At 56.8% G+C, this 45,338-nt stretch carries 42 protein-coding genes; 16 read left to right on the top strand and 26 right to left on the bottom strand.

What is annotated here, in order from left to right:
- Positions 1-575, bottom strand: a 575-nt coding sequence (locus tag PEL01S_RS17950) for an MFS transporter (RefSeq protein ID WP_127461273.1), incomplete at its 3' end; no start/stop codon positions are given.
- A 141-nt stretch (positions 576-716) separates the two neighbouring features.
- On the opposite strand from PEL01S_RS17950, the gene PEL01S_RS17945 reads away from it, so the two are divergent.
- Positions 717-2,603, top strand: a complete 1,887-nt coding sequence (locus PEL01S_RS17945) for an ABC transporter substrate-binding protein (protein ID WP_127461272.1) — start codon at positions 717-719, stop codon at positions 2,601-2,603.
- A gap of 34 nt (positions 2,604-2,637) precedes the next feature.
- Here PEL01S_RS17945 and PEL01S_RS17940 read toward each other — a convergent pair whose 3' ends face one another.
- From PEL01S_RS17940 to PEL01S_RS17915, 6 genes are read right to left on the bottom strand one after another with little or no spacing between them, the layout of a single operon-like run.
- Positions 2,638-3,966 (bottom strand): sensor histidine kinase, encoded by a 1,329-nt coding sequence (locus PEL01S_RS17940; RefSeq protein ID WP_127461271.1) that lies wholly within the window; start codon positions 3,964-3,966, stop codon positions 2,638-2,640.
- Positions 3,956-4,636, bottom strand: a complete 681-nt coding sequence (locus PEL01S_RS17935; protein WP_127461270.1) for a response regulator transcription factor — start codon at positions 4,634-4,636, stop codon at positions 3,956-3,958. Before PEL01S_RS17935 ends, PEL01S_RS17940 begins: the two co-directional genes overlap by 11 nt.
- Before the next feature lie 44 nt (positions 4,637-4,680).
- Positions 4,681-5,253, bottom strand: a complete 573-nt coding sequence (locus tag PEL01S_RS17930) for a ferric reductase-like transmembrane domain-containing protein (RefSeq protein WP_127461269.1) — start codon at positions 5,251-5,253, stop codon at positions 4,681-4,683.
- Positions 5,250-6,248, bottom strand: coding sequence for an FAD:protein FMN transferase (locus tag PEL01S_RS17925; RefSeq protein ID WP_127461268.1), 999 nt, complete (start codon positions 6,246-6,248; stop codon positions 5,250-5,252). The genes PEL01S_RS17930 and PEL01S_RS17925 overlap by 4 nt, the downstream gene beginning before the upstream one ends.
- Before the next feature lie 2 nt (positions 6,249-6,250).
- Complete coding sequence (locus PEL01S_RS17920; RefSeq protein WP_127461267.1) at positions 6,251-6,661, bottom strand: hypothetical protein; 411 nt, start codon at positions 6,659-6,661, stop codon at positions 6,251-6,253.
- A gap of 4 nt (positions 6,662-6,665) precedes the next feature.
- The gene (locus tag PEL01S_RS17915; RefSeq protein WP_127461266.1) at positions 6,666-7,283 is read right to left on the bottom strand and encodes a stalk domain-containing protein; all 618 of its coding nucleotides are present in this window, start codon (positions 7,281-7,283) and stop codon (positions 6,666-6,668) included.
- 169 nt (positions 7,284-7,452) lie between these two features.
- Here PEL01S_RS17915 and PEL01S_RS17910 point away from each other — a divergent pair, with 169 nt between their 5' ends.
- A complete protein-coding gene (locus PEL01S_RS17910; protein ID WP_127461265.1) occupies positions 7,453-8,178 on the top strand; it encodes a VIT1/CCC1 transporter family protein in 726 nt (241 codons plus the stop codon).
- Between the two features lie 74 nt (positions 8,179-8,252).
- On the opposite strand, the gene PEL01S_RS17905 is transcribed toward PEL01S_RS17910, so the two are convergent.
- Entirely contained in the window at positions 8,253-9,116 is an 864-nt protein-coding gene (locus PEL01S_RS17905) for a polysaccharide deacetylase family protein (protein WP_082866787.1), read from the bottom strand.
- Positions 9,117-9,336: 220 nt separating this feature from the next.
- On the opposite strand from PEL01S_RS17905, the gene PEL01S_RS17900 reads away from it, so the two are divergent.
- Positions 9,337-11,151, top strand: a complete 1,815-nt coding sequence (locus PEL01S_RS17900) for a 5'-nucleotidase C-terminal domain-containing protein (RefSeq protein WP_063177571.1) — start codon at positions 9,337-9,339, stop codon at positions 11,149-11,151.
- Between the two features lie 83 nt (positions 11,152-11,234).
- On the opposite strand, the gene PEL01S_RS17895 is transcribed toward PEL01S_RS17900, so the two are convergent.
- Entirely contained in the window at positions 11,235-12,227 is a 993-nt protein-coding gene (locus PEL01S_RS17895) for an acrylyl-CoA reductase family protein (RefSeq protein ID WP_127461264.1), read from the bottom strand.
- A gap of 27 nt (positions 12,228-12,254) precedes the next feature.
- Positions 12,255-13,157 (bottom strand): LysR family transcriptional regulator, encoded by a 903-nt coding sequence (locus PEL01S_RS17890; RefSeq protein ID WP_063177647.1) that lies wholly within the window; start codon positions 13,155-13,157, stop codon positions 12,255-12,257.
- Between the two features lie 109 nt (positions 13,158-13,266).
- Here PEL01S_RS17890 and PEL01S_RS17885 point away from each other — a divergent pair, with 109 nt between their 5' ends.
- The 9 genes from PEL01S_RS17885 to PEL01S_RS17845 all read left to right on the top strand — a co-directional run bounded on the left by PEL01S_RS17885 (position 13,267) and on the right by PEL01S_RS17845 (position 24,030).
- Positions 13,267-13,638, top strand: coding sequence for a CidA/LrgA family holin-like protein (locus tag PEL01S_RS17885; protein ID WP_127461263.1), 372 nt, complete (start codon positions 13,267-13,269; stop codon positions 13,636-13,638).
- Complete coding sequence (locus tag PEL01S_RS17880; protein WP_010495941.1) at positions 13,635-14,315, top strand: LrgB family protein; 681 nt, start codon at positions 13,635-13,637, stop codon at positions 14,313-14,315. The genes PEL01S_RS17885 and PEL01S_RS17880 overlap by 4 nt, the downstream gene beginning before the upstream one ends.
- Positions 14,316-14,589: 274 nt before the next feature.
- The gene (locus PEL01S_RS17875; RefSeq protein WP_127461262.1) at positions 14,590-15,585 is read left to right on the top strand and encodes a thiamine pyrophosphate-dependent dehydrogenase E1 component subunit alpha; all 996 of its coding nucleotides are present in this window, start codon (positions 14,590-14,592) and stop codon (positions 15,583-15,585) included.
- Between the two features lie 21 nt (positions 15,586-15,606).
- Complete coding sequence (locus PEL01S_RS17870) at positions 15,607-16,641, top strand: alpha-ketoacid dehydrogenase subunit beta (protein WP_108532642.1); 1,035 nt, start codon at positions 15,607-15,609, stop codon at positions 16,639-16,641.
- Between the two features lie 35 nt (positions 16,642-16,676).
- Complete coding sequence (locus PEL01S_RS17865; protein ID WP_127461261.1) at positions 16,677-17,951, top strand: dihydrolipoamide acetyltransferase family protein; 1,275 nt, start codon at positions 16,677-16,679, stop codon at positions 17,949-17,951.
- Positions 17,952-17,969: 18 nt separating this feature from the next.
- The gene (gene lpdA, locus PEL01S_RS17860) at positions 17,970-19,349 is read left to right on the top strand and encodes a dihydrolipoyl dehydrogenase (RefSeq protein WP_127461260.1); all 1,380 of its coding nucleotides are present in this window, start codon (positions 17,970-17,972) and stop codon (positions 19,347-19,349) included.
- A 12-nt stretch (positions 19,350-19,361) separates the two neighbouring features.
- Positions 19,362-20,414, top strand: a complete 1,053-nt coding sequence (locus PEL01S_RS17855; protein WP_127461259.1) for a 2,3-butanediol dehydrogenase — start codon at positions 19,362-19,364, stop codon at positions 20,412-20,414.
- A 149-nt stretch (positions 20,415-20,563) separates the two neighbouring features.
- A complete protein-coding gene (locus PEL01S_RS17850) occupies positions 20,564-22,438 on the top strand; it encodes a sigma-54-dependent Fis family transcriptional regulator (RefSeq protein ID WP_127461258.1) in 1,875 nt (624 codons plus the stop codon).
- A gap of 158 nt (positions 22,439-22,596) precedes the next feature.
- Positions 22,597-24,030 (top strand): DUF5050 domain-containing protein, encoded by a 1,434-nt coding sequence (locus tag PEL01S_RS17845; protein WP_127461257.1) that lies wholly within the window; start codon positions 22,597-22,599, stop codon positions 24,028-24,030.
- Between the two features lie 86 nt (positions 24,031-24,116).
- Here PEL01S_RS17845 and PEL01S_RS17840 read toward each other — a convergent pair whose 3' ends face one another.
- From PEL01S_RS17840 to PEL01S_RS17820, 5 genes are all read right to left on the bottom strand, one after another.
- Positions 24,117-24,377, bottom strand: coding sequence for a YqkE family protein (locus PEL01S_RS17840; RefSeq protein WP_010495955.1), 261 nt, complete (start codon positions 24,375-24,377; stop codon positions 24,117-24,119).
- 17 nt (positions 24,378-24,394) lie between these two features.
- Positions 24,395-24,931, bottom strand: coding sequence for a histidine phosphatase family protein (locus PEL01S_RS17835; protein WP_239551178.1), 537 nt, complete (start codon positions 24,929-24,931; stop codon positions 24,395-24,397).
- An 83-nt stretch (positions 24,932-25,014) separates the two neighbouring features.
- Positions 25,015-25,473, bottom strand: a complete 459-nt coding sequence (locus PEL01S_RS17830) for a DUF1284 domain-containing protein (RefSeq protein ID WP_063177560.1) — start codon at positions 25,471-25,473, stop codon at positions 25,015-25,017.
- A 144-nt stretch (positions 25,474-25,617) separates the two neighbouring features.
- Entirely contained in the window at positions 25,618-26,538 is a 921-nt protein-coding gene (locus PEL01S_RS17825) for an RNA polymerase sigma-70 factor (protein ID WP_127461255.1), read from the bottom strand.
- A gap of 1 nt (position 26,539) precedes the next feature.
- Entirely contained in the window at positions 26,540-27,898 is a 1,359-nt protein-coding gene (locus PEL01S_RS17820; protein ID WP_127461254.1) for a phytoene desaturase family protein, read from the bottom strand.
- Positions 27,899-28,095: 197 nt separating this feature from the next.
- Here PEL01S_RS17820 and PEL01S_RS17815 point away from each other — a divergent pair, with 197 nt between their 5' ends.
- The 3 genes from PEL01S_RS17815 to PEL01S_RS17805 all read left to right on the top strand — a co-directional run bounded on the left by PEL01S_RS17815 (position 28,096) and on the right by PEL01S_RS17805 (position 31,028).
- A complete protein-coding gene (locus PEL01S_RS17815) occupies positions 28,096-28,665 on the top strand; it encodes an RNA polymerase sigma factor (protein WP_063177557.1) in 570 nt (189 codons plus the stop codon).
- On the top strand, positions 28,646-30,385 hold the full coding sequence (locus PEL01S_RS17810; protein ID WP_127461253.1) for a DUF4179 domain-containing protein: 1,740 nt from the start codon (positions 28,646-28,648) through the stop codon (positions 30,383-30,385). The genes PEL01S_RS17815 and PEL01S_RS17810 overlap by 20 nt, the downstream gene beginning before the upstream one ends.
- A gap of 181 nt (positions 30,386-30,566) precedes the next feature.
- The gene (locus tag PEL01S_RS17805; RefSeq protein ID WP_239551176.1) at positions 30,567-31,028 is read left to right on the top strand and encodes a hypothetical protein; all 462 of its coding nucleotides are present in this window, start codon (positions 30,567-30,569) and stop codon (positions 31,026-31,028) included.
- Positions 31,029-31,301: 273 nt separating this feature from the next.
- Here PEL01S_RS17805 and PEL01S_RS17800 read toward each other — a convergent pair whose 3' ends face one another.
- Together PEL01S_RS17800 and PEL01S_RS17795 are read right to left on the bottom strand one after the other, a co-directional pair.
- Entirely contained in the window at positions 31,302-32,087 is a 786-nt protein-coding gene (locus PEL01S_RS17800) for a DUF4367 domain-containing protein (RefSeq protein WP_127461252.1), read from the bottom strand.
- The gene (locus tag PEL01S_RS17795) at positions 32,068-32,652 is read right to left on the bottom strand and encodes an RNA polymerase sigma factor (RefSeq protein WP_127461251.1); all 585 of its coding nucleotides are present in this window, start codon (positions 32,650-32,652) and stop codon (positions 32,068-32,070) included. Before PEL01S_RS17795 ends, PEL01S_RS17800 begins: the two co-directional genes overlap by 20 nt.
- 273 nt (positions 32,653-32,925) lie before the next feature.
- On the opposite strand from PEL01S_RS17795, the gene PEL01S_RS17790 reads away from it, so the two are divergent.
- Entirely contained in the window at positions 32,926-33,336 is a 411-nt protein-coding gene (locus PEL01S_RS17790) for an AbrB/MazE/SpoVT family DNA-binding domain-containing protein (RefSeq protein ID WP_108532654.1), read from the top strand.
- A 33-nt stretch (positions 33,337-33,369) separates the two neighbouring features.
- Here PEL01S_RS17790 and PEL01S_RS17785 read toward each other — a convergent pair whose 3' ends face one another.
- The 9 genes from PEL01S_RS17785 to PEL01S_RS17745 all read right to left on the bottom strand — a co-directional run bounded on the left by PEL01S_RS17785 (position 33,370) and on the right by PEL01S_RS17745 (position 45,190).
- Positions 33,370-35,223, bottom strand: a complete 1,854-nt coding sequence (locus PEL01S_RS17785; protein WP_127461250.1) for a sensor histidine kinase — start codon at positions 35,221-35,223, stop codon at positions 33,370-33,372.
- Positions 35,213-36,007 (bottom strand): response regulator transcription factor, encoded by a 795-nt coding sequence (locus tag PEL01S_RS17780; protein WP_127461249.1) that lies wholly within the window; start codon positions 36,005-36,007, stop codon positions 35,213-35,215. Before PEL01S_RS17780 ends, PEL01S_RS17785 begins: the two co-directional genes overlap by 11 nt.
- An 81-nt stretch (positions 36,008-36,088) precedes the next feature.
- Complete coding sequence (locus PEL01S_RS17775; protein ID WP_127461248.1) at positions 36,089-37,753, bottom strand: extracellular solute-binding protein; 1,665 nt, start codon at positions 37,751-37,753, stop codon at positions 36,089-36,091.
- Between the two features lie 68 nt (positions 37,754-37,821).
- Positions 37,822-38,709 carry a carbohydrate ABC transporter permease gene (locus PEL01S_RS17770; RefSeq protein WP_371860713.1) on the bottom strand — a complete coding sequence of 296 codons (888 nt, stop codon included), beginning with the start codon at positions 38,707-38,709 and terminating at the stop codon, positions 37,822-37,824.
- 13 nt (positions 38,710-38,722) lie between these two features.
- Positions 38,723-39,586, bottom strand: coding sequence for an ABC transporter permease (locus tag PEL01S_RS17765; protein WP_231884565.1), 864 nt, complete (start codon positions 39,584-39,586; stop codon positions 38,723-38,725).
- Between the two features lie 337 nt (positions 39,587-39,923).
- Positions 39,924-40,754, bottom strand: coding sequence for a carbohydrate ABC transporter permease (locus PEL01S_RS17760; protein ID WP_063177547.1), 831 nt, complete (start codon positions 40,752-40,754; stop codon positions 39,924-39,926).
- 13 nt (positions 40,755-40,767) lie between these two features.
- Entirely contained in the window at positions 40,768-41,667 is a 900-nt protein-coding gene (locus PEL01S_RS17755) for a carbohydrate ABC transporter permease (RefSeq protein ID WP_063177546.1), read from the bottom strand.
- 113 nt (positions 41,668-41,780) lie between these two features.
- Complete coding sequence (locus PEL01S_RS17750) at positions 41,781-43,064, bottom strand: ABC transporter substrate-binding protein (RefSeq protein ID WP_127461246.1); 1,284 nt, start codon at positions 43,062-43,064, stop codon at positions 41,781-41,783.
- Complete coding sequence (locus PEL01S_RS17745) at positions 43,061-45,190, bottom strand: amylo-alpha-1,6-glucosidase (protein WP_108532705.1); 2,130 nt, start codon at positions 45,188-45,190, stop codon at positions 43,061-43,063. Before PEL01S_RS17745 ends, PEL01S_RS17750 begins: the two co-directional genes overlap by 4 nt.
- Positions 45,191-45,338 lie beyond the last annotated feature (148 nt).

Genomic DNA, 45,338 nt, shown 5'->3' with positions numbered 1-45,338 from the left:
GGCGAGGCAGACGGCGTGACGGTGGGCGGCACGAAGCGCCAGGCGAACGGCAGGCCGGCCAGCGTGGCCGCACCGAGCAGCAGCGCCACGGTGCGCACGCCGAGCAGGTCGGCGAGCAGGCCGCCGGCCAGCATCCCGACGAGGCTGCCGACGCCCATGATGCCGTTGTAGCGGCCGAGCAGTTGGCCGCGGTCCCCGCCGCCGCTGGCCTCCAGCACCGTCAAGTAGCCGCCGATGCGCAGCATCGACCAGGCTGCGCCCCATAAGGCCCGTGCCGCGAGGAGCGGCGCGAAGCCGCTGAAGAAGCCGAACGCCAGCGTTGTCGCGCAGGCCAGAGCGACCGCGGCAAGCACGCCGGTCCGTTTCGGAAGTCGGCTGTACAGCCAGCCGATGAGCGGGCCGAGCGGCAGCCGGACGAAGCGGTTGACCGACAGCAGCACGCCGACCTGCCAGAGCGCGTCCAAGCCGTAATGCTGCCAGTACACCGGAAGCACGATATAGAGCATCGAATCGCCGAGCAGGCAGACCGCCGTTACCCAAGCGATTGCGCGGACGGATGGACCGTGTGCTTTCATTTCAAACAGCCCCTTTTTATACGTTGACGTAGCTCTAATTGTAAATGGAAAAAGGGGAATAAAAAGTGTAAACTGGGTTCAGGAAATTTCCCCTTTTGGTTCAGAGTTATATGATCGAAGGAAAGAAGGAGTCAGAGTGCGATGCGGCTGGAAGAGCATTACCTGAAGCTGTACCGGGGGCTGCAGCCCCGGGGCCTGGATGGCGGAACGGAAGCGACGCTGGCGGAGCTGGCCGGACTGCTTCACTGCACGGAGCGCAACGTGAAGCTGCTTCTGCGGGGGATGCAGGCGCGCGATTGGATCCGATGGGCACCGGGCCGCGGACGCGGCAACCGTTCGCGTCTGGAGCTGTGGGCGGAGCCCGACAGGCTGCTGCTGGAGCAGGTGAAGGATCGGCTCGCCCGTGGACGGCTCCGCGAAGCTGTGGCTTTGGCGGAGCAGGGCACGGATACGCCGGACGGCCGCAGACAGCTCGCGGAGCTGCTGCAGGAGGCGTTCGGCTACCGCAGGGAAGCGTCGACGGACGACAAAACGGGCCCCGTGGAGGTGCTCCGCTTCCCGTCCTACCGGCAGCTTGGCTCGATGGACCCGGCTTATGCGACACGGCGGACGGAGCTGCATATGATCAGGCAGCTGTTCGATACGTTGGTGAGGTACGACCGGGAGACGGACCGTTTTTTGCCCGGGCTGGCCCATCACTGGGAGCGTGTGGCGGACGAGGGAGGACGGGAACGCTGGATATTCGCGCTGCAAAAGCATGTGCGGTTCCACAACGGCAATCCGTTCACGGCCCGGGATGCTGCCTACACCTTGGAGCGGCTGCGGGACAGGGGGCAGCTCCATGCCGTCTCACCTTATGCGCCGTTGTACCAAGGTCTCGAAGCTGTCGCGGCGTTGGACGAGTTCCGTCTGGAAATCCGGCTGCGAGAGCCGCTTGGCCCTTTTCTCGGGCTGCTGGCTTCCCCGGCGGCCTCCATCGTTCCGGCGGGGCTGACGGCGGACTTTGCTTTCCGCCCGGTCGGCACCGGACCGTTCCGCTTGGCAGAGCGGGAAAGCCGGTTTCTTGCGCTTGAGGCGTTTGCGGATTACTACAAGCGGAGAGCACATTTGGACCGCGTGGAGATGTGGTGCTTGCCATCCACTTATGACGGCAATGAAGCTGCGGGCGCCGAGGACGAAGCCGAGCTGGGCGGATTGAACTTCCGCCACTTCAGTTCTTCCCGCGAAAGCGAGAAGAGCGGTTTGCAGGAACACTGGCTGGAGGAAACGAACATCGACCGGGGCTGCAAGTTTATTGCGCTGAACTGGCGTAGCGGCGCCTCCTCGCCTTGGGCGGACGCCGGACAGCGGGAGCTGCTGGCCTCCGTGCTGCGAAACGGCCCGGTCCGGCTGGAGCCGGACGGCAACCGGGGCCCGCTGGCGAATCGTTTGATCCGGGACCTGGAGGGGGACGCTCTGGACATAGCATCGCCTCGTGCGCCGGATCGCAAGGTCCGCGGGTACAGGCTGACACTGCGGCTCGTCACGTACGCCGGAGCCGGCCACGAGCGGGATGCGGCGTGGCTGCAGCGGGCGCTCGCGCCGTACGGCATTCGTCTGGAGCTTTCGTTCGTGCCGTATGAGGCTTTGTTCGAGGAAGGGACGCTCGCCGAAGCGGATTTGTATCTGCTGGAGCAGCCGGTGCATGAGGATGCGGAGTGGACGCTGCTGGCCCTGCTGGCTAACGCAAACAGCCCCGTGAGGCGCTGCTTGCCTCCGGGGCTGCGTGAAAAGGCCGGTCGTCTGTGCACCGAACTTGCCGGGGAGCCTTCCCGCGCCCGCCGGTTAGCGCTGCTGGGTCAGTTGGAAGAAGCGCTCCTGCAGGAACGCGCCATCATCCTGTGGTACCGCTGGCAGCAGTCCGCCTCGTACCCGCCGGGACTGCGGGACGTCTCGATCAGCTCGCTCGGCTGGGTCGATTACCGCAAGCTGTGGTTCGACGGCCGCGATGAAGGCGGCGGTGGCGCGACGCCGGGCTCCCGCCGTTAACCTCGCCGCCTGCCTTGCGGCCCGGCTCAACCGTCTATCCCCGTTCAGGACGCGCGACAGGCAGCCTGACGGTGAACGTGCTTCCTTGGCCGGGTACGCTTTTGACCCGGATGCTTCCTCCGTGCGCTTCCGCAATCCATTTGGCGATGGACAAGCCTAGGCCGAGCTGTCCTTTCCCTCGGCCTCTGGCGGAATCCACCCGATAAAACCGCTCGAAAATTTCTTCCTGCAACTCCGGAGCGATTCCGATCCCCGTATCGGCTACAGCCAAAGTCAATGTCCGTTCCTCCGACGCGGCGGTCAAGGTAACGCTCCCATTTTTGGGGGTATACAGGATGGCGTTGTCGAGTAGAATCAGGGTCAATTGGAGAAGACGTTCCTTATCCGCAAGAACGGGTAAATCGGACGAAATATCCAAATCTAGCGAAAGCTCCTTTTCTTCGGCCAAAGGCTTGATTTTTCGCAAGAGCTTCGTAAGCTCGTCTCCCAGGGAAAAGGTCTCCATCGCCAATTGATTGGCGGGCGAATCGCCTTGCGCGAGGGTCAGAAGGAAGGAGACGAGAGAAGACATTCGGCGCGTCTCGTCCTTCAAATCGTCAAGCACTTGCTGGCTGAAGGGCTGCATCGTACTCTTTTCCTCGGATTCCAGCACCTCCAACGAGGCGTGCATAATAGCCAGCGGCGTTCTTAGTTCGTGGGAAGCGTTGGAAACGAATCGGCGTTGACGATCGAATGCTTCCACGATCGGCTTCATGGCCCGACCGGACATCAGATAGCCCAACAAAGCGGACAAAACTACAAACAATGCGGATAATCCAGCAAGAATGGACATTAACTGCCGAAGCACGGCCTTTTGCGGGGAAACGTCCGCCCCGGTGTACAGCATGCCGATATAGTCCCCTTTTTCCGAAAGCGGCCGGCCCGTGACGATCAGATCGACACGCTCGTCCTTAGGATTGTCCACGGTAAAATAGCGAATGTCGCCCTGCCGGGGATTCCAGGCGGTCAGCTCTTGGATAAAAGATTCGGGGTGCTCGATCTCCGGAATTGCACCCGAAACGACTCGGCCCCCCTTGTCCAAGACGACGAAAAAAGTCCGAAGCGCGCCTGCGGACAAGTCATTTTTGCCATCTTTTTCATGACCTTCCTTTTTGTTCTTTGACTTTTCCTTCGGCTTCCCTTTCTCCAGCAGGTGTTCCTGTTCTTCGGCATATTTTTCCGCCTGTCCCCGGAGCGTCTTCTCCTGAGTGCTGTAGACATAGGAGGATAGCAGCAAATACCCGATCCCGTTAAAGGTAATCAGGAACAGCATGATCAAGACGGTAAAATAGACGGTTAACCGCTTGCGGGTCTTAGAGAACATCGGCCACCTCTAGCTTGTACCCTACCCCGCGGATGTTCTGAATGGCGAGTCCGGGCGTACCCTCCAGTTTTTTTCGTGTAAGCTTCACCAGGACGTCAAGAGAATTACTCGAAACATCGCCATCGAACCCCCAGATTCGGGTGAGCAGCGTTTCTCTGGGAATGGTGCAGCCCCGGTTGCGCATCAAAATTTCCAACAGTTGGTATTCCTTGACCGTGAGAGACAAAAGCTTGCCGTGGCCTTTGAAGGTATGATTGTTCATATTCAGTTCAAACGTTCCAACGCGGATGGTTTCCTCCGAAATCGGGATTTGCGCCCGTCTTGCAATGGAACGGATGCGGGCGAACAGCTCGGCAAACTCGAACGGCTTCATTAAATAATCGTCGGCTCCCGCGTCCAGCCCTTCAACACGGTCCTGCAGCGTCCCTTTTGCCGTCAGCATCAAGATGCCCTTATGGTAATCCAGACTGCGAAGCGCCTTGCAGACTTGATCGCCGTTTTTTCCGGGCAGCATCCAATCGAGGATAACCAGGTCGTAATCCCCCTGCTCCACGAAAACTTCCACTTCATCTCCGTTCTGTACCCAATCGGTTGTATGACATTCTTTGCGCAGCATGTGTACGATTAATTTTCCCAGCTTTTCGTCGTCTTCAGCGAGCAAGATTTTCACAATGCCCAATCCCTTTCTGTGAAGCGGCTTTTCTCCAGTTTACTCTATTTCGAGGCCAAAGGCTTCCGATTGGCTTGCCACTGAATATATGCCCTGTACAGTCCAGCGGCAATAAAAATAATCGCACTTCCGGCATATAGCGGGAAGGCCCAAATTTTGTCCGAATCCGAACCGTCGCTTAGCCCGTGAAGGAAAGCCAATATTACTAAAGGGTAGCTTAACCGATGAACTGCGCGCCAAGCTTTTTTGCCCAAGTTTTTTATGCAGTCCGAGCTTATCAGGATCGCCGCGAGGATATAAAGCGCCACCGTACCCAGGCCCGACGCCCAAGGATGGAATTTCGCCGTAAAAGGGATCAGAATTTCCGCAAGGGAGAAGGGCTGATACGTATCGATGGTCAGTACTGCGCCGTGGAGCAGGCCGAACAGGAAGCCCAGCCAGCCTGCGAGTTGATGGGCGGGAAGCAGGATGCCGCGCAGCTTGGCCGGGACGGCCGTCCCGTAGCTGAACGCCCCCAGAACAACGGAAACAAAAATGCACAAATAGGAGGTGAACCCCGCCGCTTTGATGACGCCCCAAGTGGATAACCAAGAAGCGAGGGTAACCAAGCTGCTCATAAAGCGACCACCTTTTCCGCATAATCGTAAACTCTGCGATTGATTCTTATGGAGCCGGATCGGGTTATCGCGATGTACCCGAGGCGGGGAAAATGGGCCTGCATCCACTCAGACAGCGGTTCCGAGCCGATCATGCAGATGACTTTGGCGGCAACCTCGGCTTCCTCCACGGAGTGGCCCAATACGGTTGCTTGCACGATATCGGTTTCGGCAGGCTGCCCGGTTCGGCCGTTCAAAATGTGGTGGTGCGTCTTTCCCCGATATTCCCATTGCCGGTATACGATATTCGAGGTGGCTACGGCCGCATTTTTCAGCCAAAGCCGCAGCCATTCCTCCTCTTCCCGAAAAGGGCTTTGAACGCCGATCGGCCATGGCTCGCCGTCGGACCAGACTCTCATATCCCCTCCGGCGTCGACAAGCCCTTGCGATACACGAAAACTGTCCCTAAGCAGCAGCGCCGCCCGGTCTGTCGTCCATCCTTTGCCCATTCCTCCCAAATCGAGCGAAGCAGGAACGTTTCGCGCCGCGGTTCCGGCTTGGTCATCCAGAATCAGGGCCCGGCTGTATTCTTGATGGTCCGGCCTTCCCGCTTCTTCCGCCGATTCCGCGTGCGCTGATTGTTGAGCTGTTGTGCCGATTTTCTCGAAGGAGCAATGATAGCCGAGCCGGCAAAGCTCGGAGCCGACAAAGGGCTGAAACAAGCCGTTGGTTTTGTGATGCCATGACCATGCGGAGCGAATCAGCGAATACAGCCGGGGCGACAGCTTGACCTGCCGCCCTGCCGGCGCACGGTTAAACCGGGATAATTCGCTGTTCGGCTGAAAGCGCGAAGCGATGCCTTCGACGCCTTCGAACCAACGGATGACGGGCAAACACCAATACGGCCGGGCGTGGCCGTCTCTGCCTATAGCGGCAATCTCCGTGCCCATCGCTTTAAACTCGACAGCGGGGAAGCCGTGGGCAGGCGGCTGCGGCGTAGTTTTGGATGCTTTCATCGCTAGGACCTTCTCGTTTTTCTGGCGCTTGCCGGTGTTGACGCTACCGCTTGATCGGCACTCTTCTTTGCTGGTGCAGTGAGCGTAATTTCTGCGCTCGGGTCCGCTTCCCAATTCAACTGTTCCAGCAGCTTCTCTCTCTCCGACTTGTCGGCGTCAGACATTTTCGCTATTTGCTGCATAGAGTCAGGGGTATATAGAAAAAGCCTGGCGCTTGTGTTAGCGGTCTGCAAGGTGCTCTCGGCAGCGCCCGCGGCCGCCGCAGCGGTTCCGGATGCGTCAAGTCCGTTTGAAGCGGAGGCAGGGAGCGGTTTTTTCGGTTCCTGTTGGCTTTGGGTTGCGTATAAGAACCCGGTAAACGATACGACGCTAGAAATTCCTACCACCCATTTTGGCCATTTTCGCACAGCCATTTCATCACCTCACTTGAAATTCAATCCGCTGGTTTTGCGGAAGGACGACCGCGCTGTATCCCAGCACGTCGGCGGCGCTTTGCAAGGGCACATAAAATTGATTGGACTCGGCAAAAACGGCGGCCGCGGTTGTTTTCCTTTGTCCGTCTGCATACACAGTTCGTTTGTCCGCATGAAAAATGAATTGCTTGCCATTCGCGAAGCCTTCTAAGATGGTCCCTTTCGGATAAATAACAAAGGGAACTTGGAGCGCTTCAAGAACCGAATTCAGCGGGATAAACAATTCCCCTTGCTTGAGGCGAATAGTGCCGGAGACCGAATTGCCGTCGGGCAAAGCCAAGGTCGCCTTTTCGTTATCCGAAAACCCGGCGGAAGCGGCGGGTGCAGCGGTTATGGGGGCCGGTGCCGGCGTCTGTGCCGGAGTGCTTTTTCGCTTTCCTTTTTTTTCGGTATGCTCTTGTTCATTGTGCTCCTTCTGCTCGTGCGCCTCATGTTCGGCTCGCTCATAGCGATTCTTTTGCCTGTCTTTCTGATCCGCGGACACGAAAGCAGTTGGGAAGTAAGCGGCGGTTAAAGCGACAAACAAAACGATCGAAGCGAATTGGACAGCCTTCTTGTTCATAACACCCTTCCTTGTTTTGTAAGGTTTAGTTTGAATTTTACCGCCCAAGAATGAAAAACAACTGAAAAGCGAGCTTCATATTTGAAAAGCGACTCGTCCATACTATGGAAAACATGCGGAACGCTCGTGAGCGGGCGGGCCTTTATTCCATATTTGTCCGAAGGTGGGGATGAAACCATTGCGGCAGAATCAGGACGAGACGACACAAGGGCAGCATAAGGAAGAACATTTTATGGCGCCGGATCTCATTCGGGATATTGTCATCGGCATGGCGGACGGACTGACCGTCCCTTTTGCCTTGGCGGCCGGTTTATCCGGAACCGTCTCCAATACAGGGCTGGTGGTCATTGCAGGAGTGGCGGAGATCGCGGCGGGGTCGATTGCGATGGGGCTAGGCGGATATTTGGCGGCCCGAACGGATCGGGAACATTATCTGGCGGAATTGGAACGCGAACGGCGGGAAATCAGGGAGCTTCCGGACCGGGAGAGGGAGGAGGTTGCGGACATCCTGCGGCAATGGAGCCTTCCCGAAGAAACCGTCCAATCCGCAGTGGATGCGATCAGCCAGGATTCCGACCGTTGGGTGAATTTCATGATGAAATACGAACTGGGACTTGAGGAGCCCGAACCGAAGAGGGCGCGGAACAGCTCCCTAACGATCGGCTTGTCTTACATTGCAGGAGGCATAATTCCTTTATCCCCCTACCTGTTTGTTCAACATGCCAACGCGGCGCTCGTCATTTCCGTGATCGTTACCTTAATTGCGCTTTTTGTATTTGGGTATGTGAAAGGAAGATTCACCGGTTCAAGACCCGGCAAAAGTGCTTGGCAGACCGCTTTGGTAGGAGGGGTGGCGGCCGGAATCGCTTTTGCCATCGCCAAGTTGATTTCTTGACCGGTGAGTTGGCCGCAAGGAAGGCGCGGAAGCGAAACGCTGCGCTCTCGTTCCGCCGCTACCTCGCCTTATTCCTAGCGGGTCAACCAGGACAGCTGCTTCTTCACGGCGCGGCGCATGATCGTACGGTGCAGCTTTTCCGGCGTAATGCTCGGATTCCCGGCATTGATGCGCGGAATTTGCATCACGTCGTCCTTCTGCGTCACCATGCCGCTTTTTACCGTAAACGCGTAGCGAATCCCGGCCTGCCGGACCAGATCCGATGCCTGCTGATCGTACATGCCGTAAGGGTAGGCGTACATATCCACTTCCTGCAGATGAAGGGCGTGGAGCCGGCTGGCGCAAGCCCGGGTATCTTTCAGAATCCGGTCGCCATATTCGGCAACCGTTTCAATTCGGCCCTCCGTATGCAGCAGGCTGGTGAGCAGCGGATTACCGTCCACTTTTTGGTGCAGGTCGTGCGAATGACATTGAAAATCGATAAAGTCCGTTTCCGAGGCCATCTGCCGGATTTGCTCCTCGGATAAAGCCGTCAGGGCGGGCGCCTTCGGATCGGCCAGGTCCTTGGTCACGACAAAATTGACCGCCGGTATGCCAAGCTCCTTGAGCACAGGGTACCCGTACGTATAGAAGCTTTCGTAGCCATCGTCGAACGTAACCAGCACCGATTGCCGAGGCACATCCTTGCCGTTCATGAATTCGCGGAATTCCGACAGCGTCAGAAAATGGTATCCTTTTTCCTTCAAAAAGCTGATTTGCTTGCGGAACAGCTCCGGCGTGATCGTGACGTTGCTCTGATCCGTATTGTCCAAATGATGATAGGCCAGCACCGCGACCTGATCCGCATACGGATAGCTGCCCCATTGATAAACCGAACCGGCGATCACTCCGACTGCGATGCAGCCTGCGAGCAAGCCTTTTGCCAACCATCCAAACATGTGCTGCGATCCCCTTTTTGCCAAAAATTAAGCATTTTCATTGTATGATACCAATTGAAAAAACTCAATCTCGTTTTAAAGCTGGCGCCGGAGTTGACTTCCGACATCGAACCGTTGGAATTTACGAAAAGTTTACACAGGGCAGGATTTCCATTTATATATCTGTGCTAAACTAAGAGGGACATGCCAAACTGGTTCAATTTGGGAGGAGAAGCTTCGAATGAAGGGTTGGAAAAAATGGATGTCCCCGGCGCTGGCTGCGCTTATGCTCGTATCGGCGGCAGCCCCGGCAGCGGCGGCGGAAACGTCGGTGGGGAATACCGGCGGCAAGAAGGGCACGACGAAAGTTACGCTGTTCCATACGAACGATACGCATTCCCGGGTTGACGAAAGCAAGGAAGGGATCGGCTTCGCCAAAATGGCCGCGATGATCAAGGAATATGCGAAAACGAACCCGAACTCGCTCATACTGGATGCCGGTGATACGTTCCACGGGCAAACGGTTGCGAATCTGGTACGCGGCGAAAGCATCGTCAACATCATGAATGCCGTGGGGTACAGCGCGATGGCCGCGGGTAATCACGATTTCAACTACGGCTACGAGCGGCTTAAGGAGCTGGCGGGCAAAGCCAAATTCCCCGTACTGAGCGCCAATACGAAAAAAGCGGACGGCACCCGCATTTTGGAGCCTTACGTGATCAAGGAAGTGGACGGCATCAAGCTGGGCATTTTCGGCCTGACTACGCCTGAAACCGCTTATAAAACGCATCCGAACAACGTCGCGGGCCTCACGTTCACAGACCCTGCCGTCGAGGCGAAGGCGATTGTGGGCGAACTGAAAGGCAAGGTTGACGCGATCATTGCGGTGACGCATCTCGGAGTCGACAAGTCCAGCATTGACACGAGCATCAAGGTGGCCGAGCAGGTACCGGACATCGACGTCATCATCGACGGACACAGCCATACGAAGCTGGATACGGGCATGAAGGTCGGCAACGTGCTGATCGCCCAGACCGGCGAGTACCTTAAGCAATTCGGACGCGTCGACCTGACGTTCGAGAACGGGAAGCTGAAGGACAAGGTGTCCGGTCTGATTACGAAAAAAGCCGCCGACGACGACAAAACGCCGGGCGACGCGGCCGTTCTGGACATTATTAACTCCGTGAAAAAAGAGCAGGAGAAGGTGCTGCAGCAAAAAGTGGGCGCCACCTCCGTCAAGCTGGTTGGGGACCGCGAAGTCGTACGCAAGGGCGAGTCGAACCTCGGCAACCTGATTGCCGACGCGATGATCGACGAAACGGGTGCCGACGTTGCTATCACGAACGGCGGCGGTATCCGCGATTCGATCGCCGCAGGCCCGATTACGAAGGGGCAGGTCATTACCGTTCTGCCGTTCGGCAACTACATTCAGACGAAAAAAGTAAAGGGCTCCGATATCGTCGCCGCTCTTGAGCACGGCGTATCCGCTTATCCGGAACCGCTGGGCGGCTTCCCGCAGGTCGGCGGCGTTACCTTCGAGCTCGACCCTGCGCAGCCGAAAGGCAAGCGAGTATCCGCGGTCAAAGTCAAAGGGCAGCCGATCGACCCGAACAAAACGTATTTGCTTGCGACGAACGACTTTATGGCGGCAGGCGGAGACGATTACAAAATGTTCAAGGACTACCCGCTTGCAGGCGACTATTCTTCGCTGGAGGAATCGTTGATCAAGTATTTCCAGAAAAAGGGCGAAGTGAACCCGCAGGTCGAAAGCCGCATCGCGGTCAAAAAGGCATCCGACACGGTAACGCCACCGGCACCACCGGCGCCAACAGTACCGGCTCCGACGCCAGCACCGGCATCGGAAGCTGCAAAGCCCGCCCCGGCGGCTCCAGCAGCAACAGACGGCGGAGTATATATCGTGAAGTCCGGCGATACGCTGTCGAAGATCGGCAGGAAGCACAACACTACGTGGCAGAAGCTGCAGGAGCTGAATCAGCTCAGCAATCCGGATCTCATTTTCCCGGGTCAGAAGATCAAGCTTCCTGCCGCCGGATAAGCGGCTTGCAGTTGACGCTGCAGCCGTACAAAGAGCCCGACCGGGTTGACCGGTCGGGCTTTTTCACGTCTCTTGCTGACCGCTTACTTCAGCTTCACAACGACCTTCCCGCGAACGCCGCTTTGCAGGATGTGCTGCAGGGCGGCCGGTAGCTCGTCGAGCGTCGTTTCCGCATGCACCATCGCTTCGAGCCGCGGCGGCTTCAGATCCGAGGCCATCCGCTCCCAGAGCCGCTGCCTGAGCGGAATCGGGCAGTAGGCGGAATCGATGCCGAGCAGGTTCACGCCGCGGAGAATGAACGGGAACACGGCCGCCGTAAATTCGGCGCCGCCGGTCAGTCCGCTAAGCGCCACGGAGCCGCCATGGCGGATAGCGCTAAGAATATGCGGCAGCGCGGCTCCGCCTACCGGATCGACGGCGCCCGCCCATCGTTCCTTGGTCAAGGGCTTGACCGCGTCCGGGTACAGCTCTTCCCGGTTGAGGATTGAAGCGGCTCCTAATACACGCAGGTAGTCATGCTCCTGCGCTTTTCCCGTGCTGGCCGCGACCTCGTACCCAGATGCCGCAAGCATCGAGACGGCGTGGCTTCCGACGCCGCCGGTCGCTCCGGTGACGAGCACGGGGCCGTTCTCGGGGCGCAAGCCGTTCTCTTCCATGCGGTGGATGGACAGCGCCGCCGTCAGTCCCGACGTGCCGAGGATCATCGCCTCACGGTGGGTTAACCCTTTCGGCAGGGAGATCACCCAATCGGCAGGAACCCTCGCATATTCGCTAAACCCGCCGGAATGTCCGACGCCAAGCTCATAGCTCGTCGCCAGCACCTCGTCGCCTTCGCGAAACCGCGGGTCGGTTGAAGCGGCTACCGTCCCGGCGAGATCGATCCCTGGCACGGTGGGATAGCTGCGGACCACCCGGCCCTCCGGGCTTGCCGCCAAGCCGTCCTTATAATTGACGCCGGAGTAGGCGACCCGAATGAGCACCTCGCCTTCCGACAAATCGTCCAAGCTGAGCGATTGTACGCCTACCGAAAACTGATTCTCCGTTTTGTCCACGACGAGTGCACGAAATCGTTCCATATTTACGTACCCCTTCCGAAAATGGATTTAAAGAGACGGCCTGCCTTGGTTCGTCAAATGCGCCTTCGAGAAGCGGACCCACTCCCGCGCGGCAAACGACAGGTAGCGGTCCTTCCGCCAAATCATGCCCAGATGCCACGGAATGGCCGGGTCGGTCAGCGTGACCGTGGCGACGCGGTTCGGGTCGAGCATGCCGCAGATGCTTTCGGGCAGCAGGGCGACGCCCATTCCCGCGGCGACCATTTCATAGATAAAATCCCACTGCGAGCTTTCGTACCAGATCCGGGGCCGGAAGCCGACGCCGTCGCAAGCCTCGATAATCCGCTCGTGCAGCGCAAAGTCTTCCCGGAACAAAATGAAAGCTTCATCCTGCAGCTCGACCAGCCGGACTTCTTTTTTGCCCGCCAACGGGTGGGCAGGAGGGAGCACGGCCCGCAAGCGTTCGTTTACGAACGAATACGATTCGAAAACGCCCTCGTCTACCGGCAAAAGCACCACGCCGACGTCCAGCGTGCCGTCCTCTACCTTTTCCGCCAGCTTGACCGAGCCGTCCTCCTCCAGTTGGATCGTGAGCCCCGGATACGTGTCGCGAAACCGGCTTAGAATGCCGGGGAAAAATCTCGCCCCCGCCATCGGCGGCAGTCCGATCCGGATATGCCCTTTTTTGAAATTCGTCAAATCGCCGAGCTGCAGCTCCAGATGCTTGAACGAACGGACGACATCCTGCGCCTGACCGGCAATAAGCTGGCCGGCGTCGGTTAGCTCCAGCGTTTTGCCCGAGCGGACGAAGAGCGGGACGCCCAGCTCCTCCTCCAGATTTTTGACCGCTTTGCTGATCGTGGGCTGAGTAATGTGCAGCGCCTCGGCCGCTTTGGTGAAGCTGCTGTGCCGGATGATCTCCAGCACATACTCCAACTGCCGGATATCGATGCCCGCGCACCTCCTTTGCATAGACGATTGGAATGAAAGAAATTCGATATATTCATTTTACCTATGAAAGGAAGGGGTGTAAACTTTGGATGGAAAGGAGCTGTGCAACATGACGGCTTTTGTGAAAACTTTGGGGCAGGTGCTCTTTTTTGTGCTCGTTTCCTGGCTGTTGAACGGGCTGGCGGCTCTGCTTCATTTGCCGATACCGGGGAGCATTCCTGGGATCATTCTTGTATTTGTGCTGTTACAACTGAAAATCATCCGGATCGAATGGATCGATCTGGGGGCCAAATGGCTGTTGGCCGAAATGCTGCTGTTCTTCATCCCTGCGGCGGCCGGGATGATTCAATATCAGTCGCTGCTGCGGGATAACGGCTTACCGATCATGCTCGTGCTGGTGAGCAGCCTGATCGTCGTCATGCTCTCGGCGGGACTTGTGGCGCAAGCGATCGTGAAGCGAAAGGAGCGAACCCCGTCATGACCTGGCTCTCGCTCGTATTGCTGCTGTTCACCATGGCCGTCTATTACGGGATAAAAAGCTTGTATCGCAGGAAGCCTAAAATCTATCTATCTCCGCTGCTGCTGACGCCGGCGGTTGTCATCGTCCTGCTGCTGCAAGCGGACATTCCTTACGAGACCTACAACGCCGGGGCGCACTGGCTGACAGACATGATCGGACCGGCGACCATTGCCTTGGCTGTGCCGCTCTACAAAAATGTCGCCCTGCTGCGCAAATATGCGGTAGAAATCATGGCAAGCGTACTGGTCGGCTCCGCGGCGGGTGTTGCGACTTCGGTATGGATCGCCAAGGGGCTGCACCTCGACGTGAAGATCATCGACGGCCTGGTGCTCCGCTCCACGACAACGCCGATTGCCATCGCCATCACGGATATGATCGGGGGCATCCCGGCCATGACGGCGCTGTTCGTGCTGGTCACGGGCCTACTTGGCACGGTCGTCGGACCGATGCTTATCCGGCTGTTCCGCATCCGCAGCGGGGTGGCGCAGGGCGTGCTGCTCGGGACGAGCGCGCATACGGCCGGAACGACGACGGCGTTCGAATTCGGTGCCGTCTCCGGCACGGTGTCGAGCATTGCCATGCTCGTGACCGCACTTCTGGCGCTGGTTGTTGTCCCTTGGCTAGTCCTGCTCCTGTAAAGCCGCCGAAGATTATTCGCGCCGCTGTGAACATTCGAGGAAGAGCCGCACGCTCTTCCCCGAGCCCCAATTTCAGGATATTCCCCATGATAATCCCAATGATGAATAGGTGAACAAAAGTGGACAAAACGAGACAGCCGTCTCTTTGTGTCCACTTTTTCTGCTTTCTGCGGGCCCGTATTTCTGCGAGAATCCAGCTGTTTTTCCGTTGGCACGAAACTTGCAATACTATCCGGCGTGGGGACATTTTTTACATCCAAAGGAGGAACACGGTATGGTTAACGCCGCGCAGGACAAGGGAACGGCCTTGAGCCGGGAAAAAGCAGGATGGATGTTTCAAAAGATGCTGGAGATCCGCAAGTTCGAGGATAAGGTGCACGAATTGTTCGCCCAAGGCCGGCTTCCGGGCTTCGTTCACCTGTACGCCGGAGAAGAAGCGGTAGCGGTCGGCGTATGCGCCCACCTAGATGACAAAGACAGCATCACCAGCACCCACCGCGGACACGGGCACTGCATCGCCAAAGGCTGCGAGCTGGACGGCATGATGGCGGAGCTGTTCGGGAAAATTACCGGGCTGTGCAAAGGGAAGGGCGGCTCGATGCATATCGCCGACCTGAACAAAGGCATGCTGGGCGCCAACGGCATCGTCGGCGGCGGCTATCCGCTGGCCTGCGGCTCCGCCTTGACCGCCAAATACAAGAAGACGAATGCGGTCAGCGTATGCTTTTTCGGAGACGGCGCGAACAACCAAGGAACGTTCCACGAAGGCATCAATTTGGCCGCGATCTGGAAGCTGCCGGTCATTTTCATTGCTGAAAATAACGGGTACGGTGAAGCGACGACGTTCGAATACGCCTCAAGCTGCAAAACTATCGCCGATCGTGCAATCGCTTACAATATCCCGGGGGTCCGGGTGGACGGCAAAGACGTGCTTGCTGTTTACGAGGCGGCGGAGCAGGCCGTGCAGCGGGCGCGCCGTGGCGAGGGCCCGACGCTGATCGAATGCGTCACCTACCGCAATTACGGACATTTCGAGGGCGATGCCCAGAAATATAAAAAAGACCACGAACGAAAAGAGCATTTGCAGGAAAAAGACGCGATTACCGCGTTCGAATCGTATCTGCTGACCGAGAGCCTGTATACCGAAGCCGAGCTGGCGGACATGAAGGCTTCGGTAGAGCAAGCGGTGGAGAAGGCCGTCGAATTTTCGGAAAACAGCCCGTATCCGGACGCATCCGAGCTGCTGACGGACGTGTACGTATCTTACTAATTTATTAGAGGAGGAACCGGCATGACAAGAAAAATCAGTATGTCCGCGGCGATCAACGAGGCGATGAAGCTGGCGATGCGCAAGGACGAAAACGTCATTTTGATGGGCGAGGACGTGGCTGGCGGGGCGGCCGTAGACCACTTGCAGGACGATGAAGCCTGGGGCGGCGTGCTGGGCGTGACGAAAGGCATCGTGCAAGAGTTCGGCCGCGACCGGGTGCTGGATACGCCGATCACCGAGGCGGGATATATCGGCGCGGCGATGACGGCGGCTGCGACGGGTTTGCGCCCGATTGCGGAGCTGATGTTTAACGATTTTATCGGGAGCTGTCTGGATCAGGTGCTGAACCAAGGGGCCAAATTCCGCTATATGTTCGGAGGCAAGGCGCAGGTGCCGGTGACGATCCGCACGACGCACGGGGCCGGCTTCCGCGCGGCGGCGCAGCATTCGCAGAGCCTATATGCGCTGTTCACCAGCATTCCCGGCATTAAAGTGGTCGTCCCTTCGACCCCTTACGATGCCAAAGGGCTGCTGCTCGCGTCCATCGAGGATAACGACCCCGTCATTTTCTTCGAAGACAAGACGCTGTATAACGCGACCGGCGAGGTGCCCGAAGGGTACTATACGATTCCGCTCGGAAAAGCCGACATTAAGCGGGCCGGTTCGGACCTGACTATCGTGGCGATCGGCAAGCAGGTGCAGACGGCGCTAACGGCCGCCCGGCAGCTGTCGCAAAAAGGCATCGAAGTGGAAGTCGTCGATCCGCGCAGCCTGTCCCCGCTGGACGAGGATACGATACTCGCTTCCGTGGCGAAGACGAACCGCCTGATCGTCATCGACGAAGCGAATCCGCGGTGCAGCATCGCGACGGATATCGCCGCCCTCGTAGCAGATAAAGCGTTCGACAGCCTGGACGCGCCGATCAAGCGGATCACGGCGCCGCATACGCCCGTGCCGTTCTCGCCGCCGCTGGAAGACATTTATTTGCCGACGCCGCAAAAGGTGCTTGAAGTCGTTGCCGAGCTGCTAGGCGACAAATCGCTGCTCGCCGTATAGACGGACCCAGACTAACCCGGATAGGAGAGATCGCCATGGCTGTAGAAGTGGTCATGCCCAAACTGGGCATGGCGATGAAGGAAGGTTCGGTATCCCTCTGGCATAAGAAAGAGGGAGACCCTGTGACTAAAGGGGACATCATCGCCAATATCGGCTCGGAAAAAATTGAAACGGATCTGGAAGCGCCTGCGGACGGCGTTCTGCTGAAGATTGCCGTTCCGGAAGGGGAGGGCGTGGCACCGGGCACGGTCATCGGCTACATCGGCCAGCCCGGCGAGCAAGTCAGCGGCGCGGCTGCGGGGACGGCTGCGGGCGAGGCTGCGCCTAGCGTCGTAGTGCCGGACGCTTCTCCGGCAGGCGGGCAGCCTGCGTCTGCCGAAGCTCCCGCACACGGCAGGGACATCAAAGTCTCCCCGGTCGCCCGCAAAATGGCGGAGGCGGCCGGGCTCGATATCGCGAATCTAACGGGAACGGGTCCGCAGGGACGAATTACGAAGGAGGACGTGGAGCATGCCATCGCCAACGCGACTTCCGCATCGTCTGCTTCTGCTTCTACCGGGGAAGCAGCTGCTTCGTCCGCCGGGACAAATGCGACTGCCGCCCCGTCCGGCTTTACGGAGCATACGGAGCAAATTCCGGTCACCGGCATCCGCAAGGTCATCGCGGTGCGGATGCACGACAGCTTGCAGCAGAGCGCCCAGCTGACGCTGACGCTGCGGGCCGACGTCACCGATCTGCTCGCGCTGCAGAGGCAGATGAGCGAAACCGCGCAGCGCCAGCACGAGGTCAAGCTGACGGTGACCAATTTTATCGCCCGTGCCGTCGTGCTTTCGCTCAAGCGGCATAAGCAGATGAACAGCGCGTATATCGACGACCGCATTCACGTGTTCGATCACGTGCATCTGGGCATCGCCGTCGCTTTGGACAAAGGCTTAGTCGTTCCGGTCATCCGCCATGCCGATCAGTACTCCGTACTGGATTTGTCGCGCCAAATCAAGGCGCTGGCGCAGCAAGCGAGAAACGGTCAGCTCGGAAGCGACGCCCTTCAAGGCTCGACGTTTACGATCACGAACCTCGGCGCTTACGGCATCGATTATTTCACGCCGATTCTGAACACGCCTGAAGCGGGCATTCTTGGCGTCGGCTCCGTGGCGGAGATGCCGGTTTACAAGGGAGACGACTTGCAGCGCCGGAGTCTGCTGCCGCTCAGCCTGACCTTCGACCACCGGGTATTGGACGGCGCGCCGGCCGCCGAGTTCCTGCGTGCAGTGAAGGACGCGCTGGAAGACCCGTACCGGCTTGTTTTGTAGGGAAGGAGAGGCCATACCATGGAGACGATAGCCATTATCGGAGGAGGTCCTGCGGGGTATGTGGCGGCGATTGCCGCCGCCGGGCAGGGCAAGCAGGTGACCTTAATCGAGCAGAAGGAGCTGGGAGGAACGTGTCTGAACGAAGGCTGCATGCCGACCAAATCGCTGCTGGAAAGCGCGGATACGCTGGATAAAGTCAAGCACGCCGACCGGTTCGGCGTAGTGCTGCCCACGGACCGGGTCGAGGTCGATTGGAACGCGGTGCAGAGCTATAAGAACGGGATTGTGAGCAAGCTGGTGCAGGGCATCGGCTTTTTGATGAAAAAAAATAAGATTCGAGTCATTCGGGGACAGGCAAGCTTTGTCACGGACCGTAAGCTGCAAGTCTCGCAGGGAGACAGACATGAGGCCGTGGAAGCGGACCGCTTTATCATCGCCGCAGGCTCGGAGCCCGTCGCTCTGCCCTTTGCGCCGTTCGACGGGGAATGGATCATTCACAGCGGCCAGGCGATGTCGCTGCCTGCGGTTCCGGCTTCCCTGCTTATTATCGGAGGCGGCGTCATCGGCTGCGAGTTTGCGAGCATCTACAGCCGTCTCGGAACCCGGGTGACCGTGGTCGAGATGGCCGACCAGCTGCTTCCGGGCGAAGACGCGGACACGGCGGCCATCCTGCAGCGGGAGCTGGAGAAAGCGGGCGTGAAGGTGTATACGTCCACTGCCGTAAAGCAGTTGCAGCTGGAGGAGAAGCTGGCGGTCTTCGAAACCGAGAGCCGGGTGTTCGAAGGCACCGCCGATCGCGTGCTTGTCGCGATCGGGAGAAAGCCGCGAACGGATGGACTCGGTCTGGAAAAGGCCAGGGTCCGGTATACGAAGCAGGGGATCGAAGTCAATCCGCATATGCAGACCAGCGTTCCTCATATTTATGCCTGCGGCGACATCATCGGCGGCATTCAGCTCGCGCATGTCGCTTTTCACGAGGGCACCGTCGCTGCGCTGCATGCTTCCGGAGCCGAGGCAAAGGTCAATTACCGGGCGGTTCCGCGCTGCATCTATACCTCCCCGGAAATTGCCGGGGTAGGCTTGACCGAGAAGCAGGCCAGAGAACGGTACGGCGACATTCGCGTCGGGGAGTTTCCGTTCGCCGCCAACGGCAAAGCGCTGATCCTGGACGAACCGGTCGGCAGAGTGAAGGTGCTGACGGAGCCGCAGTATCACGAAATTGTCGGCATTTCCATCGTCGGTCCAAAAGCGACGGAGCTGATCGGCCAAGGCGCGGTTCTGCTGCACACCGAGATGACCGCTGATATGATGGAGCATTTTATCGCCGCCCACCCGACGTTGTCCGAAGCGGTTCACGAAGCGATTCTGGGCGCCATCGGCCATGCGGTGCATGTTTAAGGAGGTCCACCGATGAAAGCAGCATTTTGGCATAACATTCGCGATGTGCGTATAGAGAAAACGCCGGAGCCTCCGGTTCGGCCGGGCATGGTCAACATTCGGGTCGAGTGGTGTGGCATATGCGGAACGGATTTGCACGAGTATTTGGCCGGGCCGATCTTCATTCCCGATCAGCCCCACCCGCTGACGAACGAACGGGCCCCGGTCATTCTGGGGCATGAGTTTGCCGGCGAAGTCGTCGCGGTCGGCCCGGGCGTAACGAAGGTGGAGGTCGGGGACCGGGTAACGGTCGAGCCGATTCTCGCGTGCGGGACGTGCCTTCCTTGCCGGCAAGGTCTATACAACGTGTGCGATGAGCTCGGGTTCCACGGACTGAGCGGGGGCGGAGGCGGATTCAGCGAGATCACCTCGGTGAAAGAGAGCATGGTTCATAAGCTCCCGGATGCGATGACCTACGAGCAAGGCGCGATGGTAGAGCCTGCGGCCGTCGCCGTTCATGCCGTCCGGCAAAGCAGGCTTAAGGCCGGCGACACCTGCGTCGTCTACGGGGCGGGTCCTATCGGCCTGCTCGTTATCCAAGCCGCCCGCGCGGCGGGCGCGAGCCGGATTATTGCCGTCGAAATTTCCGAAGCCAGACAACGAACGGCGCTCGCACTGGGTGCTCATCACGTCATCCACCCGTTAAAGGACAACGCGGTCGAAGCGGTACACCGGCTCGTTCCTGGCGGCGCGGACGTCAGCTTCGAAGTCACCGGCATCGAAGTCTGCCTGAACGATGCGATCCGCAGCACGAAAACCGACGGCCAGACGGTCATTGTAAGCATCTGGGAAAAACCGGCGTCGATCGCGCCGAATACCCTCGTGCTTAAGGAGCGAGAGCTGAAAGGCGTGCTCGCATACCGCAATATTTTCCCGGCCGTCATCTCGCTTATCTCGGAAGGTCGGCTGCGGGTCGACGAATTGATTACGAAGAAAATCCGGCTGGACCGTCTAGTCCCGGACGGCTTCGAGGAATTGGTCGGCAGCAAGGAACAGATCAAAATTATTGTCTCTCCCAAGCCCTGACGCTTATCCGTGCGGCGGCTCCTGAGACCGAAGCTTGATTGTAAGCGCTGTCTTAATCGTTTATAATTAATGTGACACGTTTCACGCTCGCACAGCCCTAAGCGGACTTTGAATTATATCGAAAATATACATTCAGGGGAGAGGGTCTTATGCTTGAAACCGCATTGAGTTTAAACATATGGGAGCGTTTCGTCAACGAAGGCGTTCTGGATGCGTCCCGGCTGAACAAACGAATCGTGGAATCCTGGTACCGTTCCCGGGATGCGCGTGTCAATCCTCATCTGGATAAAGGCCGCCTTGTTTTAACCAATGACCGGTTTCATTCCCAGAAAAAAAAGAACGTCCTCCTTCGAGATATGGCGCACCCGCATCTGGAGCGCATGAACGGCTTCATCGACGACCTAGGTATGATCGCGCTTCTCATTGATCCGGAAGGCTACGTACTGTCGATGACGGGGAATCTTCATGTCCGTCAAGAAGCGGGGAAAATCAACTTTGTCGAAGGCGTCCGCTGGACGGAGGGCGAGGTCGGTACGAATGCCATCGGCACCGCCCTGTTGGCCGGAGAGCCCCTGATGGTGACAGGGTCGGAGCATTATTCGATCGCTTCCCACCGCTGGAGCTGCTCGGCGGCCCCGATCCGCGGCGACGACGGTCAAATCATCGGCGTGCTGGACGTTTCTTGTCCAGTGGACCGCGCCCATCCTTACATGCTCGGCATGGTCACTTCGGTTGCGTATGCGATCGAGCGCGATCTCAGCATAAGGCTGCACAAAGACGAGATGGAGCTCGTCCGTCAAACCGCCGACCGGTTGGAAACCGATCAGCCTGTGGTCGTTTGCAGCAGCAAGCAGGCGCTCGTCTGCGCCAGCAGGGCGATCCGGCGGCGCATTCCGGCCTGGGCAGGCTTAAAGGCTGACGAACTGGCCGGATTCGGGCTGGAAGCCCGGATGACCGTTCCGGTCCTGTCGGATTCGCACGGGGGGCTGATCGGTACCTGCGTCTATTTGCAGGAAACACGGTCCGCCGCCTCCAAGCCTGTGTTTTTCCCCCGGCCGGTTCTGGCCTCAGAGGATTCGGAGTCCTTTGCGTTTCAAGGGGAGATTGGCACGAGCGCGGCATTCCGGCAAACGCTCGATGACATGAAGCGGGTCGCGCCTACAGACGCCAGCGTCTGTATTCTGGGGGAGACTGGGACGGGCAAGGAACTGATCGCCCAAGCGATCCACGAGAGCAGCTCCCGCCGGAAGGGGCCATTTTTGACCGTCAACTGCGGCGCGATCCCCAAGGAGCTGATGGAAAGCGAGCTGTTCGGCTATGCGGAAGGTGCGTTTACCGGGGCCCGGCGGAACGGGTATAAAGGGAAGTTCGAACAGGCGAACGGCGGAACGATTTTTCTCGATGAGATCGGGGAAATTCCGCTTTCCATGCAGGCGGCGCTGCTGCGAGTGCTGCAGGAACGAAAAGTGACGCCTGTCGGGGGAACGCAGGAAGTCCCGCTCGATTTTCGGATCATTACGGCGACCCACCGCGATCTGCGCCAACTGGTACAGGAAGGAAAGTTCCGCGAGGACCTGTACTACCGGCTGCACGTTTATCCGGTCAAGGCGCCGCCGCTGCGCGAAAGAAGGGAAGATATTCCGCACCTCGTCCGCTTTTATTGCAGCCGAAAGGCTTGGGCGATATCGCTTCCGCAGCGCTTTTTCGACCAGTTGATGCAGTACGAATGGCCGGGCAATATCCGGGAACTGATGAACGTCCTGGAGCGGCTGCATATTATGACGCAGGGAGCGGCTGCCGATCCGTGTGAAGCGTTAAGTCGGTTCGACGGCTTCCGTCCGCAGCCGGCTCTGCCGGCCGCGACTTCGTCCCCGCCGATGGCGCTGACGCTGCGCGAGCAAATCCAGATGGAGCAAATGACCGAAGCGCTGCAGCGGACCAAGGGTAACGTCACCGCAGCGGCCCAAATGCTGGGCGTTCCTCGGAGCACCTTTTACAAACGGTTGCAAAAATTCAATAAATAGCAGCGCCCGCAAATGCGAGGCGGTCTCCCACGAAGGAATGAAGCTTGGTGCGAGGCCGCTTTTTCGTTTTGCGGCTGTAACCTTTTAATCGCGAAACAAAGACGGTCATCTCTGCGTCTAAGCAGATAACAAAACCTTTGACATCAAAAGGAGTCACCATGATTAGAAAAATAGGTTTTTCGCTGTTGGCTTCCGGGCTGCTGTTTATGGCAGGCCAGCCGTCATCTTACGCCGCGGAAGCTTCAGCCGCCCCGACCGTGAAGGCCCCGGGCTTTCCCGTCACCGTAAACGGGTCGGTCGTCGATAACAAGCACAGCCTGTATCCGCTGCTGCTGTACCGCGATATTACGTATTTTCCGATGACGTGGAACTATACCCGGGCGCTTGGCATGACTACCGCCTGGGACCCGGTGAACGGACTTGCGATCGGGAAGCAAGAATCCTGCGAGCCTGTCGTCCGTCAGGACCTGACTTCTCAGGAGAACAGCGATAAAGGAATGAAGGCGACGCTCGTACCCTTTCCGGTCAGTGTGAACGGCAAGTCGATCTCCAATGCGGAGGAGCAGTACCCGCTTCTGCTTTTCCGGAACATCGTTTATTTTCCGATGATCTGGAGCTATACCCATGATGCGTTCGGTTGGACGACGAGTTGGGACGCGACGAACGGCTTCGGCGTGCAAGCCTGCGAAAAAGCACCGGGCGCCGATGCCCAGCGAACCGCTGCGCTGAACATCGCAAACGGTGGGCAATTAGCCGTGCAGGGCGATTGGATCTATATGAACCCGGCGAACAAATACTATGGGCCGAACAGTCTTGTCAAGATGAAGCTGGACGGCAGCGGGAAGCAGACGTTGTCGGAAGACAATGCGCTATCCGTCAACGTCGTGGATGACTGGATTTATTATACGGTCCGCGATAAGGCAGCCGATAAAAACCTGGGCATTTTCAAAATGAAAACCGACGGCTCGCAGCGGACGCAGATCAGTTCGGCAGGAGCTTACTCCGTTTGGGTCCGGGATGGCTGGATTTATTACGTTGCCGGCAACGGCTTGATGATCAACGGTATTCACAAGATGAAGACCGACGGGTCGGAAGATACGGTTATCGTCTCGGGCGAGGTCGGGGGCCGTTTTTACCTTGACGGGGACCTGATGTATTTCATGATGCCGGACAAGGAGCATGCGCCGAACAGCTTATTCCAGATCAAAACCGACGGCACCGGCAAGAAGAAGCTGCAGGACGAAGTGAATGCCGTAGCGGTGATCGACGGCTGGGTTTATTATTCGACCGTCAGCTCGGCGAAGAAGGGCATTTACAAGATGAGCGCGGACGGCACGGTGAACATCTCACTGTACCCATCGGATCAACCGTTGAACGGATTTCAATACCGCGACGGCTGGATTTACTTTATCCGCGGCTCCTTCGGAATCATGGGCTCGGCATCGATCGAGAAAATGCGCATCGACGGCACCGGACACACCGCTCTGGGCAACGTGCGCGCTACCTCGCTGTATTTTGCAGGCGCCGATCTGTACTATCCGTCCGCTTTCGATGGGGATAACGAGCTTCGTAAGCTGGAGCTCGGCAAGTAACCCATATACCTGATGAAGGAGACAAAACAAAACCTCCAAAATCACGCCTGACCGTGATATTGGAGGTTTTATTTTTCTTTCCGCGCTTACTTATACTTCTTCCAGTCCATGCCGCTGTTGTTCAGCAAATATTCGAAGTTGTTGTCCAGCCGCTTCTGCTCGGCCTTGCGGGCCGCCTCCGCCTGCTTTCGGGCTTCCTCACGCTGAACCTCGGCTTCGGCCTTCATCTGATCCGCCTGCGCTTTCAGCTTGCTCACGACGTCCGGATTCAGCAGATCCTTCAGCGTAGCGGGTTTGTCTTGGGAAGCGGCGCTCGGAGGAGCCGCCGGCTTGTTTTTCTTCGCCATGGCACTCACCTTTCGCTTTAATTTTCGAACAAATACAGCTTGCCGTTCTCCGGCGTGCCGAACTTCGGTCCCCGGAAGCCGCGTGCAAGCAAAGCTTTTCTCATCGTCATCATCAAGGCGGCATGGCTGACGATAAGCACGTTCCCGTCGTCCTGCCGGAAAATCTCGTCCAGGACGGCATCGGCCCGTTTTCGGATATCGGCCATGCTTTCCGGCATCGACCGGGGGGCCGTAAACCACGAGGTTTTGATCAGAATCGCCCATACCATGAGCGGCAGCCGTACCTTCGTCCGGAACGACGGAGGCGGAACCTCACGCAGCATTTTCCATTGCGTAATCTCGCCTTCATAAATGTGCTCGGCCGTGCGGACCGCTCTGGACATATCGCTGGCATAACAGCGATTCCATTCGATGCCGCCCAGGTCGGTCCGACCGAGCTCGATGTCGGATTCATCATACTCGGCGAACCATTGATCGAGCTTTCTGGCCGAGATTAGAAATTGCGACGGATAATCCTTTTTTACTTTATAATGCCGAACCAAACCGACTTTCATTTCTGCTCCAACCATCCTTGCGTGTAGAAGTACGTCTCTTTATCATACCTCGGGATGGACCGGATGTTAAAGGGCCAGTTTGCCTAAACCGATTTTTTCGGCTTCGCCCGTCTGTTACGGCTGGCGACCGGGGGCAGCGGCGCTCCGCTGCGGATCAGACGGACCCCGTCCTTGCAGACGCCGTAACGCTCCCATGGACAGTTCGCGCACAGCAGGCCGATGTCGTCCGGACGCATCGTCGCGGAGACGGCGGCGCAAATGTCCGCCCACGTCATCGAGGCTCCGATGTGCAGTTCGAGCTTGTCCAGCACGCGGGCGTCCCGGTCGTATACGCTATGTCCATCGCAATGCGGGGGCTGGTCCTTGGGAAACGCGCTGCAGATGTCGTCGGGGCCTTCGACCAGCTCGATTCGGGTGTCCGGATGCTTCCGTAGCGTTTCGTACACGGACGTCATATTGTCGCAAAACGATTCGGAGTACCCCATTCCCCGGTACCCGAGCAGGCAAAGCAGATGATGGCCACGAAGCCGGATGCTGTTCATAGGACTTCTCTCCATTCCTGCATCGCGATGCAGCATATTGTTAACTGATTATATCATATTCGGGTTAACGTATCATCCATGCATCAGACGGCAAAAAAACCGGCGGAAGAGTCGATCCTCCTGCTGGTTCCTTCAACGGACGGGCTATAGAACGTGCTTTAATTTGTCCGGATTCACGACGATATAAATGCCATGGACCCGGTCCTCCCGGATATGGAACGAAATGACATTCACCGGCTGCTTGCCGGAATAACAAACAATGCCCGGCTGGCCGTTAACGTCCGCCAAGCGATAGGAAAATGCCTCGGGCAGCTTGGCCATGAGCCCTTCGAAGAAACGCGAGATGCGTTCCGCGCTCTGTACGGGACGAACGGCTGCAGTGACTTTGCCGCCTCCGTCGGAGTACAGCATCGCATCCGCGGACAAAATATCCAGCAATTTCCCGACATTACCCGTGGTCAACGCTTGGACGAACCGTTCGATCAGGTCGCCCGTCTGCTCTTGCGAAGGATGCGGTCCTCCGCGGGCCGGCGGCGCAGCGGATGGTTGTTCGTCTCTGGGATCGGGCAAGCCGCTGACGGCCCGCTTCGCGCGGTGGAAGATTTGCCGGCAGTTCGTGCTGCTTTTGCCGACGATATCGGCGATTTCGTCGTATTCGTACTGCAGCACCTCGCGCAGCAGAAACACCGCCCGCTCCGTCCATGAGAGCTGCTGCAGCAACAGCAGATAAGCGGTGGAAAGCGATTCCTTGTGCAAATAGGAACGAGACGGCTCGCCGTCCGGATCTCTGTCCGCGATTAGCGGCTCCGGCAGCCAAGGACCGACGTAAACCTCGCGCTGCTTGCTGGCCGAACGAAGCCGGTCGATGCAGCGGTGCGTCACCAGCTTGCACAGGTAGGACTTCATATTTTGCACGTGATCCAGCTTCGTTTCGTTCACATACAGAAATGCCTCCTGCACGATGTCCTCCGCATCCATTACGCTTCCCAGCATGCGGTAGGCAAGGGAAAATAACAGGGGCTTGTAGGAAATGTACAGCTCCCCGGCCGATTCGGCAGGTTCCATGTCAAGCGCCTCCCTTCGAAATGTCGTGCGGCCTCTGGCCCTCGGGCGTTCCTGCCGCATAAACCGGTTCGGCACCCGGCCGGTGCAGCTCCGCAAGAACCTGCTGTGCGGCCCTTCTGGCGCTTGCCGCCGCGGCGTCCGCCAGCATCTCCTTGTGACTTGCCCAGTCCCCGGCTACGTAAAGCCCTCGAATATCCGGTACGGCCGGACCCGGGAAACGGTTCGTGCGCCCCAGGTGCATATAGTCGTGGACGACCGGCATATTGGGCAAATACTGCCGCACCACAACTTCCTGCTCCCAGCCCGGGTGGAGGAGACTCATCGTCTGCTCCAGCAGGCGTTCGTCCGCCTTGGGATCGCTCTCGCCGGGGCCGTTATATTTGACCAAATGTACGACTATTGTATCATGCTTGCTTAGTTTAGCGCCTGCCGAATGATTGCTGAAGAACGCAGGCTGATCCAGCCCAATAGCGATATCCCTGCCGGGGACGGGGAGCCGCTTCAGCCCGAGGTCCAGACAAGCGGCCATCGAAGGCCGGGCTTCCTTCGTCCAATGGTACAGCGAGGTATGCTCCGCGTTGCTGATCAACCGGCAGGTGTCCGCCGGCGGCAGCGTGCTGATCACATATGCAAGCTCGAACGCTTCGCCGTCCGCACAGACGACCCGGCTCACGGCTCCGTTCGTTTGCTCGATGGCGCGCACCGCTTTGCCGCACATCGCGCGAACACCGGCGGCCGCACCCATCTTTTCCAAGCGGTCGACGATCGTCTGCCAGCCCCCATTCAAATACAGCACGCCGTCTTTCAGCGAGCGTCGCACCTGCCTGAGCACCGGTCCGGCCAATTGCCTGTCAGGGTCTTGGGTATAGGTGGTCGTTCGGCATAAGGCGTAAAAAATATGCCGCACCATCGGATCACGGACTTCCTTCTCGGCCCAATCCCGGAGGCTGGCGTTCTCCGGCGTGTCCGGTTCGGTCCGCCCAAGCTTCAGCAGAAGCCGCACTAACTCGCCTTTGCCGGACCATGAGAGCAGGCGGGAGGCGAGCAGCTTGACCGGGCTCGCAGGCATGGGGAAGACCCGGTTGCTCCAAATGGCGGATATGTTGGAAGAGGGAGGGCCTCCCTCAATCGGCACGCCCCATTCCTGAAGCAGGGCATGCAGCTCCCCGCCGCGGTACAGCGCGTGGCCTCCGAGATTCAACAGCACGCCGTTCTTGTCGGCCGTTCTCGCCCGTCCGCCCATCCGGTTCGATTTTTCCAGAAGGATGACCGATTTGCCCGCCCGCGCCAGCTCGATGGCAGCGATCCATCCCGCTAGCCCCCCGCCGATCACGGCAGCGTCGAACGCTTTTCGATCCATGGCAATTTCCTCCTTTGAATTCGTTGTTACTTGTTATGGCGAACAAGGCGGGCGCTTTGTGACAGGAACCGGATGCCGGCGAAAAAATTATTTTTCTAGTTAGAGAAAGATTTCCAGTTCCGCAGCGTCATACCTAATGTAACTGCCGCAAAAGGCAGATGCTGCGCAGCGAACCTTTTGGGACAGGGAGGGCAAGGATGGACAATGACATCGAAATCGTTGAGCGGATTCTGAATGGAGACAAGCAGGCGTTCGCTCAAATTATCGATAAATACAAGGGAAGGGTGTTTGCCCTGCTTCGGCGCATGCTGGGTCATTCGCCGGATACGCAGGACATTGCTCAAGAGGTGTTCATTAAGGCGTATAATCATTTGAACGAGTATACGCCGGGGCACAGCTTTTCCGCGTGGCTGTACCGGATCGCGGCCAACCGCTGTATTGATGAGCTGCGCAAGCGCAAGCGCAGACCCGACATCACCGGCTTCGACGCCGAGTTCATGCAGGGAGAAACTCCGGAAACCGCCTATCTGGAAAAGGAACGGAGAGAGGCGTTGGAGCAGCGGATTATGGAGCTCGATCAGAGCCAGCGCGCGGTGTTTGTGATGAGATATGTTCAGCATTTAAGCTATCAGGAAATCGCGGAACGGCTTTCGGTTCCCATAAGCACGGTGCAGATGCGTCTGTACCGCGCCAGGCAGAAGCTGCGGGAGAGCATGTCCAATTCCGGAGTAGAGGGGGAGTTCATCTATGAAGTGCGTCAGAGCTAATCGGCTGGCCGCGGAACTGAACCAAGACCTTTCTCCGTTTGAAGCTAGGCAGTGGGAACGCCATTTGGAGAGCTGCGCCGATTGCCGGAACGAAATGGAACGGCTGTTGGTTTCGCTGGACGACTTTGATCCGGCGCTCGAAGAGGTGCAGCCTGAGGATGGATTTACCCAGGCCATATTGGACCGCTTGGACCCTTACGTGCCGGGCGAGCAGCCGCAAGCGGCCGAAACGCCGGACTCCGCACCCAAACGTATCGATTGGAAAAAGAGGAGTGTGGACATTTTGAAAAAAGTAACCATTGTTGTGGCCGGATTGGCCGTAGCCATATCGCTAGGTACCTTCGTATCGCCGACGTTCGCAGATTATGTGAAAAGCATTTTCAGCAGCAGCAAAGATGTGGATCAAGGGATCAAGGAGGCTGTCAAGCAAGGCTTCGCGAAGCAATTGGATCTCAACGTCACGGATCAGGGCGTCACGCTTAGGATCAAGGAGGTATTGGCGGATACGCTGCGTATTGCGGTCATGTGCGAAGCGATAGACCAGAACGGCAACAAAATTGATTTCGATTTGTTAAAGCCGGGAGAACGGAAAAACAGATTGCAAGAATTCGTCCTTAAGGACAAAAACGGAACGCCTCTCATCAAGCCTGAAGAAGTGGGATGGGGATGGACGATGAGGAAAGAAGGCGAGTATATCATGATTCGCCAAGAATTGACCGGACTGACCGCCACCGGAAGAGAGCTGCCGGACGAACTGACCGCCGAGGTGCACTGGGCGAAGCTCGACGGCAAAGAAGGAACCTGGAAGCTGACGGTTCCGATCGATATGGCCGAAGCGAAGCGGGCGACGAAAACGGTAGCGGTCAACCAGCAGTATACGTCACCGCAAGGGTTGAAGATCGACTTCAAGAAGGTCGATTTTGCGCCTAGCGCTATGCTGCTGTCCCTGGAGACCCAGCTCACTCCCGAAGTCCGCGAGCGGCAGAAGCAAATTATGAAGCAGAACGGTCTGTCCGAGGGGATGAATCCGGGCCCGGGCGGATTCCAGGCATTCCAGCTCAGTCGTGCCATTCAGGAATACAAAATTGCGTACGAGCTTGTAGACGAGCAAGGAAAGGTTGTGGCGGCGCAAGACGACGGCTTGCTGCGCGACAGAGACTTGAGCATTGAAAAAAATACGATTGTAAACGGGATTTCGGGCACGGGGACGGACGAGGTCATGCAATTGTGGCATACGTTTGTGCCGATGAACGGCGACCGGAAGCTTACGTTCAGACTGCACTCTATCTACACCAATGAGCTGTCCGATTTTAGTGCGAAGCTGAAGCCTGCCCAATTGCAGCAAAAGCCGGTTCAGGCGGAGGACCAAGGAACCCGGCTTACCTTCAGCAGCTTTGTCATGAAGACGGACCCCGCGGAAATCAAAATCGGCAATCAGACCGTTAGCGGTACAGGCGGGGTAATCGAGCTTCAAGCGGAGCTGGCCAAGGACGTCGTTGCGCTGGATATGTGGCAGGTCAAGGACGAGACCGGCAAGGAGTATGATGCTTCGCTGCAAAAAACGTCAACCCGCAACGCTGACGGCACGGTCAGCCAACAGGGCGTGCTGGTGATCCCGCAGCTGGAGAAGGAACCGAAGGAATTGACGGTCACGTATAAGGCTGTGCAAAAGCAGCACCGCGATGTGAAGTGGGAAGTGCCGATCGTCGCAAAACCTTAACTTGGTAAATTTCCAAGATAAAGCAATACAGAAGCTCGCCCCCGGTTCGGCCGGGAGCGGGCATTTTGAACGTTATCATGCGTTTCGGGTTGCCTGGGATGGGGCGATGAAAATAAAACGTTAGATTTTTTATAGATAAGGCGTTAAGGATAATGAATCGAATTTTTAGGGGGAATCCGTGTTGAGACCATCCGCCGCAAAAACTGTAATCATGGCCGCGCTTGCGATTGCTCTGGCAATTCCCGGACAAGCTATGGCCGCTCAAACGCCGCCACCGCCGGAAGTTGTCACTTCATTTACCCCGTTTGATCCCAATTATAATTACCTCGAAAACGGTTCTGCCTACATAAGTTACAACGGGAATGGGAAGGCAAGTCTATGGGGGGAAAGCATTGCGACCCGTAGAGTGGATACGGTCGGCATCCAGTTGGTTTTACAGCGTTGGACGGGAAGCGAATGGATGGACGTGTACACAGGGGAGAGAGCGGAGCTGGACAAGGCATCGCGTATGAATACGACCGTCGACAATTTGTCCGTTTCGAGCGGCTATTATTACCGGGTGAAATCGTCCCATTGGATTACTTACGGCAACACAAAGGAAGAAGGTATTCGTTATTCCTCAACCCTGCTCATTCCAGATTAAAAAAAGCGAACAGGGGGATCTTCCCCCTTCGGAGTGTTGAGAAAGTGGGCTTTTACAAAATAGAGATACATACGGAGGTGGGGTATCTACTGGAGGAGCGATAGCGCTCGCCTTTGTCTGCGGGAAATACCCGCCGCTAAGCGGCTTCAATTAAAATTTCCTGCAGACAAGAGTGACCGGAAGTAGATACCCCACCCCCTCGTACACCTCTATTACCTCAATTCACCATTTTTTCAATAAGCTCCAGGGGGATGCTTCCCCCTTGTTCGCTACTCACTGTAACGATGCTCCAACCTTTAAAATCTCCTCTTTGGCAATCGGTCCGGAGATATAGATTTTAATGCGGTCTTTCGTCAGCCATTCCAAGCTCGTTATGCTGCCATTCCGATCCGCGAATAAAACCGCCGGATGTTCTCCCACAAAAACGTCAATAAATTCGCCGGAATCGCTATGAATATCGGTTTTAATTGCCCCCGTTTTTCCTTCGATTTTTCGTTGACTGATCTTTAACAGCTCTCCATGCTCATCGAGGTATTCCAAGTAGACATCATGATACGTTCCATCCGGTTCCTTCGTTATGAATACGGCATCTAACCTGAATTGTTCAGGTACATAGGATGGAGTCGAGAGAGGGAAGGCCAACTTGTTTTTTGCTTCTTCCAAACTAGTCTTCTCTGGAGCGAAGCTGCTGACAGGGTGATTCGAAGCCGGCAGCTTTTCTTCCGGCGGCGCTGTTGTTTTAGCGTGTGTAGAGTCCTGAGCCGGCGGCGCTTCGTAAAAAATTTCAATGATATTGCCCTGAACCTTTTTAAGCAGCGAGGCAATGTTCGCATAGGATGTAGGAAAGTTGTCATTCATAAAAAAGTTAATGACCAAGGAGCAGGCGATAATCGCAGCCGTCAGCTTGACGCGCCGGACGAGCATTTTACGGCGGCCGATCTTTGTTAGCCTGTGCTGTACTTGCTGCCAAGACGCCGCGCCATCGGGGATTTCGACTTGGGCATGGTTTCGTTGTAACAATTCCTTCAGCTTGTGATCATCATGGTCTAAATGATTCATTTTGATCAACCCATTTTCTCGAGAAATAATAAAACAATTTCTTGCGGGCCCTTGTCAGGATTTGAGCGAGGGCTTGTTCCGATATCTGCAATTCCTGCGCGATCTCCCGGTATGATTTTTCTTCGATGTAGAATAAAAGCAATACTTGCCTGTATTTGAAATTCAATTGATTCAGGGCTTCGTGAAGCAGTTCGTCACGGATTTTTTCTTCCACCTGATCGGCCACTGTACGTTCTTCGGTTGGAGAAAAGTGTTCACTGTCTTTAACGAGCTGCAGGTCGGATACATGCCGGTATTTTTTGTTTTTTTTAAAACAATCGTAAGCGGTATTCCGGGCCACTTTTTTGAGCCAAGCTTTCATATTTACAGTGTTTTCAAGTTTTGGCGCCTTCGCTACCACTTTTAAGAATGATTCTTGTACAACATCTTCGGCTAAGGCATGGTCCCTGAACAAAAAGTATATGTCGTGATAGATCAGTTCCCGAAAAGAATGATAGATCAATTCTTGAGATGAGTTGTCCAGGTGATGGAAATTGTTCCGTAAGAACGTGAGCCATTGCTCCATGTATATTCCTCCAACACCATTCTCTTATATACAATTGTTTGAACGAACATGATATGTAATAAGTTTCTTATTATTGTAAAATTTTTCGTCAAATTTGCTCGGGATAGATCGTTATATGTAGTAGAAAGCGTGTCTTTCGCGTCCAGAGAGAAGGCGGTCCATCACTTCTATAACGGAATGGAACTCCGAAAGCTGACGGTGGCATTTTTATCCTTTTCTCTGACGAGGATTCGCACTACTAAGCTTATTCTAGGTTATGGGAGTTCGGGAATCATGAAAAAAACGGGCATTGTCCGACATTTGGATCATCTGGGACGCATTAATCTGCCGATTGAACTGCAACGAACGTTGAATATAGAATTTGGCGATGCGATTGAATTTTTTGCCGATGACGAAAAAAGGCAGGTGCTGATCCGAAAATACCGCGCGGAGGAATGTCTTTTTTGTTCCTCCACCGAACAGCTTGTTTTTTTTCGCGGACATTTTATCTGCAAGGCCTGTTTAAAGGAGTCGGACTGGAATAACGAATCGGTAACCGGAACGAAACGAAGACGAAACAAGGATACGATGCTCCGTCTGGCTGCGGTGATGGAGCAGTATCCGTCCGCTTCGCAAGCCGAATGGGGTAACCTGGTCGGCATATCGCAGGGCTGGGTCAGCCAATTGCTCAAGCAATTGAAATAAGCTTCCCCCTACGGGAAGCTCGTTTCAACACCCTCACGCCTCCTCCGGGCGCCGTCCGGCACCCAGTTCCGCCCGGCTGGATACGTAGGGCGCCGTCCGCGGCACGCACGGCAGCCGGATCGTCACCGACGTTCCGATGCCCAGTTTGCTGTACATGCTCACGCCGTACGGCTTGCCGTAATGCAGCTCGATCCGTTGATGGACGTTGCGGATGCCGTACCCGACTTCCTCGCCGTCGTCGAACTGCGAGATGCGCCGCAGCGTGTCCGGCGTCATCCCGACGCCGTCATCGATGATGCGGAACTCGATATCACCGCCGATCCGGCGCCCGGCTACCCGGATATGCACCCGGTCGCCCGTCCAGGCATGCTTCAGCACATTTTCCAGGAACGGCTGCAAAATCAGCTTGACCATCTCGTAGCGCAGCAGCTCCGGCTCGATCTCGAACAGAACGTCCAGCCGGTCGGTATACTTCACCTTTTGAATATCGAGATAGGCTTTCGCTTGCTCCAGCTCGTTGGCTACCGGAATAATGGTGCGCCCTTCGTTGAGCGAAAGCCGGTAGAACAGCGCCAGATTGCTGACCATCCGGTGCAATTGCTCGACTTGCCCGAACTTGGCCAGCAAGCTGATCGAGGACAGCGTATTGTACAGAAAATGCGGATTGATCTGGGCCTGCAGCGATTCCAGCTCGGCTTCTTTCTTCTTGATGCCGGCTACGTACACCTGTTGAATCAGCCCGTCGATATGCTCCGCCATCGCGTTGATGGATTGCGAGATCGTCGAGAACTCATCCTTTCCCTTGAAGCGTATCCGCTTATGGAAGCTGCCGTGACGGAACGAATCAAGCACCCTCACAATGCGCGACACCCGCTTGGAGAAATAGCGCGACAGGAAGCCGCCTACGCCCAGAAAAAGCAGGAAGCTGGCCGAGCCGATGACCGCGGTCAGCACCTTCACTTTCTTCGCATCCTTCTCGACCCATTCCTTCGGGATGCTGGCTACAAGCTTCCAGTCCAAATCTTGGAACGGCTCGGTAATCGTCAAGTAGTTGCTTTCCCCGACCTGGGCAATTCGTCCCACCGTCCAAGCGCCCCGCTCGAACAAAATCTGTCCTTTCCCGTCCTCAATCCGAACCGACGTGCCTTCCCCGAAATCCGGAGAGACGGTTTCGAACATCTCCGTCAGCTTGACGGTTAGCCGCATGAACCCGAAATCCAATTGGCGTCCGAAGGAAGCCGTATCCACAAGCCGCCGCAGGAGCGAAATATTGCCGAACTCGGCGTCCCGGTCAATCTGCTGCCACTGCATGGTGACCCCGTAACGCTCCGGGGGAAAATCCTTATACCACGAGTTGTCGGCGATCCGCTTCAAATACAGCATGTTATAGCTTTTGCCGGCATAGGTCAGCGGGTCCGAATCGTTATAAAACGAGTAGATTTCAGGCAATGTTTCGTTCCGCAAATAAACGGCGAGCCAGATGCGGTGGTTCGTCGCCTTGATGACGCTATCGAACTTGGGCTCCAAATATTGCGTGACCGATTCGTAACCGTAGTAGCCTTCGTTCAATCTTCGCAGCCGGGAAGCGACCGTCTCGTCGTAATAGATCATATCCGACAGACGAACCGTATCCTTCATCCGGTATTCGATATTGTCCTTCATTTGGCGCAGCGCCGCCTGAACGTTCTCGCTCGTCTGCTTGCGGACCGAATCCACGAAGATCCAATTGGCCAAATACCCGAACAAGATGACGTGAACCAAGGTAAGCAGCATATAGGACAGCATCAGCTTGTACCCAAAGGGTATGTACCGCGCTTCCGGCCCCGAAGCGGCAGCGGTGTTACGACGGGATCGGCGGAGTACGGACCGGAATCGGCTATTGGCCATTGCGGAATTCCAGCGGAGTCATCCGGTACGTTTCTTTGAATTGCTTGCTGAAATAAGGGATATAGCGGTAGCCGACCCGATAAGCCACCTCATAAATGCGCAGCTTCGGATCGCGCAGCAGCTCCCCGGCTTTTTCCATACGCAGCGCGACCAGATATTCATGGAACGTCTGGCCCGTCGCTTCCTTGAAAATTTGCCCGAGGTAATTCGGCGAAAACGAGAATTGATCCGCCACTTCCTTCAGCGTGAGCGGCTGATCCAGTCCGCTGCGCATCATGCCGATGATTTCTTGAATCAGCTTCCCGTTTTTGCCCATCCCGTCTGCGGCCACAGCTGGAGAGGGGGCGGGTTTTGCGCCGCCCGACAGCATCTGCCGGACCTCATGCTCCGCTTGCTCGCGCTTGCGGGCGTCGTCCAGATCCCGCCGGATACGCTCAAGCGATTGAATGAGCTCGTCCTCGTTCATCGGTTTCAGCACGTAGCTGTAAGCTTGCAAGGTCAGGGCTTCCTTCACATATTGAAAATCTCTGTAACCGCTGACAAAAATGATCCGCACGTCGTGGAACCGTTCCTTCACGCGCTTCGCCAGCTCGAGTCCGGACATGTTGGGCATATTGACGTCGGTGACCAGCACATCGATCTTCTGGGTCTCGATCAGCTCGCAAGCGGAGAACCCGTTCGTCACGGCGCCTACAATCTCCATCCCAAGCGACTCCCAAGGAATAAACGTCTTCATTCCTTCCAGATCCAGCGTCTCATCGTCTGCGATCAGCACTTTGTACATGTCGGTCCTCCTCTGCCTTGGATCTTCGATTGAAATGGAAAGCAGGTGCGCCGAGAGCGCACCCTGCCTTGTCCGCATGGACTATTTCTTCTTCATTTTCTTTTCGTTTTCCTTCCAGCGTTTGGTCAAATACTCGTTAAGCTTCTCGATGCCGAGCGTTTGCGCGTCTTTCTCGCCTTTGTCGATGATTTCAATGACTTCTTGCTCGCTTTTGGCGAGAATCGCTTGGGCGCGGACTTTCTTATACAGCTCGATCCAGCGCTCGCGAATGATCCCTTCCGGGCTGTCCTGCGGCGGCTCGATCCCGCGAAGCGCCGTCAGGTCCATATGCGTCTTCCAGGTAATGGCGTCCTGGTATTTCGTTTCCCAAGAACGCTTCTCTTCCGGCAAGGAGAGCTCGGCCTTCACTTTGATTTTGTCGTTGTACGTCGAGTTGCCGACGAATTGCAGGTCGTTCGTCGCGTTCATGTTTTTCGTGCGCTCCGCAGGCTCGCTGAAAAATTTGTCCGTCAAGTTCGGCAAGCCTTCGCTATCCAGACCTTTCCAATACATGCCTTCCGGGCCCCATACGATTTGACGCATGCCGTCCGGGCTTGTCATCCAGTCCAGCACCGCAAAAATTTTCTCGGGGTCCTTGGCCGTCGCCGTGATCGCGGCGGCGTTCCAGCCCAGACGGTCGTAGTGGGCCACCATAATTTTGTTCTTGTCCAGCCCCGGCTTGTGGATCGGCCAGATCATGAAGTAGCCGGCATTCGGATCGGACTTGGAAAGCTCGGCGTCCGCTTTGGAAGCATAGTCGGTAGCCGTAATATCCGCATATACGGCGACACGGCCGGTGTTGAGCTTTTCGCGTACCTGATCGACCGTTTGCGTCAGCGCATCCTGCGTCATCAGCTTCTCGCGGTGCAGCTTGTTGACGAAGATCATCGCTTCCTTGTACACCGGATCGGCGAAGATCGACGTAAATTTGCCGTCCTTCGGCACGGCGCGCAGCGTTCCCGCGTAGCTCGCCGGATTGTTCTCGGCGAAGGCGGAGAACAGCAGATCGACGCCTTTGCCTTCTTTGGCCTGACCGGGTTCGAACGGAATGATGTTCGGATATTTTTCTTTGACGAGCTTCAGATAGTTGTACAGGTCGTCGGTCGTTTCCAGCTTCGGTTTGCCGAGCTCTTCGTAAATTTTCTTGTTGACGACGTAGCCGGCATTGCCTGTCGGCTTGTTCGTGTACCAGTTCGGGAACATGTACAGCTTGCCGTCCTTGGAGCGCAGCATGTTCAGGATTTCGTCGCCTGCCCATTTTTTCAGGTTCGGGTATTTGTCCAGATACGGGTCAAGCGGCACGAGGACGCCGTTCTCGCGCAGCCGCTCGAACTTGTCGCGGTCGCCCCAGATGACGTCGGGCAAGTCCTTGCTCACGATCATCGTGCTCAGCTTGGCTTCCGCGTTGCCCCCGGCGTTAATGGCGGTAATGTTGATTTTGTACTGCTCTTGTACTTGCTTGGAGAATATGTCTTTGCCCCAAGGCGGCATTGTGTACCAGCCGTAGTTGCCGAAGAGCGTGAAGCTGATCGGCTCGCTGCCGATTTTCCACGGTTCCGATGACGAGGCGGCCGGCGTCTGCGTTCCGTTTGGCGCCGCCGCTTTGTCGGCGGGAGCGCTGCCTCCGCCGGAGCATCCGGAGATCACCGTCCCCAGCGCCATGACGGCTGCCAGCGGACCCATCCCTTTTTTGACCCAATTGTTCATTGTCTGTATAGCCCCTTTCCCATTGTCATTTCAAGCTATGCTTAAAGCGGTACGCTTTGAAGCCCGGACTATTCTTTCAGGGAACCGACCAGTACGCCCTTGACGAAAAACCGCTGCAAGAACGGATAGACGAGGATGATCGGAACCGTCGTGACCATCATGGTAGCCATCGTCAACGACTTGGTCGTGTACGATTGCCGCTTGGCGAGGAAGCTTTGGGCCGCCGAGTCCTGGGTTAGCTCGGAAGCGATATTGGAATCGAGCGTCTGCTTCAGCAGCGCCTGCACCGGCAGCAGGTCTTGATTGTTGATATAGATGGAAGCGACGAACCAGTCGTTCCAGTGGGCGATGGCCGTGAACAGCGAGAGCGTGGCGACGACCGGACCGGATAGCGGCAGCACGACGCGAAGGAACGTGCCCCAGTAGCCGCAGCCGTCAATCCGCGCCGCATCTTCGAGACCAGCCGGGATTCCCCGGAAAAACGTGCGGAAGATGATCATGCTCCAGACGCTGATGATCGACGGAATGACGAATACCCAGAACGAATCGAACAGGCCGAGACCGCGAATCAGCAGGTAGGTCGGAATCAAACCGCCGCCAAAATAAAGCGTGATAATGCAGAAGGTCATGTAATAGCCCCGGCCGATCAGCTCCTTGCGGGACATGCCGTAAGCGAAGATGGACGTCGCCGCGATCGTCAGAAAGGTGCCGACGAGCGTACGGGCGATGGAAACGCCGAAGCCTTTCAATATTTTAACGTCCTTTAACACAACTTGGTAATTTTCCAGCGTGAAAGCTCTGGGCCAGAACGTGATGCCGCCGAGACTCGTATCCGAACCGAGGTTGAACGAGATGACCGCGGAATTCCAGAACGGATAAAACGTTACGAAGGCCAGAAAGAGCAGCGCAAAATGGATAACGATGCTAAAGACGCGGTCTTCCAATGCCAACTTCATCAATACACCCTCCTTACCACAAGCTGTTGCCGGTTCGTCTCGCGAGATAGTTCGCAAGAGTCAGCAGACCGACGCTGACGATGGCCTTAAACAAGCCTACGGCTGTCGCGAATGAATAGCGGTTTAACGTAATCCCCATCCGGTACACGTACGTGTCCAGAACCTCCGATACGTCGCGCAGCGCCGGGTTGACGCCCAGTAGCAGCAAGTCCTCGAAGCCCGCGTTCAGCAAGTTGCCGATCGCCAGAATGGAGAAAATCATCACGACCGGCAAAATGCATGGAAACGTTATCAAATAAGTCATGCGAAAACGGCTCGCCCCGTCGATGGCGGCGGATTCGTACAGATGAGGGTCGATGGAAGCGATTGCAGCCAAGTATACGATAGAGGCAAAGCCAATCTCTTTCCATACGTTCGTCGTGACGAGAATGGTCCAGAAATATTCCGTAACCGACAAATAAGGAATCGGTTCGTCGATGACCCCGATCTTTTGGAGAAAAATGTTTACGCTTCCATTATCGGTCGAAAGCAGGGAGATCACGAAGTTGGCGACGATAACCCAAGACAGGAAATACGGCAAGTAGCTGACCGTCTGCACGATGCGCTTGAAGAACATATTTTTCACTTCGTTCAGCAGAATCGCGAGAATGATTGGAGCCGGAAAGCCGATGGCCAGCTTCAGGAAGCTGATGACGATGGTGTTTCGCATCACGACCCCGAGCTCGGGCGCTTGGAAGAAATCGACGAAATGCTTGAAGCCTACCCACGGGCTGGCTGCGAATCCTTTAAACACCGAGTAATCCTGAAATGCGATGATCACGCCGTACATCGGGAAATAGCTGAAAATCAAAATCAAGACGAGCGCGGGCAGCACCATAAGCTGCAAATCCCATTGCTGGAGCCAGGCCGCGACCTTCGTCTTCCCCGGCTTCACCGCCGGACGATCCTCAGGGACCGCTGTCGCGGTTTGTTTCAAAAGGACCACCCTTTCCTGTATATTGTCGATCTGTCTTTATCTTAAAAGGGATACGATGCGTGCGGCTACTTGCCTAATCAATGAAATGTTATATAAATCAATGATCAGGAATTATTTTCTTGCGTTATGAGAGGATTGGGGGAGAGGTCGGCGGGAACAAAAAAACAGCGGTCTCCCCAGGAACCGAATCGTCCCAGTTGGAGACCGCTCAATTGTCGGCTTATGTTTTTGTGCGATCTTACTTGCCGCCCGTAAACGTAATGCCTTTGATGAAGAAGCGGTTGAAAAAGGCGTAAATGAGCAGCGCCGGCAGCGTGAACACCATCGACGCGGCCATGATGTAGTTCCAGTAGCTGATGTACTGGCCTTTGAAGGTGTTCAGGCCGAGCGTCAGCGTAAACATCGACTTGTCGGAAACGAACATGAGCGGCTTTAGGAACTCGTTCCAGGCGCCCATGAACACGAAGATCATCTGCGCGGCGAGTGCCGGAACGGCCAGCGGCAGCGCGATGCGGAAGAAGATGCCGAAGCGGGTCAGCCCGTCGAGCTGCGACGCTTCCTCCAGCTCCTTCGGGAAGTTGATGAAGAACTGGCGCATCATGAACGTGAACGTCGCGTTCGCCATCATCGGCACCGTCAGCGCGGCGTACGAATTCAGCCATCCGAGCTCTTTCATGATCAAGTACGCGGGCACGATCGTGAGCTGGCCCGGAATCATCTGCACGCCCAGAATGATGAGGAACATCACTTTGTTGCCGATAAAATCGATGCGCGCAAGCGCATACCCGGCCATCGAGTTGAACAAAATGTTGCAGATCGTTGCCACGACCGCGATAAAGGCGCTGTTGGACATCCAACGGAGGAACAACGGCTCGCGGACGAAAATATCGTAGTAGTTTTGCAGCGTAAAGTTCTTAGGAATAAAGTTGATGCCTCCGGCGACAATCTCTTCCAGCGTCTTGAACGAGGAGGAGAGTGCCCACAGGAACGGTACCATCGTTACCGCAGCGTACAGGAACAGCAGCGCGTAAATGACGTACTTGACCCACGGTTTCGGCTGTTTAACCATCGTCTCGGCCTCCTCAGTTCAGCTTCTCTTCGGCGAACAGCTTCCGCTGCAGCAGCGTCGCGATCATGATGACCAGAGCCAGCGCGACGGCGAGGGCGGAGGCGTAGCCGAAGTCCAAATTTTTGAATGCGTACTGGTAAATCAGCAGCGCCACGGTCAGGGTGGAGTTGTTCGGCCCCCCGGATCCCGCCGAGAAAATGTACGACTGGTCGAACAGCTGGAACGTTCCGATAATGCCCATGACGACGGTGAAGAAGGTCGCCGGCTTCAGCATCGGCAGTGTGATGGCGGTGAATCGTTTCCACGCGCCCGCTCCGTCCAGCATCGCCGATTCGTAGAGCGCATCCGGAATGTCCTGCAGTGCCGCGAGAAAGACGACCATGAAAAACGGCGCCGTCGACCAGATGTTCATCAGCATGATCCCCTTAAGCGCCACTGCGGGATCACCGAGCCAGTTGTAGCCGGGCAGTCCGATCGCTTGCAGCGCCTTGTTGAGCAGCCCGTTGGAGTTATAGATCCACATGAAAATGAGCGTCAGTACGGCGGACGAGGTCACGGTCGGCATAAAGAAGACGATGCGGAAAAAATTTTGGAATTTCAGCTTCGCATTCAAAATGGACGCGAGTCCGAGCGCTAGCGCCGTTTGCAGCGGCACGACGAAGACGGCGAAGGAGGCGGTGTTTTTCAGCGCGATCCATGCCCGTTCGTCCTGCGCCATCCGTTCGAAGTTGCTGAATCCGACAAACTTGTAGCTGACGTCGCCCAGCAGATTCACTTTATGAAACGACAGGAACAGCGAATAAAAGACGGGTAAAAACAAAAACGTGCCGATAACCAGCAGGGTAGGGAGCAAAAACAAATAGCCGGTTATCGTGCTTCTGAGCTTCCGCTTCCAAACCGAACGGCTTGCCATAGGGAAACCTCCCTTTCAAAAGAGGCAGGGAACTGTGTCAGACTGAACAGGATGACGTCCCCCGCTTTTTAAGTGGATGAAGGGAGGGGCAGCCCCCTCCCGGTTCAGCTTCGTTATTTGCCGGCAGCAATTTCTTTATTGGCAGTTTCCTGCGCTTTTTTCATCGCGTCTTCCAGCGAGGATTTACCCAGGAACGCGTCGAGGAACTGGTTGTTGAAATTGTTCATGACCGTCGGCAGCGTCGGTCCTGCTTGCCATGGCGTCGCATAAGCCGAGCCCGCAACCAGGGCGCCGCGCAGCGGGTCCTTGTCGTAGCCGAGCTCTTTCGCGACGGATTTGCGCGTCGGCAGGGCGAACCCTTTGCTGGTCCACGTTTTCATACCTTCCTTGCCGGTCAGGTACGAAATCAGCTCCCAGGAAGCTTCTTTTTTCTTGGACGCCTTGTTCATGACATAGGCGACCGTGAAGGCCATCGTGCCTTTTTTGCCGTTTACTGTCGGCAGCTCGGCCGTAGCGTATTGAAGATCTTTATAGTTGTTGTTCAGGAACGGAATCGCCCAGTTGCCTTCGAAGACGATGGACGCTTTGCCTTGGCCGAACATCTCGCCGCCCCAGCCTGCGCCGACTTCCTTCGGCTCGCCGGACGATTTGTCCTTGTTGTGCAGGTCAACGACGAGCTGCAGCCCTTTGAGCGCTTCCGGAGAAGCGAAAGCGGCGTTGCCTTTGTCGTCGGACACTTTGCCGCCGAACGCCTGCGCCATGTACATTTGCCGCGCCAGCTCGGGAGCGACGCCGAAGCCGAAGCGGACGGTTTTGCCGCCTTCGGTTTTGGTCAGCTTTTTCGCGGCATCCTGCAGCTCTTCCCACGTGGTCGGCGGCTTGGTAATGCCCGCCTCTTCGAAATGCTTCTTGTTGTAGAACATGGCCAGCGTGGAGGAGTCTTTCGGGAAGCCGTACGTTTTGCCGCCGACCTTGAACGCGTTCAGCAGCGGCTCTTCGAAGTCGGCCACGTCGAATTCAGGCTTCACGTAGCTGTCGAGGGGCTCGATGACACTCTTCTCGATCAGAGCCGGAGCTTCGAACGCATCCAGATAAAACACGTCGGGGCCTTCGCCGCCGATAAGCCGCGTCTTGATGACGTCCATATACTGGTCGGCGATCACTTCGTATTTGACTTTGACGTTCGGATGCTTGCTTTCGAACTCTTGAATTGTCTGCTTGAGCAAATCCTGCTCCTCCGGCGACGATCCCCAACCGGCCAGCGTTACGGTTACAGGTTCGCCGCTTTTCGGCGCATCGCCGGCCGGAGCCGGCTTGGCTTCTTCTTTGGCGCAGCCCGCCAGCACCATGCTGGAAGCCAGACCTACGGAGAGAATGACGGATAGCGATTTTTTCATTTCACAACATCCCCCTCAAATGGTTGAATAAGAACTTGATACCCCGTATAATTCTCTAAAATGTCCACTTGATACGGCGCGGCGACGTCTCCGGTTCTGCTGACCCGTAAATGCAGTGTTCCTTGGCCGATGCGCAGGTTCGTCACTTCCAGCTCGTTCATGCCGGGGAGCAGCAGCGGCCGCAGCCGGATCGTTCCCGACAAGGCGTCTGGACGAATGCCCAGCATCGTCTGCAGGAACGTCAGCGGTGTGCCCGCGGCCCATGCCTGCGGCGAGCAGGCGACCGGATAAGGCACGGGATGCCCAAGCTCATCCGTATAGCCGCAGAACAGCTCCGGCAGTCTGGCATATTCGAAGCCATCCGCCGCTTTCATCAGCCCCTGCATCACCTTCACCGCTTCGGTCTCGAAGCCGCCGAGGCTAAGTCCAAGCAGGCAGAGAGAGTTGTCGTGCGGCCACACGCTGCCGTTATGGTAGCTCATCGGGTTGTACCCGGACGAGCCGGTGCTCATCGTGCGGATGCCGTAGCCGCCGAACATATCGTCCGCGACGAGTCGTGACGCGACGGCGCGAGCCCGCTCCGGCGACGCGATGCCGGACATCAGAATGTGGCCGGTGTTCGAGGTCACCGACTGCACCTGCCGTTTGTCCCGGTCCAGCGCAATGGCGTAATACTGCTCGTCTTCCATCCAGAACGACTGCTCGAAGCGCTCACGAAGCGCGGCTGCTTCTTGTTCCAGACGGTCGGCGTCACCGCTGCGGCCGAGTGTGCGGAAGATCGGAGCCAGGCGCGTTTTCGCCTGATATACGTATCCTTGCACTTCGACAAGCGCGATCGGCGCCTGGCCGTAATCCCCGCTGCGGTGAACGACGGAGTCGGCTGAATCCTTCCAGCCTTGGTTGGCGATGCCCTTGGAAGATTCCTGGAAGTATTCCACGAAGCCGTCGCCATCCCGGTCGCCGTAACGCTCGATCCAGGCGAGCGCCGCTTCGAGGTTCGGCATCAGCTGCTCGATCAGCGCCAGATCGTTCGTCCAGTGGTAATATTCCGCGGCCAGCATCAGGAAGAGCGGCGTCGCGTCTATCGTTCCGTAATACGGGGCGAACGGCACCATCCCGGCGCCGGCCAGCTCGCCGTAGCGGATTTCATGCATGATTTTGCCCGGCGTCTCGTCCTGCCAAGGATCTTCCTTCTGACCTTGGTAGGCGGCCATCGTGAGCAGGGTGCCTTTCGCCGCCTGCGGGTTCAGCGAAAGCATCTGCAGCGCGGCGATCAGGCTGTCGCGTCCGAACGGAACCGAATACCACGGAAGCCCGGCCACCGGGAATGATCCGTAGCCGACATCGGTCAGCAGCACGCGCAGGTCTTGCACCCCACGGTGGAACAGCTTATCAAAAGCGGCGTTGTCGCTGCGGACGGCCGTCGATCCGGCGTTCCAGTCGCCATAGCTCGCTTCGAGCTTCGCCATCGCCACTTGCGGGTCGTAAAACCGGGGGCCTTCTCCGTTCACGAACGGCGCGACGAAGAACGTGATTTCCCGGCTCTCGCGGTGATCGAGGCGAACCCGGAAGCTGACGGTGTTCGTCGTCTCGTCGATGGAGCTTTCCTGCGGCTGCCAAGCGATGCGGGTTTCCCGGGCGACATGGTCCACACCGGCGTAGCCGATCGTCAGCCCGCCGTTCTGTCTCTGCGTTCCTGTCTTATGGCCCGTCTCGCCGTGCTGGAAGCCGCGTACCGTGAACATATCCGCAAAATCGGCGTCGGCCAGCACTGAGAAGTCGAACTCGATCGGCTTCGGATAATAGCTGGTCAGGCGGAAGGTTTCATAGAGCCCGCCTTCGTAAATAAACCGCGTGCGCTCGATCTCGACGGATTCCCGCCACAGAATCAGCTCGCCGCTGCGCTCCATATGCGGATTCGTCAGCCGGATGACGGATATGTAGTTCGCATCCGCTGCGGAGGACAGCAGCACCGGCTTTTGCCCGTTGATGGCGATTTCCAGCCGGCTCAGAAAGCGGGTATCCTTGGTATAAAGCCCGAAGCCGGACGGATGACCTTGCGGAATATCGCCGTCCTTGTCGGAGTAGAGGAAGAGATCGTTTTCTTTGATGATTCGATAATCCAATGCGGTCACCTCACTTATATAAGAGCTATCCGAAACGTTTCGGAAAACCGATAAAAAAATATTTCTTCTCTGCAAAAGAAAGGAAAATTCTCTTTCCAAAACGTTTTGGATACGATATACTTGATTATATTGCAAGCTGAAAGCATTT

Source organism: Paenibacillus elgii NBRC 100335, assembly GCF_004000865.1.
Taxonomy (GTDB): Bacteria; Bacillota; Bacilli; order Paenibacillales; family NBRC-103111; genus Paenibacillus_G; species Paenibacillus_G elgii.
Note: the sequence above shows the minus strand (reverse complement) of the source record. Positions and strands in the feature narration are given on the sequence as shown.

What these genes read in the sequence shown, in the direction of transcription:
- PEL01S_RS17945 (WP_127461272.1), top strand. Translation starts at nt 717, where the DNA reads ATGCGGCTGGAAGAGCATTACCTGAAGCTGTACCGGGGGCTGCAGCCC.
- PEL01S_RS17940 (WP_127461271.1), bottom strand. Translation starts at nt 3,966, where the DNA reads ATGTTCTCTAAGACCCGCAAGCGGTTAACCGTCTATTTTACCGTCTTG.
- PEL01S_RS17930 (WP_127461269.1), bottom strand. Translation starts at nt 5,253, where the DNA reads ATGAGCAGCTTGGTTACCCTCGCTTCTTGGTTATCCACTTGGGGCGTC.
- PEL01S_RS17925 (WP_127461268.1), bottom strand. Translation starts at nt 6,248, where the DNA reads ATGAAAGCATCCAAAACTACGCCGCAGCCGCCTGCCCACGGCTTCCCC.
- PEL01S_RS17920 (WP_127461267.1), bottom strand. Translation starts at nt 6,661, where the DNA reads ATGGCTGTGCGAAAATGGCCAAAATGGGTGGTAGGAATTTCTAGCGTC.
- PEL01S_RS17915 (WP_127461266.1), bottom strand. Translation starts at nt 7,283, where the DNA reads ATGAACAAGAAGGCTGTCCAATTCGCTTCGATCGTTTTGTTTGTCGCT.
- PEL01S_RS17910 (WP_127461265.1), top strand. Translation starts at nt 7,453, where the DNA reads ATGAAACCATTGCGGCAGAATCAGGACGAGACGACACAAGGGCAGCAT.
- PEL01S_RS17905 (WP_082866787.1), bottom strand. Translation starts at nt 9,116, where the DNA reads ATGTTTGGATGGTTGGCAAAAGGCTTGCTCGCAGGCTGCATCGCAGTC.
- PEL01S_RS17900 (WP_063177571.1), top strand. Translation starts at nt 9,337, where the DNA reads ATGAAGGGTTGGAAAAAATGGATGTCCCCGGCGCTGGCTGCGCTTATG.
- PEL01S_RS17895 (WP_127461264.1), bottom strand. Translation starts at nt 12,227, where the DNA reads ATGGAACGATTTCGTGCACTCGTCGTGGACAAAACGGAGAATCAGTTT.
- PEL01S_RS17885 (WP_127461263.1), top strand. Translation starts at nt 13,267, where the DNA reads ATGACGGCTTTTGTGAAAACTTTGGGGCAGGTGCTCTTTTTTGTGCTC.
- PEL01S_RS17880 (WP_010495941.1), top strand. Translation starts at nt 13,635, where the DNA reads ATGACCTGGCTCTCGCTCGTATTGCTGCTGTTCACCATGGCCGTCTAT.
- PEL01S_RS17875 (WP_127461262.1), top strand. Translation starts at nt 14,590, where the DNA reads ATGGTTAACGCCGCGCAGGACAAGGGAACGGCCTTGAGCCGGGAAAAA.
- PEL01S_RS17870 (WP_108532642.1), top strand. Translation starts at nt 15,607, where the DNA reads ATGACAAGAAAAATCAGTATGTCCGCGGCGATCAACGAGGCGATGAAG.
- PEL01S_RS17865 (WP_127461261.1), top strand. Translation starts at nt 16,677, where the DNA reads ATGGCTGTAGAAGTGGTCATGCCCAAACTGGGCATGGCGATGAAGGAA.
- lpdA (WP_127461260.1), top strand. Translation starts at nt 17,970, where the DNA reads ATGGAGACGATAGCCATTATCGGAGGAGGTCCTGCGGGGTATGTGGCG.
- PEL01S_RS17855 (WP_127461259.1), top strand. Translation starts at nt 19,362, where the DNA reads ATGAAAGCAGCATTTTGGCATAACATTCGCGATGTGCGTATAGAGAAA.
- PEL01S_RS17850 (WP_127461258.1), top strand. Translation starts at nt 20,564, where the DNA reads ATGCTTGAAACCGCATTGAGTTTAAACATATGGGAGCGTTTCGTCAAC.
- PEL01S_RS17845 (WP_127461257.1), top strand. Translation starts at nt 22,597, where the DNA reads ATGATTAGAAAAATAGGTTTTTCGCTGTTGGCTTCCGGGCTGCTGTTT.
- PEL01S_RS17840 (WP_010495955.1), bottom strand. Translation starts at nt 24,377, where the DNA reads ATGGCGAAGAAAAACAAGCCGGCGGCTCCTCCGAGCGCCGCTTCCCAA.
- PEL01S_RS17835 (WP_239551178.1), bottom strand. Translation starts at nt 24,931, where the DNA reads ATGAAAGTCGGTTTGGTTCGGCATTATAAAGTAAAAAAGGATTATCCG.
- PEL01S_RS17830 (WP_063177560.1), bottom strand. Translation starts at nt 25,473, where the DNA reads ATGAACAGCATCCGGCTTCGTGGCCATCATCTGCTTTGCCTGCTCGGG.
- PEL01S_RS17825 (WP_127461255.1), bottom strand. Translation starts at nt 26,538, where the DNA reads ATGGAACCTGCCGAATCGGCCGGGGAGCTGTACATTTCCTACAAGCCC.
- PEL01S_RS17820 (WP_127461254.1), bottom strand. Translation starts at nt 27,898, where the DNA reads ATGGATCGAAAAGCGTTCGACGCTGCCGTGATCGGCGGGGGGCTAGCG.
- PEL01S_RS17815 (WP_063177557.1), top strand. Translation starts at nt 28,096, where the DNA reads ATGGACAATGACATCGAAATCGTTGAGCGGATTCTGAATGGAGACAAG.
- PEL01S_RS17810 (WP_127461253.1), top strand. Translation starts at nt 28,646, where the DNA reads ATGAAGTGCGTCAGAGCTAATCGGCTGGCCGCGGAACTGAACCAAGAC.
- PEL01S_RS17800 (WP_127461252.1), bottom strand. Translation starts at nt 32,087, where the DNA reads ATGAATCATTTAGACCATGATGATCACAAGCTGAAGGAATTGTTACAA.
- PEL01S_RS17795 (WP_127461251.1), bottom strand. Translation starts at nt 32,652, where the DNA reads ATGGAGCAATGGCTCACGTTCTTACGGAACAATTTCCATCACCTGGAC.
- PEL01S_RS17790 (WP_108532654.1), top strand. Translation starts at nt 32,926, where the DNA reads ATGAAAAAAACGGGCATTGTCCGACATTTGGATCATCTGGGACGCATT.
- PEL01S_RS17785 (WP_127461250.1), bottom strand. Translation starts at nt 35,223, where the DNA reads ATGGCCAATAGCCGATTCCGGTCCGTACTCCGCCGATCCCGTCGTAAC.
- PEL01S_RS17780 (WP_127461249.1), bottom strand. Translation starts at nt 36,007, where the DNA reads ATGTACAAAGTGCTGATCGCAGACGATGAGACGCTGGATCTGGAAGGA.
- PEL01S_RS17775 (WP_127461248.1), bottom strand. Translation starts at nt 37,753, where the DNA reads ATGAACAATTGGGTCAAAAAAGGGATGGGTCCGCTGGCAGCCGTCATG.
- PEL01S_RS17770 (WP_371860713.1), bottom strand. Translation starts at nt 38,709, where the DNA reads ATGAAGTTGGCATTGGAAGACCGCGTCTTTAGCATCGTTATCCATTTT.
- PEL01S_RS17765 (WP_231884565.1), bottom strand. Translation starts at nt 39,586, where the DNA reads ATGGTGCTGCCCGCGCTCGTCTTGATTTTGATTTTCAGCTATTTCCCG.
- PEL01S_RS17760 (WP_063177547.1), bottom strand. Translation starts at nt 40,754, where the DNA reads ATGGTTAAACAGCCGAAACCGTGGGTCAAGTACGTCATTTACGCGCTG.
- PEL01S_RS17755 (WP_063177546.1), bottom strand. Translation starts at nt 41,667, where the DNA reads ATGGCAAGCCGTTCGGTTTGGAAGCGGAAGCTCAGAAGCACGATAACC.
- PEL01S_RS17750 (WP_127461246.1), bottom strand. Translation starts at nt 43,064, where the DNA reads ATGAAAAAATCGCTATCCGTCATTCTCTCCGTAGGTCTGGCTTCCAGC.